This window comes from Marinomonas sp. AWM4_232 (genome assembly GCF_056158325.1).
Map to the genome: position 1 here is coordinate 2,971,402 of NZ_JBSWTA010000001.1, position 57,671 is coordinate 3,029,072.

Annotated in this window: 52 protein-coding genes (2 of these 52 only partly in view); 31 read left to right on the plus strand and 21 right to left on the minus strand. The window is 46.0% G+C overall.

Annotated features, from left to right (window positions below; genetic code table 11):
- The 5 genes from ACXAC1_RS14070 to ACXAC1_RS14090 all read left to right on the plus strand — a co-directional run.
- Window positions 1–752, plus strand: partial view of a transketolase gene (locus ACXAC1_RS14070; RefSeq protein ID WP_475062233.1) — the 3' portion only. 79 nt of this gene lie to the left of the window's left edge; the window shows 752 of its 831 coding nt (coding positions 80–831); its start codon lies beyond the left edge, outside the window; it ends in the stop codon at window positions 750–752.
- Window positions 745–1,689, plus strand: coding sequence for a transketolase family protein (locus ACXAC1_RS14075; RefSeq protein ID WP_475062234.1), 945 nt, complete (start codon window positions 745–747; stop codon window positions 1,687–1,689). The genes ACXAC1_RS14070 and ACXAC1_RS14075 overlap by 8 nt, the downstream gene beginning before the upstream one ends.
- Window positions 1,690–1,707: 18 nt before the next feature.
- Window positions 1,708–3,195, plus strand: a complete 1,488-nt coding sequence (locus tag ACXAC1_RS14080) for an FGGY family carbohydrate kinase (RefSeq protein WP_475062236.1) — start codon at window positions 1,708–1,710, stop codon at window positions 3,193–3,195.
- Window positions 3,196–3,241: 46 nt separating this feature from the next.
- The gene (locus ACXAC1_RS14085) at window positions 3,242–3,886 is read left to right on the plus strand and encodes an HAD family hydrolase (protein ID WP_475062237.1); all 645 of its coding nucleotides are present in this window, start codon (window positions 3,242–3,244) and stop codon (window positions 3,884–3,886) included.
- 115 nt (window positions 3,887–4,001) lie between these two features.
- The gene (locus tag ACXAC1_RS14090) at window positions 4,002–4,970 is read left to right on the plus strand and encodes a sugar-binding transcriptional regulator (protein WP_475062238.1); all 969 of its coding nucleotides are present in this window, start codon (window positions 4,002–4,004) and stop codon (window positions 4,968–4,970) included.
- A 111-nt stretch (window positions 4,971–5,081) separates the two neighbouring features.
- Here ACXAC1_RS14090 and ACXAC1_RS14095 read toward each other — a convergent pair whose 3' ends face one another.
- From ACXAC1_RS14095 to metG, 9 genes are all read right to left on the minus strand, one after another.
- Complete coding sequence (locus ACXAC1_RS14095; protein WP_475062239.1) at window positions 5,082–5,453, minus strand: hypothetical protein; 372 nt, start codon at window positions 5,451–5,453, stop codon at window positions 5,082–5,084.
- Window positions 5,454–5,507: 54 nt separating this feature from the next.
- The gene (gene nth / locus ACXAC1_RS14100; protein ID WP_475062241.1) at window positions 5,508–6,143 is read right to left on the minus strand and encodes an endonuclease III; all 636 of its coding nucleotides are present in this window, start codon (window positions 6,141–6,143) and stop codon (window positions 5,508–5,510) included.
- A 22-nt stretch (window positions 6,144–6,165) separates the two neighbouring features.
- Window positions 6,166–6,921 (minus strand): electron transport complex subunit E, encoded by a 756-nt coding sequence (locus ACXAC1_RS14105; RefSeq protein WP_133563894.1) that lies wholly within the window; start codon window positions 6,919–6,921, stop codon window positions 6,166–6,168.
- A gap of 8 nt (window positions 6,922–6,929) precedes the next feature.
- On the minus strand, window positions 6,930–7,547 hold the full coding sequence (rsxG, locus tag ACXAC1_RS14110; protein ID WP_475062243.1) for an electron transport complex subunit RsxG: 618 nt from the start codon (window positions 7,545–7,547) through the stop codon (window positions 6,930–6,932).
- On the minus strand, window positions 7,547–8,605 hold the full coding sequence (rsxD, locus tag ACXAC1_RS14115) for an electron transport complex subunit RsxD (protein ID WP_475062244.1): 1,059 nt from the start codon (window positions 8,603–8,605) through the stop codon (window positions 7,547–7,549). The genes rsxG and rsxD overlap by 1 nt, the downstream gene beginning before the upstream one ends.
- On the minus strand, window positions 8,606–11,635 hold the full coding sequence (gene rsxC, locus ACXAC1_RS14120) for an electron transport complex subunit RsxC (RefSeq protein WP_475062246.1): 3,030 nt from the start codon (window positions 11,633–11,635) through the stop codon (window positions 8,606–8,608). It lies immediately after the preceding gene.
- On the minus strand, window positions 11,635–12,231 hold the full coding sequence (gene rsxB, locus ACXAC1_RS14125) for an electron transport complex subunit RsxB (RefSeq protein WP_133563902.1): 597 nt from the start codon (window positions 12,229–12,231) through the stop codon (window positions 11,635–11,637). Before rsxB ends, rsxC begins: the two co-directional genes overlap by 1 nt.
- A 9-nt stretch (window positions 12,232–12,240) precedes the next feature.
- On the minus strand, window positions 12,241–12,822 hold the full coding sequence (gene rsxA, locus ACXAC1_RS14130; protein WP_133563904.1) for an electron transport complex subunit RsxA: 582 nt from the start codon (window positions 12,820–12,822) through the stop codon (window positions 12,241–12,243).
- Window positions 12,823–13,059: 237 nt separating this feature from the next.
- Window positions 13,060–15,105, minus strand: coding sequence for a methionine--tRNA ligase (gene metG, locus ACXAC1_RS14135; RefSeq protein WP_475062247.1), 2,046 nt, complete (start codon window positions 15,103–15,105; stop codon window positions 13,060–13,062).
- A 226-nt stretch (window positions 15,106–15,331) separates the two neighbouring features.
- On the opposite strand from metG, the gene apbC reads away from it, so the two are divergent.
- From apbC to fadA, 11 genes are all read left to right on the plus strand, one after another.
- The gene (apbC, locus tag ACXAC1_RS14140; RefSeq protein ID WP_228191952.1) at window positions 15,332–16,171 is read left to right on the plus strand and encodes an iron-sulfur cluster carrier protein ApbC; all 840 of its coding nucleotides are present in this window, start codon (window positions 15,332–15,334) and stop codon (window positions 16,169–16,171) included.
- Between the two features lie 8 nt (window positions 16,172–16,179).
- Window positions 16,180–16,764 (plus strand): dCTP deaminase, encoded by a 585-nt coding sequence (gene dcd, locus ACXAC1_RS14145; RefSeq protein ID WP_475062249.1) that lies wholly within the window; start codon window positions 16,180–16,182, stop codon window positions 16,762–16,764.
- 161 nt (window positions 16,765–16,925) lie between these two features.
- Entirely contained in the window at window positions 16,926–18,122 is a 1,197-nt protein-coding gene (fdhA, locus tag ACXAC1_RS14150; protein WP_199461689.1) for a formaldehyde dehydrogenase, glutathione-independent, read from the plus strand.
- A 153-nt stretch (window positions 18,123–18,275) separates the two neighbouring features.
- Window positions 18,276–18,605 carry a thioredoxin family protein gene (locus ACXAC1_RS14155; RefSeq protein WP_133563912.1) on the plus strand — a complete coding sequence of 110 codons (330 nt, stop codon included), beginning with the start codon at window positions 18,276–18,278 and terminating at the stop codon, window positions 18,603–18,605.
- A 21-nt stretch (window positions 18,606–18,626) separates the two neighbouring features.
- Complete coding sequence (locus ACXAC1_RS14160; RefSeq protein WP_475062250.1) at window positions 18,627–19,649, plus strand: CobW family GTP-binding protein; 1,023 nt, start codon at window positions 18,627–18,629, stop codon at window positions 19,647–19,649.
- Window positions 19,650–19,822: 173 nt separating this feature from the next.
- Window positions 19,823–21,619 (plus strand): acyl-CoA dehydrogenase C-terminal domain-containing protein, encoded by a 1,797-nt coding sequence (locus ACXAC1_RS14165; RefSeq protein WP_133563916.1) that lies wholly within the window; start codon window positions 19,823–19,825, stop codon window positions 21,617–21,619.
- Between the two features lie 19 nt (window positions 21,620–21,638).
- Window positions 21,639–21,956, plus strand: coding sequence for an SCP2 sterol-binding domain-containing protein (locus ACXAC1_RS14170; protein ID WP_475062251.1), 318 nt, complete (start codon window positions 21,639–21,641; stop codon window positions 21,954–21,956).
- Window positions 21,957–22,036: 80 nt separating this feature from the next.
- Window positions 22,037–23,719, plus strand: coding sequence for an AMP-binding protein (locus tag ACXAC1_RS14175; RefSeq protein WP_475062252.1), 1,683 nt, complete (start codon window positions 22,037–22,039; stop codon window positions 23,717–23,719).
- A gap of 11 nt (window positions 23,720–23,730) precedes the next feature.
- A complete protein-coding gene (locus tag ACXAC1_RS14180; protein ID WP_475062253.1) occupies window positions 23,731–24,483 on the plus strand; it encodes an enoyl-CoA hydratase-related protein in 753 nt (250 codons plus the stop codon).
- 304 nt (window positions 24,484–24,787) lie between these two features.
- Window positions 24,788–26,938, plus strand: a complete 2,151-nt coding sequence (gene fadB / locus ACXAC1_RS14185; protein ID WP_475062255.1) for a fatty acid oxidation complex subunit alpha FadB — start codon at window positions 24,788–24,790, stop codon at window positions 26,936–26,938.
- A 27-nt stretch (window positions 26,939–26,965) separates the two neighbouring features.
- Window positions 26,966–28,141, plus strand: coding sequence for an acetyl-CoA C-acyltransferase FadA (gene fadA, locus ACXAC1_RS14190; RefSeq protein WP_475062256.1), 1,176 nt, complete (start codon window positions 26,966–26,968; stop codon window positions 28,139–28,141).
- A gap of 50 nt (window positions 28,142–28,191) precedes the next feature.
- Here fadA and ACXAC1_RS14195 read toward each other — a convergent pair whose 3' ends face one another.
- Window positions 28,192–28,680 carry a hypothetical protein gene (locus ACXAC1_RS14195; RefSeq protein WP_475062257.1) on the minus strand — a complete coding sequence of 163 codons (489 nt, stop codon included), beginning with the start codon at window positions 28,678–28,680 and terminating at the stop codon, window positions 28,192–28,194.
- Window positions 28,681–28,914: 234 nt separating this feature from the next.
- On the opposite strand from ACXAC1_RS14195, the gene ACXAC1_RS14200 reads away from it, so the two are divergent.
- Entirely contained in the window at window positions 28,915–29,325 is a 411-nt protein-coding gene (locus ACXAC1_RS14200) for a GFA family protein (RefSeq protein ID WP_475062258.1), read from the plus strand.
- A gap of 46 nt (window positions 29,326–29,371) precedes the next feature.
- Here the strand turns inward: ACXAC1_RS14200 and ACXAC1_RS14205 are convergent, their stop codons facing one another.
- Window positions 29,372–30,118, minus strand: a complete 747-nt coding sequence (locus ACXAC1_RS14205) for a siderophore-interacting protein (protein WP_475062260.1) — start codon at window positions 30,116–30,118, stop codon at window positions 29,372–29,374.
- A 226-nt stretch (window positions 30,119–30,344) separates the two neighbouring features.
- Here ACXAC1_RS14205 and glsB point away from each other — a divergent pair, with 226 nt between their 5' ends.
- The gene (gene glsB, locus ACXAC1_RS14210; protein WP_475062261.1) at window positions 30,345–31,253 is read left to right on the plus strand and encodes a glutaminase B; all 909 of its coding nucleotides are present in this window, start codon (window positions 30,345–30,347) and stop codon (window positions 31,251–31,253) included.
- 175 nt (window positions 31,254–31,428) lie between these two features.
- On the opposite strand, the gene oadA is transcribed toward glsB, so the two are convergent.
- Window positions 31,429–33,237 (minus strand): sodium-extruding oxaloacetate decarboxylase subunit alpha, encoded by a 1,809-nt coding sequence (oadA, locus tag ACXAC1_RS14215; protein ID WP_133563939.1) that lies wholly within the window; start codon window positions 33,235–33,237, stop codon window positions 31,429–31,431.
- A 23-nt stretch (window positions 33,238–33,260) separates the two neighbouring features.
- Window positions 33,261–34,676 (minus strand): acetyl-CoA carboxylase biotin carboxylase subunit, encoded by a 1,416-nt coding sequence (locus tag ACXAC1_RS14220; protein ID WP_475062262.1) that lies wholly within the window; start codon window positions 34,674–34,676, stop codon window positions 33,261–33,263.
- A gap of 141 nt (window positions 34,677–34,817) precedes the next feature.
- On the opposite strand from ACXAC1_RS14220, the gene ACXAC1_RS14225 reads away from it, so the two are divergent.
- Window positions 34,818–35,762 (plus strand): LysR family transcriptional regulator, encoded by a 945-nt coding sequence (locus ACXAC1_RS14225; RefSeq protein WP_475062263.1) that lies wholly within the window; start codon window positions 34,818–34,820, stop codon window positions 35,760–35,762.
- A 3-nt stretch (window positions 35,763–35,765) separates the two neighbouring features.
- Here ACXAC1_RS14225 and ACXAC1_RS14230 read toward each other — a convergent pair whose 3' ends face one another.
- The gene (locus ACXAC1_RS14230) at window positions 35,766–37,265 is read right to left on the minus strand and encodes a glycosyl hydrolase family 79 N-terminal domain-containing protein (protein ID WP_475062265.1); all 1,500 of its coding nucleotides are present in this window, start codon (window positions 37,263–37,265) and stop codon (window positions 35,766–35,768) included.
- Window positions 37,266–37,461: 196 nt separating this feature from the next.
- On the opposite strand from ACXAC1_RS14230, the gene ACXAC1_RS14235 reads away from it, so the two are divergent.
- Window positions 37,462–38,778, plus strand: a complete 1,317-nt coding sequence (locus ACXAC1_RS14235; RefSeq protein ID WP_475062266.1) for a DUF3422 family protein — start codon at window positions 37,462–37,464, stop codon at window positions 38,776–38,778.
- Between the two features lie 84 nt (window positions 38,779–38,862).
- Here ACXAC1_RS14235 and ACXAC1_RS14240 read toward each other — a convergent pair whose 3' ends face one another.
- The gene (locus ACXAC1_RS14240; protein ID WP_133563953.1) at window positions 38,863–39,285 is read right to left on the minus strand and encodes a DUF3010 family protein; all 423 of its coding nucleotides are present in this window, start codon (window positions 39,283–39,285) and stop codon (window positions 38,863–38,865) included.
- A 52-nt stretch (window positions 39,286–39,337) separates the two neighbouring features.
- Window positions 39,338–39,805 carry an Lrp/AsnC family transcriptional regulator gene (locus ACXAC1_RS14245; RefSeq protein WP_475062268.1) on the minus strand — a complete coding sequence of 156 codons (468 nt, stop codon included), beginning with the start codon at window positions 39,803–39,805 and terminating at the stop codon, window positions 39,338–39,340.
- 136 nt (window positions 39,806–39,941) lie between these two features.
- Here ACXAC1_RS14245 and ACXAC1_RS14250 point away from each other — a divergent pair, with 136 nt between their 5' ends.
- Window positions 39,942–40,982, plus strand: coding sequence for a PLP-dependent cysteine synthase family protein (locus ACXAC1_RS14250; RefSeq protein WP_475062270.1), 1,041 nt, complete (start codon window positions 39,942–39,944; stop codon window positions 40,980–40,982).
- Window positions 40,983–41,005: 23 nt separating this feature from the next.
- Here the strand turns inward: ACXAC1_RS14250 and ACXAC1_RS14255 are convergent, their stop codons facing one another.
- The gene (locus tag ACXAC1_RS14255; RefSeq protein ID WP_475062272.1) at window positions 41,006–41,749 is read right to left on the minus strand and encodes a class I SAM-dependent DNA methyltransferase; all 744 of its coding nucleotides are present in this window, start codon (window positions 41,747–41,749) and stop codon (window positions 41,006–41,008) included.
- 95 nt (window positions 41,750–41,844) lie between these two features.
- On the opposite strand from ACXAC1_RS14255, the gene hmuQ reads away from it, so the two are divergent.
- A complete protein-coding gene (gene hmuQ, locus ACXAC1_RS14260; RefSeq protein ID WP_475062274.1) occupies window positions 41,845–42,147 on the plus strand; it encodes a heme-degrading protein HmuQ in 303 nt (100 codons plus the stop codon).
- A gap of 19 nt (window positions 42,148–42,166) precedes the next feature.
- Here the strand turns inward: hmuQ and ACXAC1_RS14265 are convergent, their stop codons facing one another.
- Window positions 42,167–42,346, minus strand: coding sequence for a hypothetical protein (locus ACXAC1_RS14265; RefSeq protein WP_475062275.1), 180 nt, complete (start codon window positions 42,344–42,346; stop codon window positions 42,167–42,169).
- Between the two features lie 285 nt (window positions 42,347–42,631).
- Between ACXAC1_RS14265 and ACXAC1_RS14270 the strand changes: the two genes are divergently transcribed.
- Window positions 42,632–43,681, plus strand: a complete 1,050-nt coding sequence (locus ACXAC1_RS14270; RefSeq protein WP_475062277.1) for an NAD(P)-dependent alcohol dehydrogenase — start codon at window positions 42,632–42,634, stop codon at window positions 43,679–43,681.
- 118 nt (window positions 43,682–43,799) lie between these two features.
- Window positions 43,800–44,699: an AraC family transcriptional regulator gene (locus tag ACXAC1_RS14275; protein WP_475062279.1), complete on the plus strand. Its 900-nt coding sequence runs from the start codon at window positions 43,800–43,802 to the stop codon at window positions 44,697–44,699.
- Between the two features lie 9 nt (window positions 44,700–44,708).
- On the opposite strand, the gene ACXAC1_RS14280 is transcribed toward ACXAC1_RS14275, so the two are convergent.
- Together ACXAC1_RS14280 and ACXAC1_RS14285 are read right to left on the minus strand one after the other, a co-directional pair.
- Complete coding sequence (locus ACXAC1_RS14280) at window positions 44,709–46,115, minus strand: sigma-54-dependent transcriptional regulator (protein WP_133563971.1); 1,407 nt, start codon at window positions 46,113–46,115, stop codon at window positions 44,709–44,711.
- 23 nt (window positions 46,116–46,138) lie between these two features.
- Window positions 46,139–47,821: a transporter substrate-binding domain-containing protein gene (locus tag ACXAC1_RS14285; RefSeq protein ID WP_475062281.1), complete on the minus strand. Its 1,683-nt coding sequence runs from the start codon at window positions 47,819–47,821 to the stop codon at window positions 46,139–46,141.
- A gap of 363 nt (window positions 47,822–48,184) precedes the next feature.
- Here ACXAC1_RS14285 and ACXAC1_RS14290 point away from each other — a divergent pair, with 363 nt between their 5' ends.
- From ACXAC1_RS14290 to ACXAC1_RS14320, 7 genes are all read left to right on the plus strand, one after another.
- Entirely contained in the window at window positions 48,185–49,153 is a 969-nt protein-coding gene (locus ACXAC1_RS14290; protein WP_475062283.1) for a TAXI family TRAP transporter solute-binding subunit, read from the plus strand.
- Window positions 49,154–49,244: 91 nt separating this feature from the next.
- Window positions 49,245–51,827, plus strand: a complete 2,583-nt coding sequence (locus tag ACXAC1_RS14295) for a TRAP transporter permease (protein ID WP_475062284.1) — start codon at window positions 49,245–49,247, stop codon at window positions 51,825–51,827.
- Between the two features lie 73 nt (window positions 51,828–51,900).
- Entirely contained in the window at window positions 51,901–52,401 is a 501-nt protein-coding gene (locus ACXAC1_RS14300) for a transposase (protein ID WP_475062286.1), read from the plus strand.
- Window positions 52,401–53,243, plus strand: a complete 843-nt coding sequence (locus ACXAC1_RS14305) for an IS3 family transposase (protein ID WP_475063835.1) — start codon at window positions 52,401–52,403, stop codon at window positions 53,241–53,243. The genes ACXAC1_RS14300 and ACXAC1_RS14305 overlap by 1 nt, the downstream gene beginning before the upstream one ends.
- Window positions 53,244–53,421: 178 nt before the next feature.
- Window positions 53,422–54,513, plus strand: coding sequence for an endonuclease/exonuclease/phosphatase family protein (locus tag ACXAC1_RS14310; RefSeq protein ID WP_475062287.1), 1,092 nt, complete (start codon window positions 53,422–53,424; stop codon window positions 54,511–54,513).
- Window positions 54,514–54,611: 98 nt separating this feature from the next.
- Window positions 54,612–55,214 carry a flavin reductase family protein gene (locus ACXAC1_RS14315; protein WP_475062289.1) on the plus strand — a complete coding sequence of 201 codons (603 nt, stop codon included), beginning with the start codon at window positions 54,612–54,614 and terminating at the stop codon, window positions 55,212–55,214.
- A 91-nt stretch (window positions 55,215–55,305) separates the two neighbouring features.
- Window positions 55,306–56,625 (plus strand): GGDEF domain-containing protein, encoded by a 1,320-nt coding sequence (locus ACXAC1_RS14320; protein WP_475062291.1) that lies wholly within the window; start codon window positions 55,306–55,308, stop codon window positions 56,623–56,625.
- A gap of 16 nt (window positions 56,626–56,641) precedes the next feature.
- On the opposite strand, the gene ACXAC1_RS14325 is transcribed toward ACXAC1_RS14320, so the two are convergent.
- A protein-coding gene (locus ACXAC1_RS14325) for a cation:proton antiporter (protein ID WP_475062293.1) crosses the window boundary here: on the minus strand, window positions 56,642–57,671 show its 3' portion. 248 nt of this gene lie beyond the right edge of the window; 1,030 of the gene's 1,278 nt are visible here — the last part of the coding sequence; its start codon lies off the right edge, out of view — the gene reads right to left on this strand; it ends in the stop codon at window positions 56,642–56,644.

The window sequence follows — 57,671 nt, forward strand, 5'->3', positions numbered from 1 at the left end:
CTAATAGTCCTGCCGGAGGTCACACAGGCGCAGATTTATCACAAGTTGAATTAGTGACAGCACTGTATTTTCGTATTTTAAATTGTGCGCCAGATCGACTCACAGATCCAGATCGAGATATTTATATTCAATCTAAAGGTCATGCAGCAGGTGGGTATTACTGTGTTTTAGCTGAAGCAGGATATTTTCCAGAAGAGTGGCTACCGACGTATCAACATAATAACTCTAATCTACCTGGTCATCCTGTACGCCAAAAAACTCCAGGCGTAGAGCTAAATACTGGAGCTTTAGGTCATGGTTTGCCTGTTGCAGTCGGGTTAGCGATTGCTGCAAAAAAGTCAGGAAGTAACCGGAAAATATATGTGGTGACAGGTGACGGTGAATTAGCCGAAGGCAGCAACTGGGAGGCTGCTTTAGTCGCAGCGCATTATGGCTTAGATAATCTCATTATTATTAATGATAAGAATAAGCTTCAGCTTGCTGGAGCAACATCCGAAATCATGTCGACTGACCCATTAGGTGCGAAGTGGCAGTCATTCGGTTTAGAAGTGACTGAGTGCCAAGGAAATACGATGTCTTCGGTAGTGGAGACTATTGAGGGTCTTGTCGCTAATGGTAAACCTCATGTAATTATTGCGAACACGGAAAAGGGGGCAGGCGTCTCTTTTATCCAAGGGCGCCCAGAGTGGCACCACCGAGTTCCTAAAGGTGATGAAGTCGAATTGGCGCTGGAGGAGTTGAAAGATGAGTAATTCAGAGCATTTAGCTAATGTAATGGTGCAGGGCCTTATTGCGGCTGTTGAAAGTGGATTGGATGTGATACCAGTGGTTGCTGATTCAACCTCTACATCTAAAATCAAACCTTTTGTTGAAAAATTTCCTGATCGCTTAATCAATGTTGGTATTGCTGAGCAGGTAATGGTGGGCACTGCAGCTGGTTTAGCCCTAGGCGGTAAAATTGCTATTACTTGTAATGCCGCTCCGTTTCTTATTTCACGCGCTAACGAGCAAGTAAAAGTGGATGTTTGCTATAACAACACAAACGTGAAGCTATTTGGCTTAAATGCAGGGGCAAGTTATGGCCCTCTGGCGAGTACTCACCATAGTATTGATGACATTTCAGTGATGAGAGGATTTGGAAACATTGAGATTTATGCACCTTCTTGTCCAGTCGAGTGTCAACAAATAGTTGATTATGCATTACGGAAGGAAGGACCTGTTTACATTCGCATGGATGGCAAGGCTTTGCCTGTATTGCACGATGAGGGTTATCAGTTTATTCCAGGCGCAGTGGACTGCTTAAGTGAAGGCGAAGACGTTGCTCTCGTTGCATTAGGATCTACTGTTCATGAGGCGGTGTCTGCAGCAAATTTGTTAAAACAGCAAAACATTTCAGCGCGAGTGATTAATCTTTCTTCTATTCGCCCGTTAAATGCAGAAGCCTTAGCGCAGGCGTTGTTGGATGTAAAATTGGTTCTAACGATTGAAGAGCATAACGTTAATGGTGGCCTGGGGTCAGTGGTTGCTGAGGTAATGGCAGAGCAAGGCATCAGTGCAAAATTAAAACGCTTAGGGGTACAAGATGGTCAATACGCAGCAGCCGGAGATCGATCCTATACTCGCCAAAAACTCGGTATTGATGCACAAAGTATTGCTCAAATAGTAAGTGATTTTAACAAAGAAAAATAACGAAAAGAGTACGAGACGATGAGTGTTCCTGTTATTTTGGCGATCGATGAAGGCACTACGAATGCAAAAGCAGTGTGTATCAATCAGGATGGACAGATTATAGCAAAAGGGTCGAAATCACTTTCGATTTCGCATCCTCAATCTGCTTGGTCGGAGCAAAACCCTTATGAAATTATTGAGTCAGTAAGATCCGCTATTAAACAGGCATTAACAACGGCCAATGATCTTAGTGTTCAAGCGATAGCCATCAGTAACCAGCGAGAATCCATTTTGATCTGGGAGCGAGCAACCGGAAAGCCACTGACTCCTGTTGTAAGTTGGCAGTGTCGTCGCTCAGAAGCATTTTGCCAATCTCTTGCAGCCAGCTCTGATGCAGACTTGGTGCAAAGAAGTTCTGGGTTACCGATAGATCCATTATTTCCGGCCGCAAAAATTAATGTCTTGTTAAATGAACTCCCTGAAGGGCGTGAGCGGGCGAAAGCTGGTGAGCTATGTATAGGAACGATTGATGTTTGGCTTGCTTGGAATTTGACTGGAGGAAAAGCGTTTGTAACGGACCCATCAAATGCTTCTCGTACCCAGTTATTTAATATTCATAATCAATCATGGGATTCTGCATTGTTAGAGGTGTTTGATATTCCTTTTGCAGCGTTACCCGAGGTTTTACCTTCTTCATGTGTTCGTGGCGAATCGTATCAATTTGATGGGTTACCTGACGGTATACCTGTGATGTCTCAAGTTGGGGATTCTCATGCTGCTTTATATGGGCAAGGAGGATTTATTCCTGGTGTCATTAAAGCTACATATGGGACGGGTAGTTCGTTAATGACACCTGTTGAGGATATTTCTGGAGATGACTACCGCTTAGGTAAAACCATTGCATGGCATGATGGACAACTCACTTATGCTTTGGAAGGGAATATCACTCATACCGGAGCGGGGGTCGCGTGGATGTCTCGGATGCTAGGAATCAGTGATTTGAATACGCTCACTGAAATGGCTGCGGCAGAGAAGGGGAACGGTGGTGTCTACTTTGTTCCTGCATTATCTGGTTTGGGTGCGCCTTATTGGCAGTCTGACGCGCGGGGATTAATTACTGGATTAACAGATTTCTCGACGCCTTCTACGCTTGCTCGAGCGGCGCTTGAGTCCATTATTTATCAGATAGCTGATGTCTTTTATTTAATGGAGCAGATGTCAGGTAGGGCTCTGGATGCATTACTTGTTGATGGCGGTCCAACCCAATCAAAATGGCTCATGCAAAGCCAAGCTGATTTGCTACAACGACCAGTGATTCGCTCAAAAACAGCGGAAGTCTCTGCACTAGGGGCTGGCTACCTTGCTGGCAAAGCATTGGGGTGGTGGAGTAGTAGAGAGCAACTAGCGGCATTAGAACGAAATTTTGAGATCATCGAACCTATCTCTGCTCATACGGATTTACAAGATAACTACCTAGGGTGGAAAGCTGCCATTCAGAGAACCTTATTTCAGCCTACAAATCACTAAACTAACTTAAGCAGGGGGGGGGCAGATTATCTATTGTATTTTTGATATGGATGGCACATTGATTAATACGGAAGCTCTGTGGCGTAACACAGTAGTGGAAACGCTAAAAGAGTGCTATCAGTGTGAACTTCTTGAGGAAGAGATCCTTCCTTATACAGGTTGTACCACAAATATCGTTTGTGAACGTTTAGCTCAGCGATTCCCAGAGGCTTTGATTGACTCAGATTTTCTGGCGGATAAAATTACAAATAAGATGATGCAGCGTTCTCCAAATGCTGAGTTAATGCCAGGTGCCTTAGAGTTATTAGAATATATTGACTCAAACGGTGGTCAAATAGCAATTGCCTCATCTTCAGCTTTGTCTGTGATTGATAAAGTCATTTCCACTCATGATCTTCCCGTTTCAGTTCGTGCTTCAAGTTATGAGGCAAAACGCAGTAAACCTCACCCGCATGTTTTCGAGCTTGCTGCGTCACGTCTTGGTTGTACTGTAGAGCAATGCATTGCTTGGGAAGACAGTTTAAATGGAGCTATATCGGCATACGCCTCGGGTATGAAAGTGATTGTTGTCCCTCAGGAGTCAGACTTAATCAAACAGCAATTTAGCTTTGCTGCAGAAATACATCGTTCTCTACACGAAAGTCTAAATTGGCTCGAAGAGCAATCTTCAGTATTTAATAGCAATGAATAAATATCTTTCTAAAAAGCTTGATTATGCATATATATTCATACTGAAATGATTTAATCTGAGTATTTCAATATATAAGGTACGGGCACTAAGGCGCCATCACATCAAAGAGCGTTGCATGAATACAAATTATAATGAATTAAGATTACTGATAAAAATTGCTACTTTGTACTATACGGAGAATTTAAAGCAGGCTGAGATTGCAAAATTGCTAAATTTATCTCAATCCCAAGTTTCACGTGCGTTGAGTCGCTGTCTTAAAGACGGTCTTGTAAAGATAAGTGTGATACAGCCGCAAAATATTTTTGTTGATTTAGAAAGAGAGTTACAGACTAAGTTCGGATTCAGTCAAGCTGTAATAGTGGATGTTCCTGAGAGCGCAAGCAACGAGCAAATAAGAATTGCAATAGGATCCGCTGCTGCGCATTACGTTCAGTCTACTCTACAAAAAGATGATATGGTCGGTATCTCTTCTTGGAGTGAAACCATCAGAGCTATGATCGACAGCATGCACTCACTAACAACTAGAGCTAGCGGTGTTGTGCAAATCTTGGGGGGCGTTGGACAGAATGGAAACCTTCAAGCTAATATGTTAACCCAATCACTTGCTCATTTGTTGGGATCTGACTCTTATCTATTGCCTGCAACAGGTGTGGATCGTTCCAAAGATGAGAAATTCCGATTATTAAATAGTCCCGAAGTTGCGGAAGTTGCTGCATTGTTTGGGCAAATCACCGTTGCTCTGATAGGCATTGGGTCGATGGAACCTTCTACTTTATTAAGAAACTCTGGAAACTATTACAATGAAGAAAAAGTCTCCGAATTAATAGGGCGTGGCGCGATTGGGGATATTTGTTTACATTATTACGACAGCAAGGGCTTGCCTGTTTTAGATGAAGATGAAGACCCTGTGATCTCAATGAGTTTGAAGCAGCTTCAAGAGTGTCCTCGTGTAGTTGCTTTAGCAGGTGGCCAAGATAAAGTGGAAGCGATTCGAGGTGGCTTGATAGGCCGCTATATAGATGTATTAATTACTGATCGTTTGACAGCTCAAAGCTTACTTGAAACTACGGAAAAAATGGATTAGCCGGAAAAGCTATTCTGAACTGCAGCAAGGATTTTTTCTATGAGGCTGGTTGGATATAGGCAATATAGAAAATTCTAGGAACTAAAAAGGCGCCTCGGCGCCTTTTTAGTTTTATGTGTGGGCTTTGACAAATTTATCGATGAAAGTTCGTTCTTGCTCTGAAATCGTGTGAAAGCTCATCTTCACGTAATGCTTGTCATGCTCATTCAGAATATCTGCAGAGGGAATGCAGATAGCTTTTATAAGTAAGCGTTTGCCTTCTTGCATTGCATTTAGTTCAAGCTTTACTTTCTTTGATCCCTGTAAGCCAATGGGGGATTCTACTTCGATTAAGTCGTGAGAGATATGTGTGCAGTGGATGTCTGCAACTTGGCCATTGGTTAGGAACATTTTTCCTGTCCAGAAGCAGCGTACATAAGGTGAAGAGTGCTGTTTAACCACGTTTTTATTATCCGTTAAATCGTCTAAAACTAAACTCGACACATTATAGTGCTTTATGCTGATGTTGTAACAGTCTGTTACATCAATAGAAAGCAGCTAAGTGGAGGTTTTGTCTTTAAATTCACACAAGTCTTCTATTATGCAGGCATCACATTTTGGTTTACGTGCGGTGCAGATATAGCGGCCGTGAAGGATTAGCCAATGGTGAGCGTCCAGCAGGAACTCTTTTGGTACAAAGCGTAGCAGTTTATCTTCTACTTCCAGTACGTTCTTGCCGGGAGCTATTTTCGTGCGGTTGGAAACGCGGAATATGTGAGTGTCGACCGCCATGGCAATCTGACGAAAAGCTGTGTTCAGTACCACGTTAGCAGTCTTGCGACCAACGCCCGGAAGTGCTTCTAGCTCTTCGCGGGTTTGTGGAACTTCACTGTTGTGCTTTTCGATGAGGATCTTGCACGTCTTGATGGCGTTCTCAGCTTTGGCATTAAATAAGCCGATAGTCTTGATGTATTCCTTTAGGCCATCTACTCCTAGCGCGTACATTCTCTCTGGGGTGTCTGCGATAGGGAAAAGGTGACGTGTAGCTTTGTTCACACTTACATCAGTGGCTTGTGCTGAGAATAAGACAGCGATCAGTAGTTCAAAAGGGGAGCTGTATTCAAGCTCAGTGACAGGATTAGGGGTCTCTGCACGTAAACGTGTAAAGATTTCTTGTCGCTTGGCTTTGTTCACGGTTCCCCCTTTTATAAATGATCTAGTCGGTTACACGAACACGACGAGAAACTTTTTCTTGGCCTGCTTGTTCAGCAGCAATACGTTTCTTCTCTTTCTCATCGTAGTAGTTCTTGATAGCAATCAGCAACCCCAGCCCGATAAACGCGCCTGGGGGTAAGATGGCAAACAACACATTTGGATAATCACTGAAAATCGTCAGCTTCCAGCTGGTTGCCATATCACCAAATAACAAATGCATATCAGAGAATAGAGTCCCCTGACCAATCAGCTCACGCATACCGCCAAGTAACATTAATACGATAGTAAAGCCCGCGCCCATGTATAAACCATCGGCTATTGAAGGTAATAAAGGGTTACGACTGGCAAACGCGTCGGCACGTCCTAGAATCGCACAGTTGGTTACGATCAATGGGATAAAGATACCTAGAATCTGGTAAAGCTCGTAAGTGTAAGCCTGCATGATTAACTCGATGCAGGTGGTGAACGAGGCGATAATCATAACGAAAGCAGGTAAGCGTACCGCTTCCGAAACATAGTTACGAATCAGAGAAACAACCATGTTAGAGCCAAGCAATACAACGGTTGTTGCCAGACCTAAGCCAATGGCATTGACCACAGTGCTGGTAACCGCCAGCAATGGGCAAAGGCCGAGAAGCTGAACCAAGGCTGGGTTATTTTTCCAAATGCCGTTGTAAAGGATTTCACGGTAATCTGGGCCCGTTGGTGCAGGGTTCTCAACGGGAGTATCTGGGGCTAAAGAGTCTTGAGCGCTCATAATCGATCCTAACGCGACAACAACGCGTCTTTGTTCTCATTAAAATAAAGTAACGTATTTTTCACCGCACGAACAACCGCTCGTGGCGTGATGGTGGCGCCTGTAAACTGGTCGAATTCACCACCATCTTTTTTCACGTTCCATTGCTTTAAGCTTGTATTCTCAAGGGACTTGCCGCTGAACGATAATATCCATTTGGATTTTTGTAAGTCCACTTTATCGCCAAGTCCAGGGGTTTCTTTATGGCTAATAACTCGAGAGCCAGTAACGACACCGTTACGATCCACTGCCACGAGTAGATCAAGGTTGCCGTTGTAGCCACCTGGCGCAACGGTCTCGAAAATGATTGCGCTGACTTGCCCATCTTTGCGTGCAATAAAGGCTTGCACCGGTTCCGTGGAACCTAGTAATGGGTCTGCATCGAGCATGACATTCGCTTCAGCAAGGTTATTATCATAACGATCAGCCGGCAGGATCTCGTTAAACGCAGATAGCTGGGCTTGCACAATATTGTCTTCGATGGTGTGTTCGGTCAGCTGGTGTGTCACCGCAATGAGGCCCGCAGTCATGACTGCGAAGATGCCTAAGCCGATACTGTTTTTACGAATAGAGTGTATGATATTCATTATTTCTCACCCCCAATCGTTAGGCCTTTCTTGGCTTTCTTATGACCGTAGGCGCGAGGCTGTGTGTAGTAGTCAATCAATGGCGCAGCAAAGTTCAAAAGCAGCACACCGAATGCGACACCGTCAGGGTAGCCGCCCCAAGTACGAATCACGTATACCAAAATACCAATACCAGCACCGTATACCAATTTACCACGGTTACTGGTGCAAGAGCTCACTGGGTCAGTGGCAATAAAGAATGCACCCAGCATCGCTGCGCCAGAGGTTAGGTGAAAGACTGGTGATGCTGCATTGCTAGGGTCAATGATATAGAAAAGACCAGAGATCAGCGCCAGAGATGCCAACATCGCTACAGGCGTATGCCAAGTGATGATACGCAGAGCAATCAGGGCTAAACCACCAACAAGGTAAGCTAAGTTGACAAACATCCAGCTAGATAGATTGGCGTCTTGGAGGCCTGGAACGCTGGCAAAGGCTTCACTCGACATCAACCCTTCTTTGTGTTTGAAGGCATCCAGTGGCGTTGCCATAGTGTAGGAATCGACCGTTGGCAGTGTGCCAAAGATCGCCGCTAAGCTGTCGCCAAAGCTTGGTGTCGCGCCTGCTTGGATTAAGTCTGATGCTCCAATCCACTGGGTCATCGGCACAGGAAAAGACACAAGACAGATCGCATAACCGACCATCGCTGGGTTAAATGGGTTGTTGCCCAAGCCACCGTAGACTTGTTTTGCGAAAATCACTGAAAAGGCAACGGCAGTCACGGTTAGCCACCAAGGTACAGTGGGTGGTAACGCGAGTGCTAGGAGTACCGCAGTCAATAATGCACTGTAGTCCTTTAAGAAGAAACCAATCGGGCGATTACGCAGCTTTAGAATAAGCGCTTCGCTGAGCAACGCTGTAATCCCTGCGATCACAAGATTGATAAGGGTGCCATAACCAAAAAGCCATGTTTGTACCAAAAGACCTGGTACAGTGGCCAATATCACCATTTGCATGACCCAGGATGTACGTTGGCCTGCACGATGTGTATGTGGCGAGGTGATACGCAATAATGCCATTTAACGATTCTCTTGCGTGTTAGTTAACTGTTCTAGTTTCGCTTCTTCTTCCTGCTGCTTTTGTTCGGCAGCGGAAAGTTCCTGTTGCAAAGATTCTGCAGAAGGATCCGCGTCTAGTTGACGTTTAAGTTTATTGACCTGTGCTTTTGCCAGTGCAGCCGCTACTCTTTGTTTCTTGAGACGCTCTTTAAATTCCGCATCGTCACTGCCATTACTGTTCGCTTGAGCGGGTTTATTTGCGACTTGACCACCGTTTTGTAGTGCTTGTTCAAGTTCTTCCGCACGCGCTTTCGCTTTGCTGACTTGCTGCTCAAGACTGTCTTGGTCTTCAGAGCCGAGTTCAACAGCCTTGGCTAACGCTTTTTCGGCTTTTTTAACCGCTGCTTTTGCGATGGCTGCATCGATTTTTAGCTTGCGAAGCGCATCCTCATCCACTGCAGGCTCTGCATTGTCAGCCGGAGCTGAATTGGCAGCAGGTGCTGCCGTCGGTGCTTCAAGCGCTGCTAAGCGTGCTTCGGCGTCTTTTAGGTTCTTTTCAAACTCAACCACTTTGCCTTGCAGTTCACTGTTTTGCTCGTCTTCGGCTAACTGCTTTTGCAGTTTCTTCAGCTTGGTGCTGGCAAGGGCAACGTCGACTTTGGCCTTTTTGTACTCATCAGACATAGCAGGCTTTGCGGCCGGCGTGGCTTGAGCTGCTGGTGCAGTATCTAGACCGGCAAGTCGAGCTTCTGCTTCTTTAAGGGACTGTTCGAAGTCAGCCGCTTTGGCTTTTAACTCTGCGTTGTCAGGATCTTCTGTCAGCTGTTTCTGAACCTTTTTCAGTTTAGTGCTGGCGAGGGCAACATCGACCTTAGCTTTTTTGTACTCATCAGACATGGCTGGTTTCGCTGCTGGAGCGGCCGCTGCTGGAGCTGAATCAAGCTTGGCAAAGCGTGCTTCCGCTTCTTTCAGATCTTTTTCAAAGCCTTCTACCTTGGCTTTGATCTCAGCATTGTCAGGGTCTTCGGCCAATTGCTTCTGGGCTTTCTTAAGCTTGGTACTGGCCAGCGCCACATCGACTTTGGCTTTCTTGGCTTCATCGCTGAGTGCCGGTTTCGCGGTTGCCACAGGCGCTGCTTTGGCATTGCCGCCAAGCTTGTCGAACTTTTCTTCTGCTGCTTTCAAATCAGCTGCAAAGCCTGCAACTTTGTCTTTCAGCTCTTGGTTATCTGGGTCTTCCGCTAACTGTTTCTGAGCTTTTTTCAGCTTGGTGCTGGCCAATGCTACATCGACTTTGGCTTTCTTCGCTTCGTCACTTAGCGCTGGTGCCGCAGGCTTGCTAGCAGCGGGTGCTGGCGCAGCGGCAACTTTGGCTTCGAGATCCGCAATATCTTTCTTCACAGCATCGACTTGCAGTTGCAAGGCTGAGATTTCTTCCGTGTGCTCTTTTTCTTGAGCTTCTAGCAGTGCTTTTTCCAGCTTCTTCAATTTAGCTTTGGTAATGGCTAAATCTACTTTGGCTTTTTTCGCTGCATCGTCTGCAACTGGCGCTGCGGCAGCTGCCGCTTTCTCAGGCGCTGGCTTCGCTGGCTTTTTAGCCGCAGGTTTTGCCGCGCCTTGACGTGCTAAACGCTTCGCTTCTTTTTCAGCAGCTTCTGCTTCGTGACGTGCTTTACGTGCTTCAAAGCGTTGTTTAGCAATGTCTGACTTCACTGCAGCTTCGCGGGCATCACGAATTTCGGCTTTGGTATGACGGTAGTATTGAACTAGAGGAATGCTACTAGGGCAAACGTATGAACAGGCGCCACACTCGATACAATCGAATAGATTATAGTGCTCAGCTTTCTCGTGTTCTTGGCTCTTTGAGAACCAAAGTAATTGCTGAGGCAACAGACTTGCAGGGCAGGCTTGTTCACACATGCCGCATCGAATACAAGCTTGCTCAGGGTTTGGTGGTGGCAATTCTTTCTTGGTCGCCGCGAGTACACAGTTCGTGGTTTTTACCACCGGAACGTTCGCAGAATCGAGCGTAAAGCCCATCATGGGGCCACCCATGACTAAGCGACTGAGTTTCTTGTCCTCAATGTCCGCATAATCAAGTAAATGATCAATCGGCGTACCCAATAGCACTTCAACGTTTTGCGGTGCTTTTAGCGCATCTCCCGTTAAGGTTGTAAAGCGAGAAATCAGTGGGCGTCCGAATTGAATGGCTTCGTATACGCTGACACAGGTACCGACGTTTTGACACAAAATGCCAATATCCGCGGGGTATTGACCACTTGGGACTTCTTTATCAGTCAGCAGTTTAATTAACTGCTTCTCGCCTCCGGAAGGGTACTTGGTGGGCACGACTGCGACTTGAATGCTGCTCTGGCGTTCACGAATGACCTGTTGCAGAGCAGCGATCGCTGTAGGCTTGTTATCTTCAATACCGATGACGACATTGTCTGCTTCCACAAGGTGTTGCAGGATCTCAATACCTAAGATCAATTCAAGCGTCTTTTCACGGATCAACATGTCATCAGCGGTGATGTATGGCTCACATTCCGCTGCGTTGATAATGAAGTGTGTCAATGGGTGCTTATGTGCACCTTGAAGCTTAACGTGGGTAGGGAAGCCTGCGCCCCCCATACCAATGATGCCTTTTTCTGCTAAGAAGGCTAACACGTCCGTTTTACTGACGGATTGCCAATCATTTAACGGCTCAAGCTCTGTCCACTCATCTGCGTTATCAGGCGTTAGAATGATACAGATATCGCTTAAGCCCGATGGGTGTGCGACAGGACGTGACTCAATGGCTTGGATCGTTCCAGACGTCGGCGCGTGTAAAAAGCTCGACAGGAAGCCGTTGTTAATCGCAATTGCTTGGCCTTTTTTAACATGAGTACCTACTTCAACCAGTGGGCGAGAGGCTTGACCAATGTGTTGACCTAACGGCAGAACAAGTTCTTTGGGTAAGCTTGGCTTACCCAAAGGTAGTTGTAGTGATTGCACTTTGTTTTCAGGTGGGTGAATACCGCCATGAAAAGAAAAGATCTGTGGAGATTGCATTAGTGCAGTACCTCCGTTTGTCGATCAGTGGCAATAATTTGTGCGGATTGAACGCCTACACCTTGAGGCTTATCCCATGACCAAGTGCGTGATGTCACTCCAACTTCTACCATATCAATACAATCTACTGGACAAGGCTCAACACAAAGGTCACAGCCGGTACATTCGTCAGAAATGACGGTATGCATTTGTTTTGCGGCCCCTAAAATCGCGTCAATAGGACAGGCCTGAATACACTTAGTACAACCGATACATTCATCCTCACGGATGACGGCCACTTTTTTGACTGGCTCTTCGGCCTCGCCTCCCTCAAGCGGGATTGCTTCAACGTCTAAAAGGTCAGCAAGAGCCTGGACTGTGGCTTGGCCGCCAGGAGGGCAGCGGTTGATGGCTTCACCATTGGAAATAGCTTCCGCATATGGACGACAGCCTGGGTGGCCACATTGGCCACATTGAGTTTGTGGCAAAATCGCATCAATTTGATCAACAATAGGATCACCTTCGACGTGAAAGCGAACGTTGGCATAACCCAAGATCGCGCCAAAAACGAGGGCGAGAGCGACTAGGATTCCGATAGCAAGTAATACTGTAAACATATTAGGCTCCTAGATTTGCACCAGACCAGTGAAGCCCATGAACGCCAAAGCCATTAGACCTGCTGTGATCATACCAATGGCTGAGCCTTTAAAAACCACTGGCACATCTGCCACGTTGATGCGTTCACGCATGGCTGAGAACAGAACCAAAACGAATGAGAAGCCGACCGCTGCACCAAATCCATAGAGGATTGATTCTACAAAGTCATTTTGCTTAGACGTGTTTTGCAGTGCGACACCCAGCACGGCACAGTTTGTTGTAATCAAAGGCAAGAAAATACCTAAGACACGGTATAGAAGAGGGCTGGTTTTATGGACCACCATCTCAGTGAATTGCACCACAACCGCGATAACCAAAATGAAGGAAATCGTTTTTAAGTACTCTAAGCCAAACGGCTTCAGAATGAATTCGAACGTTAGGTAACTACATAAGCTCGAAAGTGTCAGTACGAATGTGGTTGCCATGGCCATACCAATGGATGTTTCCAGCTTGCTAGAAACGCCCATGAACGGGCAGAGGCCAAGGAATTGTACCAATACGAAATTGTTTACCAGTATGGTACTGACGAGTATTAAGAGATATTCAGTCATCTCGTGTCCAATCACTACAGTGGTGTCTAAAAGTAAAAAAGAACTGCTGACGAAACAGCATCAGCCAAGCGTAACTATACCAAGCTGCTTATAACTAACAAGACTAAAGCGCTGTGCATTTTAGTTTATTTTAGAATATGGATAGCACGTCACAACCATAAACTTTACTAATGCTTTGTCAAAACAACGCCGCCTACATGACGTAGGCGGCGTTGCATGTACTGCGATGAGTTAGCCTTACATAACGCGTTGGCCAGGCTTCGCTCCATCATTTGGTTCAAGCAGATAAATTTCTTCACCGCCAGGACCTGCTGCCAATACCATGCCTTCTGATAAGCCAAATTTCATTTTACGTGGCGCTAAGTTAGCAACCATGACCGTTAGTTTGCCTTCTAAATCTTCTGGTTTGTAAGCAGACTTAATGCCTGAGAAGACAGTGCGAGTTTCGCCACCTAAGTCTAAGGTTAGCTTTAATAGCTTGTTGGCTTTTTCAACGTGTTCAGCTTTGGCGATTTTCGCGATGCGTAAGTCAACTTTTGCAAATTCGTCAAAGTTGATTTCTGCCGCGATTGGCTCTTTGCTTAACTCTGTTTCTTCAGCAGCAGCTTGCTCTTTCGCTTGTGCTTCGGCTTCCGCCTCGGCTTTACCCTCTTCGATCATAGCTTCGATCTGTGGTGCTTCAATGCGAGCCATCAATGCTTTGAACTTGTTGACTGATTTACCAAACAACAATTCGCCACGGTTGTCCCAAGTCAGTTCTTTGTTTAAGAAAGTTTCGGCATCAGCCACCATATTTGGCATCACTGGCTTCAAGTACGTTGCTAAGATGGCAAATAGGTTCAGTGACACAGAACAGATTTCCTGTACTTGTGGCAAAGTTTCTTCGTTTTTAGCTTTCACCCATGGCTCTTCATCCGCGATGTAGGTGTTGGCGATGTCTGCAAGGCGCATGATTTCACGCATTGCTTTACCGTATTCACGTGTTTCGTAAAGCTCAGCGATTAGATCACCTGCGTCAACGAACTCTTGAATCATGCTTTCTTGTGCAGGGGCTGCTTGCAGTTGACCATCAAACTTCTTGTTGATGAAGCTTGCAGTACGGCTGGCAATGTTTACCACTTTGCCGACCACGTCAGAGTTTACGCGCTGTACGAAGTCACCTAGGTTCAAATCGATATCATCGACACGAGAGTTTAGCTTCGCAGCGAAGTAGTAGCGTAAATACTGAGGATCCAGGTGGTTTAGGTACGTACGTGCCTTAATAAAGGTGCCACGAGACTTAGACATTTTCTCACCGTCCACTGTTACGTAGCCGTGTGCATTGACAGCTGTTGGTGTACGGTAACCTGCACAATCCAGCATCGCAGGCCAGAATAGGGCGTGGAAGTTGATAATGTCTTTACCGATGAAGTGATAAAGCTCTGCTTTAGAGTCTTTGTTCCAGTATTCGTCGAATTCTAGGCCTTCTGCGCGGTCACACAGGTTTTTAAAGCTAGCCATGTAGCCGATTGGTGCATCCAACCAAACGTAGAAGTACTTACCTGGTGCATCAGGAATTTCGAAACCGAAGTAAGGTGCATCGCGGCTGATGTCCCACTCTTGTAGGCCAGAGTCTAGCCACTCTGCTAATTTGTTAGCGACTTGGTCTTGTAACGTACCACTGCGTGTCCACTCTTGTAGGAACTCTTGGAATTCTGGCAGTTTAAAGAAGTAGTGATCAGAAGACTTCTCAACCGGTGTCGCGCCAGAGTAAACCGAGCGTGGGTTGATCATCTCCATCGGTGTGTAGGTTGCAGAACACACTTCACAGTTGTCGCCGTACTGGTCTTCAGCTTTACACTTAGGGCAAGTGCCCTTAATGAAACGATCCGCTAGGAACATTTCTTTTTCTGGGTCATAGGCCTGAGTAATCGAGCGAACTGAAATCTTGCCGTTATCGCGCAATGCTTTGTAGATCGACTCAGACAGCTCACGGTTCTCTGGAGAGTGCGTCGAGTAGTAGTTATCGTAGCCAATGCCGAAGTCGTTAAAGTCAGCCATGTGTTCTTGGCGAACGCCATCGATCAGTTGTTCTGACGTGATGCCGTTTTGCTCGGCTTTAAGCATGATGGCAGTACCGTGTGCATCGTCAGCACATACCGCTGTACAAAGGTTGCCACGTAGCTTTTGGAAGCGAACCCAAATATCCGTTTGAATGTGCTCCAGCATGTGACCTAAGTGAATAGAGCCGTTGGCGTAGGGAAGGGCACTGGTAACTAGAATTTTACGTTGCGGTTGAGCCATTATGATTAAGCCTGCTGGATTGTAATTTTAACGAATAAACGACGCCTCAAACTGAATGAAGATAGGTGAGGCGGATTGTCTCTTATAATCTGAACGCGACATTATAAGTGGACGCAGATAACGTGCAAGCTTAAGGCTTGCTTTTCCGCATTTTGCCCCTATAAATGGGCGCAATTACATTGAATTTTTGATCTGATGCGATGTGCATCAGGTGTGAGGAGAAGTTATGTCTACCAACTCATCTCAACCTGTCGGGCTTGAGGGCGTCAAAAATATTATCGCTGTCGCTTCTGGCAAAGGCGGTGTAGGTAAATCTACCACGACGGTTAACTTAGCATTAGCCATGGCCAAACTGGGCCATAAAGTGGGCATTTTAGATGCGGATATTTATGGTCCAAGCCAAGGCTTGTTACTTGGCTTTGATGCGCAAACGCGCCCGCAAGTTCGTGATGAAAAATACTTTGTGCCCCCAGTTGCCCATGGCATAAAAGTCATGTCTATGGCGTTTCTAACGACCAGTGAAACACCGATGGCATGGCGTGGACCGATGGCAACGGGTGCCTTAATGCAGATTCTGACGCAAACAGACTGGCAAGAATTGGATTACTTGTTTGTTGACATGCCGCCAGGCACAGGTGATATCCAGTTGACCATGTCGCAGAAAGTGCCAGTGACGGGATCCGTGATTGTGACGACGCCACAGGACATTGCTCTGTTAGATGCTCGTCGTGGTATCGAGATGTTCCGCAAGGTGAATATTCCTGTGTTGGGTGTTGTGGAAAACATGTCGACGCATATTTGTTCAAATTGCGGCCATGCAGAAGCGATCTTTGGCGAGGAAGGCGGGAAGCAGCTAGCAGAAGAATATGGCGTATCTGAGCTGGGTAAACTGCCATTGAGCCTTTCGATTCGAAAATTGGCGGATTCTGGGGCGCCAACAGTGTTAAGTGAGCCGGATTCGGACGAAGCGGCTATTTATCTGTCGATTGCTGAAAAGGTTGGTGCTACTCTTGCGTCCCGTTCTGAACAGTTCACTATGCCTGAGATTGGCATGAGCGATGATTGAGGTACCCCATGCGACTGTGTGACCGTGACATTATCCAAGCTTTAGATGATGGTGTCATTTCGATTGAACCGCGCCCTGATAACGCTGTTATCAGTGGTGTTTCTTGTGATTTGCGCCTAGGCAATTCATTTCGCGTCTTTCAGGGGCATCCTGCGCCGTATTTAGACCTAAGTGGCCCGAAGGAAGACTTGAATGCCGCGATTGAATCCGTCATGAGTGAAGAGATTGTCGTTGAAGAAGACAAGCCGTTTTTCATTCATCCAGGAGAGTTGGTGCTAGGTGTCACACTTGAGTCGGTGACGTTGCCTGACAACTTGGTCGGCTGGTTAGATGGTCGTTCTTCGCTGGCGCGTCTTGGTCTGATGGTTCACGTGACAGCCCATCGTATTGATCCAGGTTGGAGTGGTGCGATTGTGTTGGAGTTTTTGAATGGCGGTAAGTTACCGATTGCGTTGCGCCCAGGTATGACCATCGGCGCGATCAACTTCGAAACCATGTCTGGATCAGCGGACCGACCTTACAACAAGCGCGATAATGCTAAGTATCGTGGTCAGAGTTCTGCGGTAGGCAGTCGTATTAGTGGAGACCAATAAACACAGGTTTTTCACTTTCATAACATAAAGTGCAAGAAAAGAAGAGGGTGTCGTTATCGTGCTGTTTTTAGGCGTTTATCGACATCATCTTTCGTGGTTTGAGCGCTACCTTCTCGGGTGCGATAAAAACAATAAAACCACACTTGTTACAGGAGTACTTTATGTCTCAATCCTCCAACCGCGGCGTCGTCTACAAAGGCCCAGGAAAAGTCGCAGTCGAGTCCATCCCATTCCCAGAACTCGCTCTGGGCGATCGTAAATGTAATCACGGCGTCATTCTAAAAGTTCTTACCACCAATATTTGTGGCAGTGATCAGCACATGGTGCGTGGTCGTACCACCGCGCCTGAAGGTCTGGTATTAGGCCATGAAATCACGGGGATCATCCTTGAGAAAGGCGATGATGTTGAATTCCTAGAAGTTGGTGACATCGTATCGGTGCCGTTCAACATTGCTTGTGGTCGCTGCCGTAACTGTAAGGCAGGGATGACGGGGATTTGTCTTAATGTGAACCCTGCACGTCCAGGGGCGGCTTACGGCTACGTTGATATGGGCGGCTGGGTTGGAGGTCAATCTGACTATGTGATGGTGCCATACGCAGACTTTAACTTGCTTAAATTCCCTGACAAAGACCAAGCTAAAGAGAAAATTGCTGACCTGACATTACTATCAGATATCTTTCCAACAGGTTTCCACGGCTGTGTCACAGCAGGGGTGGGTCCAGGCTCTACCGTTTACATCGCAGGCGCAGGTCCAGTTGGTCTAGCGGCAGCGGTTTCTGCTCAGCTTCTTGGGGCTGCATGTGTCATCGTTGGTGACATGATTGAAGATCGTTTAGCGCAAGCTCGTAGTTTCGGCTGTGAAACCATTGATTTGCGCCAAGAAGGCGATATGGAAGACAAGCTAGAAGTCATTCTAGGTGAGCGTGAAGTTGATTGTTTTGTCGATTGTGTCGGCTTTGAAGCGCACGGTTGTGGTTGTAACTCGCACAAAGAAGCGCCAGCTACGGTGTTAAACTCGGCGATGCAAATTACACGGGCGGGCGGCCAGATTGGTATCCCAGGTTTGTATGTGACGGATGACCCAGGTGCTGAAGATGAAGCGGCGAAAGTGGGCGCGTTAAGTATGCGCTTTGGTTTAGGCTGGGCTAAATCGCACTCCTTCCATACGGGGCAATGTCCAGTAATGAAATACCATCGCTCTCTAATGCAGGCGATTTTGTTTGATAAAGTAAAAATTGCCGACGCGGTTAACGTACAGATGATCACGTTAGATCAAGCGCCACAAGGTTACGCTGATTTTGATGGCGGAGCGGCGAAGAAATTTGTTATGGACCCTCATGGTGAGTTTGTTGCCTAGCTGATAGCGCTTGCAATGAAGTGAAATGCCACGTCAGTTCGATGAGCTGACGTGGCATTTTTGTCTTAGGCGATAAAAATCTTTTGCTACTATTGAAACATCGGTCAGGCATCGCTATGTAGCCGTAATGTTGTTTTGAAAAAGGAACAGTGCATGAATGTAGTGAATGGTTTTAATGCAGAATACCAAGACGAAGAGATAACCCTAGAGGATGTTGAGCGACTGGAAGGCGATGTCTTACTGGAGTTTGGTACCCCATGGTGTGGCTATTGTAAGAAAGCTCAGCCCCTATTGTCTGAGGTAATGGATGATTTCTTGGATGTGCAGCATGTTAAGGTTGTGGATGGTAAGGGGAAGCGTCTTGGCCGACATTATCAGGTCAAGCTTTGGCCAACCCTAATCGCCTTGCAAGATGGCAAAGAGGTTGGGCGAGTTGTACGCCCCGATTCCGAAGAAGAGATTCGAAAATTATTAGACGTTTAGTACGTCAAACATGAGTAAAACATGCGATTTCTAGGCATTAAAGTAAATGTAATAACCGGCTTTTTAGGTGCTGGTAAGACGACCGTTATAAAAAATTTGTTAGCCGGTGTGCCTCAGCATGAAAAGTGGGCGGTATTGGTAAATGAATTCGGAGAAGTGGGCATAGATGGAGACTTGCTGAAACAAGATGGGGTTGCCATTAAGCAAGTGCCAGGGGGCTGTTTATGCTGTGTGACCTCGGCTGCGTTTTCAGTCGGTTTAAACGAGTTAATCAAACAAGCCCAACCAGATCGTATTATCATTGAGCCAACAGGTATTGGGCACCCTCATCAAATTGTCGAACAGTTAAGTGCGGATCATTATCGTGATGTATTGGACATCCGTGGCACGGTCTGTTTGATGGATGCGCGTAATCTCTCCGATCCGCGTTACTTAGGCCATCCGGCATTTTTTGATCAAATAGATGATGCAGACGTTTTGATCGGCAGCAAAGCAGATTTGTACGATGATTCTCAAGAGCAGCGCTTTTTGGATTTTGCTAAGCAGTTCGCCGCGTCGAAATCCGTCATTGCATTAAGTTCAAATGGGCAATTTGATCCGGCTTGGCTTGATCTCCCGCGAGCAAGTCATAACTCTCACCACGACCACGACCACGACCACGACCACGACCACGACCACGACCACGACCACGACCACGACCGCGACCACGCCAAGGTATTCCAGAGTCAGCCTGTAGCAGGAGTGACTTGCTACCTAAAACGAGAACAGGGAATGGCGAGTGTAGGTTGGATTGCAGAATCAAGCTGGTCAATCGATGATGAGCGATTTGAACAGTTTCTTGCCCTGATAAAAACGTTGCCAAATTTTTGGCGCTTCAAAGGTGTATTACGTCTAGAAAGTCAGTTTGAGTTAATTAATGTTACGCAAGGAGAGAGTCGTAGATCTCCGCAAAATGACGGTCTAGAGTCGAGATTTGAGTGCATTTTCGAAGACGATGATAACTTTGAAGAAAATCTACTAGAGCTTCAAAAGCTCTTATTTTAGTTCATTCATTGCACGCCAAATTAGCTCTTTGAATGTTGTTTTAAGTCATCTATGGCGCGTTTTGTTATTCAACTTGCTTTGAAATGTTATTGAGGGAAAAGCGCTTTTCGACAACGCTTAATGCATGTTGTTGAACAAACTTTCCGCATAAAAATAATATCGAGGTGAGTGTCATGCCTGACTACAAAGCGCCCATACGCGACCTAAAATTTATTACTGATGAAGTGCTTGGGATCCATCAGCACTATGCCTCTCTAGCGGGAGCCGAAGAGGCCACTCCAGACATGGTGGATGCCATTGTTGAGGAAGGCGCGAAATTCGCAGAACGTGTCTTAGCACCTTTGAATCAAATCGGTGATCAGCAGGGATGTCATTTCGACAACGGTGTTGTCACAACCCCAGAAGGCTTTAAAGAAGCTTATCAACAGTACGTCGAAAGCGGCTGGCCATCTTTATCTCATCACACAGACGTTGGCGGTCAAGGCTTGCCAGAGTCTCTAGGGATGATGGTGACAGAGTTTGTCGCAACCGCTAACTGGGCTTGGAGTATGTACCCTGGGCTAAGTCATGGGGCGATGAATACGCTTGAACTGCACGGCACTGACGAGCAAAAACAATCCTACCTTACCAAACTGGTTACCGGTGAATGGACAGGCACCATGTGTCTGACTGAGCCTCATTGTGGTACTGATCTTGGGATGCTGAAGACGAAAGCGACACCTAACGATGATGGTAGCTACAGTCTGTCAGGTACCAAGATCTTCATTTCAGCTGGTGAACACGATATGGCAGAAAATATTGTCCACATCGTATTGGCCCGTCTGCCAGATGCGCCTGCTGGCACAAAAGGAATTTCGCTATTCATTGTGCCAAAATTCAATGTCACTGAGTCGGGTGAGGTGGGGGAGCGCAATGCTGTGCATTGTGGTTCGATTGAACACAAGATGGGGATCCACGGTAATGCGACCTGTGTCATGAACTTTGATGGCGCCAAAGGTTTCTTAATTGGGCCGCCAAACAAAGGTCTAAACTGTATGTTTACCTTTATGAATACCGCTCGTCTAGGAACAGCGTTACAAGGTTTGGCGCATACAGAGTGGGCTTATCAAAATTCATTGGCTTATGCCAAAGATCGTCTTCAAATGCGCTCGCTGTCTGGTCCAAAAGCGCCAGATAAAGCGGCTGATCCAATTATTGTTCACCCTGATGTGCGTCGTATGCTACTCACTCAAAAAGCCTTTGCTGAGGGCGGTCGAGCGATGATTCATTATTGTTCGATGCTAGTGGATAAGGTGAAAGCAGGTAGCGATGCTGAGAAAGAAGAAGCGGAAACGCTACTGTCTTTACTGACACCCATTGCGAAAGCATTCTTGACGGAAACAGGCTTCGAATCCGCAAACCAAGGTCTGCAAGTTTTCGGTGGACATGGCTACATCGCTGATTGGGGGATGGAGCAAAACGTTCGAGATTGTCGAATTTCCATGCTGTATGAAGGTACGACAGGTATCCAAGCGCTTGATTTGTTAGGTCGTAAAGTGCTGATGACTCAAGGTGCAACGCTCAAGGCCTTCACTAAAATCATCCACAAATTCTGTAAAGCGAATGACGATAAAGCGCTCAAACATCTCGTTAAGCCACTCGCGGCCTTGAACAAAGAGTGGGGCGATCTCACCCTTAAAGTGGGGATGAAAGCTATGAAAAACCGCGAAGAGGTGGGTGCAGCATCAGTCGATTACTGTATGTACTCAGGTTATGTCACGTTAGCTTACTTCTGGGCACGTATGGCACAAGTAGCGCAGCAAAAGCTTGCCGAAGGTACTACGGAAGAGGCTTTTTACAAAGCGAAATTACAAACAGCGAACTTCTATTTTGATCGTATTTTGCCGCGAACCAAAGCGCACGCAGAGATGATTCTTGCAGGGTCAGATAGCTTGATGTCGATGGACGAAGAGCAGTTCTTTTTACGCTAATTAAGCGGAGGTAATGTTTATGAGTAATGCAAAAGATATTTTCGATACCATGCTAACGCGCTTTGATCAGAGCGCAGCTTCTGAAATGGATGCTATATTTCAATTTGAGCTAGACGATGCTGATCCTTACTTTGTCACCATTGCTGATGGTACGGCAACGTTAGAGCAGGGTGAGCATGATGATGCGACGGTAACCTTGGGTATGGATACGGATACCTTGTCAGAGGTGATGTCCGGTGAGCTTGATGGTATGCAAGCTTTCATGCAAGGGAAAATTCGGGCGGACGGTGATATTATGTTAGCAACCAAGTTGACTGAAATATTTCCTACCCCGTGATGAACTTTGCCACCTGCATGGCATCACATTGATTAAGTGAATTTTATGTCTCCATATAACGACAATAACGGAGAAGCTTTATGCTGAACGACGATATAGCAAAAAACCAAGATTTGGAGCCAGGTAGCTATATCCCTGAAGAATTAAACCCTAGAAGGTTTGAATCGGTAGTGGATGTACTAGCTGATGCCAGTAAGCGTTATACGAACTCGCCTGCTTTTACTAGCGTTGGTTGTACCATAACTTATGGTGATTTAAAGCAGAAAGCTGATGCGTTTACGGCTTATTTGCAGCGGCACACAGACTTAAAGCCTGGTGATCGTATTGCGGTTCAGTTACCAAATGTTGTTCAGTTCCCCGTTGTCGTTTTTGGTGCCATGCAAGCTGGCTTGATTGTGGTAAACACCAACCCGCTCTACACACCGAAAGAGTTAGAACATCAGTTCAATGATGCGGGTGTGAAAGCAGTGGTAGTGTTTGCCAACATGGCTGCAAATGTTGAAAAGATTATTGCTAAAACTCAGATCTCCCATGTGTTGATTACTGAGATCGCCGACTTTCACCGACCGGTGAAGCGGCTTTTAATCAACTCAATCGTCAAGCACGTGAAAAAAATGGTGCCGACTTATAGTTTGCCCCAATCTATCTCTTTGAATGATGCGCTTGCTTTAGGAGCTAAAAGCCGTCCTGATATCATGACGCTAAAACGTACCGATCTTGCTGTGCTGCAATACACCGGGGGCACGACAGGTGTTGCCAAAGGGGCAATGCTTACCCACGCCAACTTGATTGCCAACATGCATCAATTGAAAAACCGCTTAGATCATTTGTTGGAGGAAGGCAGCGAAACCTTCATTGCGCCACTACCCTTGTATCATATTTATGCCTTCTTAATTCACGCCATGACATTGGTGGAATATGGGGCCCACACTATCCTTATTCCAAACCCAAGAGATTTGCCAAACTTTGTCAAAGAGCTCAATAAATGGAAGTTCACAGGATTTATTGGTTTGAACACCCTGTTCGCGGGCCTTTGTAACCGCGAAGATTTTGCAAAAGTGGACTTCTCGTCATTAAAGCTTACGGCATCAGGTGGAATGCCTCTTACACATGCCGCTGCAGATCGTTGGAAAAGTGTTACAGGCTGCACGGTATCGGAAGGCTATGGCTTAACCGAAACCTCTCCTGTCGTGGCATTTAACCCGATTGGGAAAGAGCAAATTGGTACCATCGGGTTGGCCGTTGATTGCACAGATATTCGTATCATTGATGACAATGGAAACGACGTTGTGCCTGGCGAGCCTGGTATGCTGTGTGTAAAAGGACCACAGGTGATGAAAGGATACTGGCACCGTGAGCAAGCCACTCAGGATGTTATGACTCCAGATGGGTTCTTGATCACTGGAGATGTTGCCACGCAACAAGATGATGGCTATTTAAGCATTGTTGACCGAGCCAAAGACTTGATTATCGTGTCTGGATTTAATGTCTATCCAACCGAAGTTGAGGATGTCATTACTCAGCACCCTGACGTACTAGAAGCTGCGGCTATCGGTGTTGAGGACGATAAAACCGGTGAGGCGGTGAAGGCTTTTTTAGTGTTGAAAGACGGTGCGCAGATGGATGAAAAAGCTATGCACGCTTTCTGTAAGGAAAACCTTGCGGCGTATAAGGTTCCTAAACAATACGAAGTTCGCAAAGAATTGCCAAAGACCAATGTTGGTAAGATTCTGCGTCGAGCGTTGAGAGAGCCGGAGCACTAAGGAGTGTCCCTATGACAGAGGCTATTCAAGAATCCGTTAGTAATGGTGTTCAGGTTGTCTTGTTAAATCGCCCTGATAAGAAGAATGCCATCACTGTCGATATGTATCAGGCAATGAGCGATGTGCTTCATCAAGCCGATTTGCGCGATGAGGTTAAGGTCACTGTATTTGCGGGTGCCGGACCTGACTTCTCGGCTGGCAACGATATCAATGACTTTGTTGAAATTGCTCGCTCTCCTGAGAAAATGGCGTCTGTCATGTCCTTTTTGCAAGCGTTAACCTCTTACAAAAAGCCCCTTATTGGCTGCGTGGAAGGTTGGGCGGTTGGTGTTGGTGCGACTATGATGCTGCATTGCGATATGGTGTTTGCGGCCAAGAATACTCAATTTGTCTTTCCATTCGTGCAGCTTGGTCTTGTGCCAGAAGCCGCATCGAGCTTTCTTCTTCCAAAGATAGTGGGGCATCAGAGAGCCTTTGAGATGCTGATGTTTGGCGAGCCAATTAACGCCGAAACGGCTTACCAGTGGGGAATGGTTAACCATCTTTGTGAGCCGAAAGAGTCTCTGGAGTTGGCAAACCTGTATGCTCAGAAGCTGTGTCAGTTACCAACAGAGGCTGTGCTCTTATCCAAAGATTTGCTCAAGTGTCGTGCTATGGATGATATCCAAATGGCGCTGATGCGCGAGGGAAGGATTTTTAAAGATCGACTAGTGTCTGATGAAGCCCAGCAGCAGTTTTATAAGTTTTTAAAAAAAGAGAGTTAAAAACTGGCCGTTTTACATAACTTAACTATATTTAATTATACACCTTAGAGTGTATATGATTATGAACTTCAACGACTGGTTTCGCCGACCTAATTTACGCCCTAGTAAGCATGACTTATTAGGGCGTTTTTGTATCTGAAGAAGCGGGAAACGTCAGAGCTTGCCATAAAATGTCATTAAACAGAGTCTTTTTTGTTATTGAGGAAAGACGCTATCGTTCTAAGCTTAAAGGACATGAATTCACGATTGTTTTCGTGACTCAAAAAACGCTCTAAGGCCATAAAAATAAGAGGTGGAGGCGATTATGAAGTTCGAAGGAAACACGCTTCGAGTGCAGACCAATGAGGTTGGCATTGCGACCCTGATATTGGATTTGAAGGATAGTTCTGTCAATAAATTTGGCTCACAGGCGCTAGCAGAGCTTGCTCAAGCAGTTGAGCTGTTACAGCAAGATTCATCGGTTAAAGGCTTGCTAATTAGCAGCGCAAAAGATGCCTTTGTAGTCGGGGCTGATATTACCGAATTCATGGGGTGGTTCCAGCTTGAAGAGGACGCTCTGGCACAAAAGCTACGTGATGCCCACAATATTTTTACTTCCTTATCTAACCTACCTTTTCCTACTGTTGCCGCCGTTAATGGCTTGGCGCTAGGCGGTGGTTTTGAGCTTTGTTTGGCATGTGATTACCGTGTGATGGCAGATTCCGCGAAAGTCGGGTTACCTGAAACACAGCTTGGTATTTATCCTGGTTGGGGCGGTACAGTCCGTTTACCGCGTCTCATTGGTGTGGACAACGCCTGTGAGTGGATTTGTGGTGGTCAGCAGAAACGCAGTGCTGACGCAATGAAAGACGGGGCAGTGGATGCTGTGGTCGCCGCAGCGAATGTGGTTTCATCAGCAGAACATTTATTGCAGCAAGTGCTGGATGGAAAGCTGGATTATCAAGCTCGCCGTGAGCGCCTTCAAGCGGCAATGGAATTTTCCCCTATCGAAAAAATGATGATCTTTGAGTCTGTTCGTGCCGTGGTCGGTGCAAAAGCAGGCCGACATTACCCTGCGCCGATGGAAGCCATTAAGTCGGTTGAGAAGGGGGTTTTCCAAACGATCGATAAAGCCATCGAAACTGAGATCAAAGGTTTCGTGAAAATGGCGAAATCTCCTGTTGCTCGTTCCTTAGTCGGTCTATTTTTGAACGATCAGCTGGTTAAAAAGACGGCTTCTAAATACACCAAAGGGGTTGAGCCTGTTAGCCATGCTGCTGTGTTGGGCGCGGGTATCATGGGGGGCGGAATCGCTTACCAGTCTGCTTCCAAAGGGACACCAATTGTCATGAAAGACATTCGCCAAGAGGCGCTTGATCTTGGTATGAATGAAGCGAGTAAACTGTTTGGTAAGCAGGTCGAGCGCGGCAAACTAAGCAGTGAAAAAGCCATGCAGGGTCTTGGTAAGATTACCCCTGTTTTAAGCTACGGCGAGGTGTCTGCTGTTGACCTAGTGGTCGAAGCGGTAGTGGAAAACCCAAAAATCAAACAGTCGGTATTAGCGGAAACGGAAGCGCAGCTCAAAGAAGGCGCTATCCTGGCTTCTAATACTTCAACTATTTCTATCACACACTTGGCTGAAGCTCTGAAGCATCCAGAAAATTTCTGTGGTATGCACTTCTTTAACCCGGTTCACCGTATGCCACTAGTAGAGGTGATTCGCGGGGAGAAAACTTCTGAAGCAACCATCGCTAAGACTGTTGCTTATGCTCAAGCGTTAGGTAAAACGCCGATCGTGGTGAATGACTGCCCTGGATTCCTAGTCAACCGTGTGCTGTTCCCATATTTCGCAGGCTTCTCTGCACTGTTGAAAGACGGGGCGGATTATCAAGCGGTTGATAAGGTGATGGAGCGCTTTGGTTGGCCGATGGGGCCTGCTTACTTACTTGATGTCGTAGGCATTGATACAGCGTATCACGCGGATCAAGTGATGGCAGATGGTTTCCCAGATCGTATGGGACATGATGGTGAGAATGCGATTGATCGCTTCTATGCTTTAAAACGTTTCGGGCAGAAATCCGGCAGCGGTTTTTATCAATACGAAGCAGACCGCAAAGGTAAACCAAAGAAGTTAGCCTCGGCTGAGGCACAAGAGTTGATTCAGTCGCTACATGGTGAGCATCAAACATTCGCAGATGAAGAAATCATTGCGCGTATGATGATTCCTCTTTGTATCGAAACCGCACGTTGCTTAGAAGAAAACATTGTCGCTTCAGCGGCGGAAGCGGATATGGGATTGGTGTATGGCATTGGTTTCCCTCCATACCTTGGTGGCGCTTTGCATTACATGGATCAAATGGGATTGGCAGCATTTTGTGAAATGGCTGACCGTTTTAAACACCTTGGTAAGTTGTATGAGCCAACGCAAGCAATGCGTGCTATGGCTGCCGAACAACGTACTTACCATCAATACTAATCCCAATTGGACAATAGGAGTTTCGAGATGAAATTAAATCCAAATGATGCAGTGATCGTCGATGCGGTGCGTTCTCCAATGGGGAAATCAAAAAATGGTGCCTTTCGACATGTGCGATCTGAAAATTTATCCGCTGAGCTAGTCAAAGCACTACTAGCTCGACACCCTGAAGTGTCACCAGCAAGTATTGAAGATCTGATCTGGGGTTGTGTAAACCAAACCCTTGAGCAAGGTTTCAACATGGCGCGTGCAGTGGCCTTGTTATCAGGTATGCCGGTTACCACAGCGGCTCAAACTGTTAACCGTTTATGTGGTTCTTCTATGTCTGCGATTCATACGGCTGCTCAGGCTATCATGTGTGGGCAAGGCGATACCTTTGTCGTTGGTGGTGTAGAGCACATGGGGCATGTGCCGATGATGCATGGTGTCGATGTGAACCCTGAGCTGTCTAAGCATATGGCCAAAGCTTCCATGATGATGGGGGTGACCGCAGAAATGTTGGGGAAAATGCATGGGGTTTCTCGTGCCGCGCAAGATGAGTTTGCAGTTCGTTCTCATCAAAGAGCCCATGACGCGACCATCAATGGTCGATTTACAGCAGAGATTGTGCCGATTGAAGGTCATGATAGCGACGGTAACAAAACACTTATTGAAGTAGACGAGGTTATCCGCCCAGACACTTCGCTCGAAGGTTTAGCGAATTTGCCAACGGTCTTTATGCCAAAAGGAGGTACAGTGACAGCAGGTTCATCGTCAGCCTTGTCTGATGGTGCGTCTGCCATGTTGATGATGTCGGCAGCACGTGCTCAGGAGCTAGGTTTAACACCTATTGCACGAGTGAAAAGCATGGCAGTTGCTGGGTGTGATCCGGCGATTATGGGCTACGGACCAGTGCCTGCCACGAAAAAAGCATTTAAGCGTGCCGGTTTGTCGATCGATGATATTGGCTTAGTAGAAGTCAATGAGGCGTTTGCAGCACAATCGATTCCAGTTCTAAAAGACTTGAAACTGCTGGATAAGATGGATGATAAAGTGAACTTAAATGGTGGTGCGATTGCACTTGGTCACCCTCTGGGTTGTTCTGGTGCGCGAATTTCCACCACATTATTGCATCAAATGCAGACGAAAGATGTTCAATTTGGTCTTGCAACCATGTGTATCGGCATGGGGCAGGGAATTGCGACCATATTTGAGCGCGTCTAAACCCAAAAACCAGCAGGCATATAGCTTGCTGGTTTCTATTTCCCGTCAGTCTAGCTGATATGGTATTTTTCCTTTAATGCTTGCTGATTGGATTTGTGCTCCTTTTTTAACTGCGCAAGAACGCACCTCGCATTAAATTTAGCTTGATGCGAGGTCAGTGAATCTGAGCTGGTAGTCATCGAAACCAGTTTCAAAGAAGCCTCATAATCGTCCAAAGCCTTATCGACCTTATCTTGGTATTTTTCCTCCAAGGCATTTAACTCTTTGTAGTAACCATCAAAGGCATTAGAAATATTTGCTTTGTAAGAGATTAAATGTAAACGAGGTGAGTCTAGGGACGTCTTAGTCGTTAAGTCTTGAGACGCTTTTAAAATGATGGCTTTGTTCTGCTCTTCACCACTTCGAGCCAGGTTTGCGATTGATGAAGACGATGTAATGCGATTCGATTGCTCTTCAGCGTTAGCAGGCGTTTGTGCTAAAGATAAAACCAGCAAAGAAGACAGGGATCCTAAATGCTTCTTTTTAATGACGATTTTCATTGTGCTGACCTCAATTTTTAATCTCATTTGAGAGTAATTCAGACACTAAAGTCTTCGCAATAGATGGATTAATGGTTGCACAGTGTTTTGCACTTTTAGACGCATGCTTGTTGGTTTCACACTAGCTGTTTGCATTTAATTGCACATATGTTGAGCTATGATTGTGCTAGCGTCAGTCTATTCACATCTCATCTAGAGATTCATAACCGCATAGAAAATAACAAGGAATTGAGAATGGCGAATTACCCTATTTCTGGAGCCTGCCAATGTGGTGGGGTGACATATAAATTACTGACACCACCTAAGTTGATTGCAGCTTGTCATTGTAAGGAATGCCAGAAGTTATCAACCAGTGCATTCAGTATTACAGCCATGGTGGATTTAAAGGATTTAGAGATCTCCGGTGAGCTTCAAGAATGGCGAAGATTAGCAGACAGTGGTAACACTTCCGTCGCAAAGTTTTGTCCAACTTGTGGCAATCGTATCTATCACTTTGATCCCAACAAGCCTAATGACATCAAGCTTAAGCCGTCTACTTTAGAGGATACGTCCATGTTGCAACCATCTGTGCATATTTGGGTCAGTGAAAAGCAGGATTGGTATGAGATCCCCGAGGGTGTGAAAATAGCCCAAAAGCAGACTTGAAGCAGGCCATGAAATCAGGGCGAAATGCCCTGATTTATCATAACGCTTAATCTATTTCGCTAGTGTCGAGGTCCTGGCGCTTTTCAACTTTATGCTGGTCCTCGTTTAGCCCCAGCTTCCAATAGCTAGAGATATAGAGGTTTTGCTTGGCAACGTCGTTGCGCTCACGGAAGTAAGCCCGTAAGGCTCTCATTGAGCTAAATTCACAGGCAGCCCATACAGCAACTGTGCCGTCTAGCCAATCCAAAGCGGTAACATGGCGCAACAACGATTCACTGTCTTCCCCAGGATGGGCATTGATCACCCATTTGATGTCGATGTGTTCGGGCTTAGGCAGTGGTTGGATATCGTCTTCGCTTTGTACCTCAATAATAGCGTAGCCTTTAGCAGTATCTGGAAGTGTCGCTAGGTTGACGCTGATGGCTGGCAATGAGGTCATATCACCAACAAATAACAGCCAATCGGCATCCTCAGAGATTAGCTTTTTAGGCCCAGGGCCTCCTACCGTAATAGTGTCGCCTTGTTGCGCGTGTAGTGCCCAGTGGCAGGCAACACCAGAATCACCGTGTACGGCAAAATCAATATCGAGTTCATCTTGGCGTTGGCGGCGAATGGTATAAGTGCGCATGAGTCGGCTGCCATCAGTGGTAGGGAATACCAGTTTTACATAGCCGCTCTCTTGGTCTGCGGGGAAGTCTGTTAGAGCATCACCGCCTAGTGTTATACGGAGCATGTGCGGAGTGACGAATTGTTTACGCACGACGTGCAGGTCACGCATGGTAGGTTTCGGCATAGTGCACTTCCTTTAATGGTTAATTGAGAATGGCAATCAATCTATCTTAGAGACCTATGAAAGGCAACGAAACAAAGTGTTGCGCGTATTACCCGAAGCTTAGAGGGAGGCGCCACTCCTCTATTTTTAAGTAATACTTTTAAGAAGCGCTTTTGTTTTTTCGATATTCTGGCAAAATCAGCGCCACAATAATAAGTGAAAACAATCCCCCGAAATAAGGTTCCATATGCAAACGCTATTGCGCACCATTTACGATGATGTCAAACCGCTCGTTGGTCAGGGTAAAGTGGCAGATTATATTCCAGCGCTGGCCAGTGTTAATCCCCATCAATTTGGTATTGCGATCTACAGTAATCAAGGTGAGTTATTCCAAATTGGCGACGCCGATGTTCCTTTCTCCATCCAAAGTATCTCCAAAGTGTTTAGTTTGACCTTGGCAATTAAACACTATGGCGCGGACATGTGGCAGCGAGTAGGGCGAGAGCCTTCTGGTTTGCCATTTAACTCTTTGGTACAGCTAGAGTATGAGCATGGTATTCCAAGAAACCCATTTATCAATGCAGGTGCGATTGTCGTCAGTGATATGAACCAATCACGTTTTGCATCACCGCATTACGCTATGCGTGAGTTTGTTAGACGGCTTTCGGGTAATCCCGAATTAAAAACAGATCAAGTGGTAGCGGACTCTGAATACGAGTTTAGGCATCGCAATGCTGCCATGGCTTATTTGATGCAATCTTATGGGAATTTTGAGAATTCGGTTGAAGAAGTGCTTAAAAGTTATTTTTCAAATTGCGCCCTAAGAATGAGTTGCGTTGATTTGGCCAAAGCTTTTAACTTCCTTGCTAACAAAGGCTATTGCTCTATTAGCAAAGAGCAAGTAATTAGTGAACAGGAAACGCGCCAAGTGAATGCGTTGATGGCCACCAGTGGCATGTACGATGAGGCGGGTAGTTTTGCCTTTCAAGTAGGATTGCCAGGCAAGAGTGGGGTAGGCGGAGGTATTGTTGCGATTGTACCGAACCGTTTTTCAATTTGCGTTTGGTCACCAGCGCTCAATAAAGTCGGGAATTCCAGCGCAGGTGTTGCAGCACTGGAATCAATGACTAAACATATCGGTTGGTCAGTTTATTAGTGATTTAGCTTAGCTTTAACACATGTAAAAAAGTCCCGTGAGTACATCAATATTTGCTGAATAAAAGATCTTCGAATGCAAAGTGATTATCGAGCTCTGTTAAGCGATCTTTATAGGCTAAACTGGCCAAAAAAAAGGGGACCAAAGGTCCCCTAAATGAACAACACACTATAAGTTAGTGCGGAACTATTTCGATTAGGGTTTCGCCAGGTGTAACGCGATCCCCTTTTGTGACGTGCACCCCTGCTACTTTGCCTGCAATAGGGGCTTGGATTTCGGTTTCCATTTTCATCGCTTCCGTGATGAGTACAGCTTGGCCAGCGGTGACTTCATCGCCTACGTTTACCAGTACATCCACAATGTTGCCTGGCATCGCTGTCGTAATGTCCCCTGGACCTGATGCTTTGCCGCGTTTGTTGCCTGTGGCAGCACCGCCGTCGTATTCATTCAATGACTCGAATAGTACTTCTTCAGGCATACCGTCTAGCGTTAGGTAAATGTGACGCTTGCCAGAGTTGTCACCACCGACACCGGTGATTTCAACTTGGTATGTTTCGCCATGTACATCAATCTTGAATTCCGTTGAGACACTTGCTGATGCTTTCGCTGTTCCTGCTGCGGCGATAGGTTCTAGTACTTCTGGGACCAAGGTGCCAGCTTCGCGTTGCTCAAGGAACTGCTTACCGATGTCTTGGAACATGGCGTAGGTCAGAACGTCTTCTTCAGACTTAGCCAACTCGCCGATGTCTTTACGCAAGCGCTCCATTTCAGCACCTAGCGCATCCGCAGGACGGCCCTCAATGGGCTGTTCAGAACCGATGGCTTTGGTTCTTACTTCTGGGTTAACGGCCGCTGGTGGGTGTCCATAGCCACCTTGTAGATAGCGTTTCACTTCATTGGTGATGGTCTTGTAGCGCTCGCCTGCCAAGATGTTCATCACAGCTTGGGTTCCAACGATCTGTGAAGTTGGGGTGACAAGGGGAGGGAACCCCAAATCTTCACGGACGCGTGGAATTTCTGCGAAAACATCGCGAATGCGATCCAGCGCTTGCTGCTCTTTAAGCTGGTTAGCAAGGTTTGACATCATGCCGCCCGGTACTTGGTTGATCTGTACTGAGACGTCTTCTTTGGTGAACTCGCTTTCAAATTGGTGGTACTTCTTACGCACCTCTTTGAAGTAATCAGCGATTTCGGTCAGCAATTCTAGGTCTAAGCCAGTGTCCCATTGCGTGCCTTTAAGGGCGGCAACTTGCGACTCAGTTGCTGGGTGGCTGGTACCAGATGCAAACGATGAAATAGCTGTATCAATGTGTTCTGCACCCGCTTCGATGGCTTTTAGCTGACACAATGGTGCTAGGCCTGCAGTCGAGTGGCTGTGTACGAACAGTGGCAGATCAACGTTTGCTTTGATCGCTTTAACTAGGTCGTATGTCGCATAAGGTGTCAGTAGGCCTGCCATGTCTTTGATGGCAATCGAGTCTGCCCCCATTTCTTTCAGAGCTTGAGCTTGCTCTACAAACAGATCCAGAGTGTGCACTGGGCTGGTGGTATAACAGATTGTGCCTTGTGCGTGTTTACCTGCTTTTTTAACCGCTTTGATAGCCGTTTCTAAGTTGCGAAGGTCATTTAAAGCGTCGAAAACACGGAAGACGTCGATGCCATTCTCCGCAGCTTTAGCAACAAACGCTTCGACGACATCATCTGCGTAATGGCGGTAGCCGAGTAGGTTTTGTCCGCGCAGCAGCATTTGTAAGCGAGTATTTGGTAGTGCCTGACGAAGTTGACGTAGGCGTTCCCATGGATCTTCTTTTAGAAAGCGGACGCAGGCGTCGAACGTCGCGCCACCCCAAACTTCAAGGGACCAGAACCCCACAGCGTCCAGCTTGTCACAAATAGGAAGCATATCTTCGGTACGCATACGCGTGGCAATCAAAGACTGGTGTGCATCCCTCAAGATGACGTCTGTTACCTGTACTTTGCTCATTGGTTTTTCTCCTTGTTCTCTTTCTAAACGGCCGCGTGTGCAGCGATGGCTGCTGCGATGGCGAGGGCAATCTCGCTTGGCGCGCGTTTATCAGAGTAATTCAATAGCTCAGGGTGATTCGGTACGAAGCTAGTATTAAAGAAGCCGCTTCTGAACTCTTCATTTTTCAAAATTTCTTGGTAGTAGTTGGCGGTGGTTTTCACACCCATTACACGCATATCCGCTAGTGCACGAGCGCCACGATCCAACGCGTCTTCCCAATTCAGTGCCCAGACCACTAACTTTAGACACATGGAGTCAAAGTACGGTGGAATGGTATAACCAGTGTAGATGGCCGTATCGGTTCGAACGCCAGGGCCGCCTGGTGCGTAGTAACGTGTAATACGACCAAAGCTCGGTAAGAAACTGTTCTTTGGGTCTTCTGCGTTAATTCGAAACTGCAGGGCAAAACCACGGTATGAAATGTCTTCTTGGCGGTAACTCAACGGTAAGCCTGAGGCCACACGAATTTGTTCACGAACAATGTCGACACCAGTAATTTGCTCGGTAATGGTGTGCTCAACCTGTACGCGGGTATTCATCTCCATAAAGTAGATGTCATTGCCCGTGACAAGGAACTCAACTGTTCCAGCATTTTCATAGCCCACTGCTTTAGCGGCTTTCACTGCAAGCTCACCAACATAAGAACGTTGCTCAGGCGTAAGCTGAGGGCTCGGAGCGATCTCGATTAGCTTTTGGTTACGGCGCTGAATAGAGCAATCGCGTTCGTATAGGTGAATCGCTTCGCCTTGGCTGTCTGCCAAAATCTGTACCTCGATGTGTTTAGGATCGACAATACATTTTTCTAAAAATACTTCGGCGGAACCAAACGCTTTGGTTGCTTCAGAAATAACGCGCGGGTATTGGTCGCGTAATTCTTTTTCGCTGTCACAGCGACGGATACCGCGTCCGCCACCACCAGATGTGGCTTTTAGCATCACTGGGTAGCCAATATCGTGAGCCAGCAGTACGGCTTCATCAATATTCGCAAGGTTGTCTTCAGAGCCTGGTGTCACAGGGACACCGGCTGCGATCATACTTTTTCGAGCTTGTGTTTTATCGCCCATTTTTGCGATGACATCGGCCTTTGGGCCAATGAATGTAATGCCACGCTCTTGGCAGATTTGAGCAAACTCAGCATTCTCAGAAAGAAAGCCGTAGCCTGGGTGAATGGCGTCACAGCCTGTTTCCACTGCAAGGTTTACAATGCGTCGAGCATCAAGGTAGCCAGCCAATGGGTCTTCGCCCATGCTATAAGCCTCATCGGCACGCTTAACATGTAGTGCGTGGCGGTCTGGCTCCGTGAAAATTGCTACCGAGCGAATGCCCATTTCGGCACATGCACGAACGATACGTACGGCAATTTCTCCACGGTTAGCAATCAATATTTTCTTCAGCATTTTCCTCTCCATGTGCTCAAATCAAGCATGGCAATTACAGTATTCTAAAGTTACAAAAATAAATAATTGATATTTTTTTGGTAAACCATAAGTATTAGCTTATAGTTAATTAAAAATGATTAGATTTCATAAGGTTGGGTGATGATTTATACACTTGGACAGCTTTTAAATAGGCTTACATTTCGTCAATTGCAGGTGTTTCAGGTGGTTTTTCATAAGCTAAGCTACTCGAAAGCCGCTGAAGAATTGGGATTAACCCAGCCAGCGGTCAGTGCGCAAATGAAGCAATTAGAGGCGGCCCTTGGACAGCCAATGTTTGATTATGTGGGCAAGCAGTTGTATGTGACGCCCGCTGGAGCGCAACTCGAAAAAGTGGTGCGGGAGATTTTCAGTGATTTAGAGACGCTGCAAATGAACTTGTATCAACTAGAAGGGAAGCTTCGTGGTGAATTGCGCTTGTGTGTGATCAGCTCAGCTGAAATCATCGTGCCGTATTTGCTGAAAGGGTTTCTAGAGAAATTCCCTGAAGTAGAGGTTAGGGTGACAGTGTTAAACCGAACCAATGCAACCGATCGCTTGTTGCAAAACCAAGACGATATTGTCATTACTGGCATCGTTCCTGATACACGTTTGCTCAGTCGACAGCCTTTCTATGACAACTTATTGGTGCCAGTTGTTAGAGCGGGACACCCACTGCTGGAGCTGAATGATGTCACGGCGCAAGCGTTTTTTGATGCTGGCTTTTTGCAGCGTGAGGTGGGGTCTGGTTCTCGAGCGGCGATAGAGGGCTTTTGTAAGTCTCAACGCATTCAATTCACGCCAGTGCTTGAATTTGGTTCTAACGAATCAGTGAAGCATGGCGTAATTGCTGGGCTTGGTGTGGCGCTATTGCCCTTTGCCAATGTTATATCAGAATTAAAAACTGGCGTGTTAGTGATGCCGGCGATCAAAGGCTTCCCGATCAAGCGAAGCTGGTGTGCCGTGTATCCTAGTAGCAAACAGCCAACTCCGGTGATGCAGGCATTTCTCGATCATCTTCGAGATGAAGGAGATAAGTGTCTTTCAGAGGAGTTTCGTTACCCGTAAGCGTTAAAACAGATCTTCGCCAAAATGGTGGTCGGTTATGCTCTCATCATCGGTAAACGTCCAAAAATTGATGCTAAATGGAGCGATAACATCGAGTTTTGGTAACTTGGGGAAGTCTTTTAAGTGAACTTTGCCTTTGCGAAACTTGGGAATGACACCATTGATCAAGACCTTCTTGCTAGTTAGTTTATCGGCGGTTAATTCAAAGCGTTTTTTCGGCGCACCAAAAGACTGAAACTTCAAACGATGGGGCTTATTGGTCATGTTAATGATCAGCAAAGTCATGCGATTGGATTTGTGTCCGCCGTGACAGTAGACGATTAACTCTGGATTTTGGCTGCTAACGGCGTAAACCTGCTGCCCCATTAAGCGTTTCCACAGCCAGCTAACCCAAAAATCTGGATTAGGTTTTAGGCTTTCTCGTTGCAATAATCCGTAATCCCCCCCGATGAGAGACTGCCTAATCATGACTTTTTGACCGAGTCTTGCGCCTCTTCCTAATTGATCTGCCCACCAAAAACAGGAAGCAAAACGATCGGATAATTTCGGTTGTCCTCCGCATTGAGCAGAGCCAGATTCACCGGTCCAAAGTTCCGCTTGTGGCTGAAATGCGCGACGATAGTTTTCTAATTGCTTGGAATACACTTCAAAGTCTTTCAGTGATCGAGGATCAAGTAATCGTTCTATACGAGCGCTGCGCGTGCGAATAGGTGATCGTTGGCTCTGAAAAGGGTAATAGTGCCAGTCGACAATATCCAACTGCCCACTCAGCTCTTCCAGAAAAGCGGGTGTAATGTTGGACAGATACTTAATGGTTTCTCCTAAAAAAGGCCAAAAGGCACTGCCAGGGCCCGCGATGCGACTTTGTGGACTGAGCAAGCGAACTTGATTAATGAAGCGCTGGTAATCGAGCACCAACTGCTTGGCTCGCGGTTGTGCGCTGAGTCCATGGAAAGCCCAGTAGGCGTTTAGTTCGTTGCCCAATTCACACACATCAATATTAACTCCTCGCTGTTGTGTGTATTGCAGCAGAGCCGCACAGTCGGTGCCGTTCCAGTTGCCGTGTTGTTTACGATCAAAGGCGCCATATTTAAAGGTGAACATGAATTTTAGTTCATGCTCTTTAATGAATTGAATCAGTCGATTCCAAATCGCTTCACTGAGTTCAGGCTCTTTCTCATTGGGAAGTTCGTGGGAACAAAAGTAATGAATGGTGTCAGCTTCTGAGCCGCCCACTCTTAAATAAGCAGGGGATAAATGTTTGACGTATTGACTAAGTTTGGGGTGCTCCAATGGTAATGGCGGCACGCGTACTGTACCAAGCCCACGACTGGAACGATCACTGCCTTCCCACCACTGCCCCCCAATAATCAGAGAAATATCAATGGAGAAAGACAAATAGCGCTCGTCAACTTGATGTACCGGAGCCGCTTGTTCCAGCTTTATCGTATTAATGGGGCGCGCACGTGAAGTGATGGCACGTCGAAACAGATTATAAGCCATGAAAATCTCCAAACTGAGGGATCAGTTTGCCGAGAATGTATGACAGGCTTGTGACGTTTATAAAGAGGGATGATAAGCAATATTCATAACAACATTAGAAAAACTCACCTGAACTGAGAGCGTGGCGGTTGCATTGAAATGTAATTCAGCCAATGATTTAACTATCCCCTTAACCAGAATAACAAAGAGAGTTGCAGTGAACACTGTCGTCAATCCCTACGGGTTAACCATGCATACCCAGCGCGATGCGCTTTATGCAGAGTTGCATTCCCGACCTTTCCAAGTCATTTCCAGTACTGCAAGAGTGAGTTATCTAGCAGTCATGATGAATGGCGAGCAAAAGAAACAAGACTTCCAGCATTTTATCGGCTTATATCAACGCTATGGTGTTGTGCCCCCTGCGCAAGATTCCGTGTGCCTTGAAGTCAGTTTTGGGGATGTTCGTATTCGACGTGAGTCCCATTTAGAGTTTATCTCTTACACCATTATTAACGAAGGAGCACCATTTTTAGCGGACCCGTTTGCCAACAATGGCTTGAGCTGTTTACCAAAAGATTGGGTAGGAGGTATGGTCGGAACTGTGGTGTCGGCTTTCCATGTCGCCATCGAAGACGCGAGGCAGCAACCAGAGCCAGAGTTGGCTCAAGTTAAATCTTACTTTGAGGGAATGCGTTTAGTAGGCAGCCGACCTCAAAATGGTGATGCTCAGGTTTGGACGACTTTTCAGGTGCACAGTGATGGTTGTGGCCGCACTTTAGTCTACAACCGTAATATGAGTGACAGCCAGCTCGGTCGTATGGTGCAGCGCTTAATTGAGATCGAATCATACCGTCTGTTTGCTTTGTTGGGGCTTCCGATGGCCCGCTATTACAATCAGCGTTTGGCTAACATGGATCAAAAGCTGGCTGATTTAACCGCGCAGCTTGCCGAGACGAAAGACGAAATCGATGAACAAGAAGTGTTAGAGCAGATTATTGATATGGCGGCTTGGGTTGAGGCGGCTCGCGCTAAAACTACATTTCGGTTTAGCGCCACGTCTGCCTACCACGACTTAGTTTTAAAACGCCTTGCAGAATTAAAAGAAGATGAAGTTTCGGGGCATTTAACCATTACTGAGTTTATGACTCGTCGCTTAACGCCAGCGGTGCGAACCTGTAAAGCGACTAGTGAGCACTTAGAAAACCTCTCACGGCGGATTGACCGAGTTTCAGACATGATGCGAACCCGCGTTGAAATGTCTATTCAGTCACAAAATCAACATTTGCTCGCATCAATGGATCGCCGTTCAAAAATTCAGCTGGCCATGCAACATACGGTTGAAGGACTGTCTGTAGCCGCCATTTCCTATTACAGCATTGGCTTGCTGAAATATTTGATTGAAGCCGTTTACGACAATGGAGCGCCCATTAATAAAAGCTTAGCGGTTGGGATAACGGTACCCCTGGTAATTGGTGGGGTGTGGTGGGCGACTCGCCGTATCCACAAACGCTTTCTTAAGTTAGCAAAAGAGTAGTCGTCAGCTTTAGTACGTAATTGGTTTCACATAAATAAGCAACAGCCCTGTCATTTACATGATGACAGGGCTGTTTTATTTGAGTTATCGGCTTAAAGCAGCGTAGGCTACTTGGAAAGCACCTTCTTGAAATGCGCGTAGACCTGTTTCTGAAAAAGAAATTGGGATCGGGTTTTCTTTGATAATTTCTTTCATGGTCGCATTATTAATAAGTTCGACGTTCAATCCTTCGATTAGTTGAACCGCTGCTTCAATTTTAAAGCCAACAGCACCGCCTGCAAACTTACCTTTGGTTGGGCGCTCGCGAATGATCGCTTGCTCAACTTTATAATCCTCAAACAGCTTTTTCAGTGTAAATTGAAATTTACGCACAGCCTCGGCATCGTTCGGGTGCTGCAAAGCGTGGCGCACTTGGCGGCAGTCAGGAAGCTGAAAAAAACCATCTTCTTTTGATAGAAGGCATAAGATAATTTCGCTGCCTTTGATTTCGATACCACATGTGATCATAGCTAATGTCCTAGTACTTAGTGTGTGGCCATTATGCCATATCTGCAGTCATTTATAACGAGTCCTTCATGATCGGCAGACGGGTGGTGTATTTGATTTCTTCCATGGCAAAACTCGAGGACACATCTGTTAGGCCGTCAATGTCTTTTATTAAGGTTTTGTAGAACAGGTCGAAGGCATGAATGTCCTTAGCGACGACCCTTAGCAAATAGTCCCATTCTCCAGACATGCGATAACAGTTTACGACCTCATCAAAGGCCGTGATGTGCTCAGAAAACCGAGTGAGCCATTCGTTGTCATGGCGCATGGTTTTAATGTGGACGAAAACAGAGATTCCCAATTGGATCTTGCTGCCATCCAATAACGCTACTCGAGACTTAATAATACCGTCTTCTTCCATGCGTTTGATGCGCTTCCAGCAGGGAGTGGTCGACAGGTTAACTCGCTCAGCAATGTCTTGAATGGAAACTGTACAATCACGCTGCAACATATCGAGAATGATAAGGTCTACTTTATCCATAAAAATTTTTTCTAATAATTTTCTTTTGAGAGGAATATTTTTCTAAATTATGTGTTTTTTAGGAACAAAATAGCAACTCGATTTTTTCTCATCAAGATACAGTATTAGCCATTCGCTAAAACGCTTTGGAGGTTGAATGATGAGTTGGATTGGTGATGCGATCGATAAAATTAATGCTGACTATCAGCGTTCTTCAGATACCCATTTGATCAAGTTAGAAGGTCTGGGGTTTGATGGGATTGATATTTATTTAAAGGATGAAAGCACCCACCCCACAGGGAGTCTGAAACATCGCTTAGCTCGTTCTTTGTTTTTATATGCACTGTGTAACGGCAAGATAAAACAAGGCACAACCATCGTTGAGGCGTCATCTGGAAGTACAGCGGTGTCAGAGGCGTATTTTGCACGAATGTTAGGGTTGCCTTTCATTGCCGTTATGCCAAGCACCACAGCCCAAAGCAAAATTCGTCAAATAGAGCTTTACGGTGGCCAGTGCCATTTTGTTTCTTGTGCAACCTTGATGCATGAAGAAGCCATTCGGGTGGCACAACAAACGGGTGGCTATTTTATGGATCAATTTCTTTATGCGGAAAGGGCGACTGATTGGCGGGGGAGCAATAACATTGCTGAGAGTATGTTTGGGCAAATGGTGCTTGAGCCACACCCTGTTCCTCATACGGTTATCATGGGGGCCGGGACAGGTGGGACATCCGCAACCATAGGTCGTTTTATTCGCTATAAAGGGCTAAATACCCGTCTAGTGGTGGTCGACCCTGAGTATTCAGCTTTTTATGATATTTATCATTTAAAAAACAATGAGATCCAAACTGGTCGAGGGAGTCGTATTGAAGGAATAGGTAGACCTAAATTAGAGGCATCTTTCCTCCCCGATGTTATTAGTGACGTATGGAGAGTGCCAGACGCTGCAAGCGTTGCAACCATTCATTGGTTGTATCAATTAACGGGCCGTAAGGCTGGCCCTTCTACAGGAACCAATTTATGGGGCGCATTGAATGTTGCGCAAAGCATGCAATCGAAGGGTGAAAAGGGGTCAATTGTGACGTTAATGTGCGATGGCGGTGAACGTTATTCACAGACATATTTTGATCTTGATTGGGTGGCTAAGGAAATTGGTTCGATAGAATCGTATCTCACGCATTTAAACAATCTCACGTGAATTGCTTAAATGCATGTTGGGGCTTAGCGCTTTATACAAACAAAAATGGCATTGCCAGTTTGGTTGCTCCAAGCATTTAGTTTGTCGTAGTCATGTTCAAAAATATGTACTTCAAAATGCTGCTCTAGAAGCGCACTCAATTCAATGAAGTCAATTGCCACCATAGTGTGATTGTCTTGCCAGACTTCGACTTGGTCACCTGCGGTCTTCTGTACACTTAGGCGCAGACGCTGTTGTGAGCCGTGACCTTGGTAGAACCATCCCGAACGAAAGTCAAAACGGTCACCTTCAGAATATACGGAATGTGCAGTAGACGACTGATTGTTGATAAAGCGCTTGTCGACGGCGTTAAAACAAAATAATCCACTTGGTGCTAAGGCATTATTCACCGCTTCAATGCACAGAGATAAAGGTTGTAAATCCCCGCAGTAATGTAGCGAATATAGGAAGCAGGTAATTAAGTCGACAGGTTGATCAACTTCAAAGCTGCACATATTTTGCAGGCTGAAGTCAGCCTCGGGACAGCGTACCTTTGCTTTATCCAGCATCGGTTGGTTCAGGTCTAGGCCTTGGCTTTGATAGCCTTTATCTAGAAAGTGACGGATATGAGGGCCTGTTCCGCAAGCGAGGTCTAGGTGCTGAATACCACCATTGCCAAACATGCGGTTTAGGCGAGCAATCGAATCGCTTTGTGCTTGATAATTTATGTCTGCACACATCAAATCATAGTAGGCTGACAAGTCAGTATAGAGAACAGTTTCAGGCATAGTGTCAGCTCTGTAAGATAAAAAGGTGCGCCATACTAGTCTTGCTTCGAAGAGAAAGCGAGAAAAAATTCGCTAAAAACGCAATGGGAGAAATTATGTTTATTGCAATGAATCGATTTAAGATCAAACTGGGTTGTGAGCAAGAGTTTATCGATATTTGGAAAGGTCGAGACTCCTACCTAAACGAAGTGCCAGGCTTTAAATCGTTTAATCTCTTAAAGGGACCGACAACAGAGGAGTACACGCTGTTCTCATCTCATGCTACTTGGGAATCAAAAGAAGCGTTTGAAGCTTGGACTAAATCTGAGGCATTTCGAAAAGCACACGCCAATGCAGGCAGTCGTCGTGACATTTACCTTGGGCATCCACAGCTAGAGTGCTTTGAAGCGGTTTTATAGGCTCTATTTAATCTGACGTCTAGCAGGCAAAATATTGTAAGTCGACTAGGGTTTGCATGGCTTTAAAGTATTGTTGGTAGTGATTCACCGCTAAATCCTGAGCAGTGCTTGATAGTGACAGCATTCCTATAAGCACTGCCGTCGCAACGATGAGAAAGCTTTTCTTCGCTCCGAAGCGGCTAGAATGTTTCGTTTGCATTGAGTGCCCTCAAAATTAGGATGGTGGGTAAATGCTCAGGCTAGCAAGCTTTACATACCAGTATAATTGAGGGGCTTGCATTAGGCGAGAGCCGTTTTTTCCTCTCGCGTTATCGCTTTGCAGAACATTCGTGTAACGAATGTGCCAATAATGGGGACTTCAGTGTCGTTGTAGTTTTGTGCAAGTGTTATGGAGCATTAGGCATGCATCATTGACGGTCTGCACCGTATGATTTTTATCATTGAGTTCAATCAAGATCCATTTGATATAGATTAGAGGTGTTATATGAAAACGGTCGGTTATGCAGCGCATTCAAGTGAAGCCAACATGGTGCCTTATCATTTTGAGCGACGTGAACTTCGCTCAAATGATGTGGCGATAGAGATTATATATTCTGGTGTGTGTCACTCTGACTTGCACACCGTGAATGGTGACTGGGGACCACAACCTTATCCACTTGTACCAGGTCATGAGATTGTGGGGGTTGTGCAATCTGTCGGCGCGGATGTCACTCAATATAAAGTGGGTGATCAAGTTGCGGTGGGTTGTATGGTAGACAGCTGCCAAGAATGTGATCAATGCCATAATCATGAAGAGCAATACTGTCGTGAAGGTATGACAGGTACGTACGGTTTCCCTGATCGCATTTCGGGTGAAACCACGCAAGGTGGGTATTCTAAGCATATTGTAGTACGTGAAGAGTTCGTATTGCGTATCCCAGAAGGCATGGATTTATCTAAATCCGCACCGATTTTGTGTGCAGGTATCACCACTTATTCACCACTTCGTACATGGGGTGTAAAGGAAGGCTCACGTGTTGGTGTGATCGGTCTAGGTGGCCTTGGTCACATGGCGGTTAAGTTAGCTGTCGCGATGGGAGCTGATGTAACGGTGATCAGTCGTTCGACTAAAAAAGAAACGGAAGCAAAAGCGCTTGGCGCAAAAGGTATACTAGCGTCCACTGACGAGGAAGCGATGACTGCGGCCGCGAACGCTTTTGATCTGATCATTGATACGGTTCCTACGGCGCATGACATCAATGCTTACACACCACTGCTGGATGTGGATGGCTCTCTTGTGATTGTTGGGCAAGTCGGTCCAACTGGCGAACTGAATAGCATGCCAATGATCTTTGGTCGTCGTCGTGTGGCAGGTTCACTGATTGGCGGCATTGCGGAAACGCAGGAAGTGTTGGATTTTTGTGCAAAACACAACATCTATCCTGAGTGCGAGATGATTCAAATGGATCAGATCAACGAAGCCTTCAAACGCATGGAGCAGGGTGAAATGGCACATCGCTTTGTCATTGATATGTCATCATTAGACGTTGCATAAATTCTGTATTCTGCATAAGAAATAAGATGAGCGCGTAGGCTGACAGAGTTTTTATGTTGGTCTACGCGACGTTTTTATATAGGTTGTTTTCAGTTACCCGTTAGAACAGGCCACTTTGATGGAATCACGAGATACTTCTCCCAATGAACATGTGCAATCATTAACAGCGCTACTTGGTGAAGTGGTGACCTATGATGGATTTTTTGAAATCGTAGAAGGCTTTGTTAACGTCACTCGGGCGACTCAAACAGGAAAAGAGCAGACCCATTTATTTGCGCAGCCGAGTATTTGCATTGTCCCGCAAGGGGCTAAAGTCTTTTCTGTTATGCAAGATGACCTCTCCTATGTGGAAGATCACACCAATATGGTGGTGTATTCCGCCGAAGTGCCGATCAGTTTTACAATTTCTCAGGCATCCACTGCTGAACCTTATTACTGCTTAATGATTCCACTTCACTCTGATCGCATTCGAGATCTCAGCGCGAGAATTTTTACGCAAGGTATGCCTCGTTCCGAGAACCTTAAAGCGGTTTACATAAACGACTTAGACGTCAATATTGTCAAAACCTCTATACGATTATTTGAAGTGATCAAACAGCAGCAAGCCATAGACCTGCTGGTGCCACATTTAATTGATGAGATTTTGATGCGCTTGTTGCTGAGTCCAGTGGGGGCTTCGATTGCGCAGCTCGGTGTCGCCGATTCTCACGCCGAAAAAGTGGTGCGAGCCATTACTTGGATTAAGCAGAATTACTTTGAAACGATGACTGTGGCTGACTTGGCGCAGCGGTCCGGAATGAGCGTGTCATCCTTCCACACTCATTTTAAGTCCATTACGTCGATGAGTCCGCTGCAATACCAAAAAATGGTGCGCTTGCAACAAGCAAGAACACTGCTGAAAAGTCGCATTCGAGATGTCAGCAGTGCCGCTTATGAAGTGGGCTATACCAGCACTTCACAATTCAGTCGTGAATATTCTAGAGCGTTTGGTGTCGCGCCTAGCCGTGATATTTTGTAATCGATTCGGCTAATCTTCACTGTCTTCTTTCATGTTTTTCAAGCGCTTGCTCAACGCAGGCTGAGAAATCCCTAGCATGCGTGCCGCCAAAGACTGATTCTGATTAGCGCGGTTCATGGCTTCTTCCACCAACAGTTTGCTCAATTGGGTCAGTGTCGGCAAAGGCTGATCCTCTGGGAAGCGTACGCTTCGCTCAAATACATCCACCTGATTACCGCCTACTAAGGTTTGGAAAACACTAACATTCAGTTCATCCTGGCTACTTTGGCTAACAGCATCGTATACCAAGGCACGCAACTCACGTACGTTGCCTGGGAATGGGTAGTGTTGTAATTGCAGTGCTAGATTGGTTGGGATTGCCAAATAGTCTTTTTGCAGCTCATCACAGGCTTGGCGCATGAAGTGATCGAGCAATAGTGGCAAGTCATTCAAGCGCTCGCGTAAAGGTGGGATATTCACCATGTGCGTGCGCAGTCGATAATACAAGTCCTTGCGGAAGGTGCCTTGCTGTTGTTGCTCCGCTAAGTTTTGATGGGTAGCGACCACCACGCGTGCTTGAATACGTTTCGGGCGGTCACTGCCAATGGGGTAGTATTCGCCTTCTTGCAGTAGGCGCAGTAATTTGACTTGAGAAGAAGCGCTTAAATCACCAATCTCATCTAGAAATAGGGTGCCCCCAGCGGCACTTTCCACCAGACCTTGGCGCGCTTTATCGGCTCCGGTAAAGGCGCCTCGGGCGTGACCAAACAAGGTATCGGAAAAAATATTATCATCAAGGCCTGCAACATTAACGGTGACCAAAGGGCCGTTGCGTCCACTTAAATTATGAATAGCGCCTGCAATCAGCTCCTTGCCCACACCACTTTCCCCCGTAATCAGAACAGGCTGCGCACTGGCCGCGATGGACTCCAGATATCGAAAGGTGGAGATCATACCTGGGTCAGCAGTGACAAAGTTCGCAAATTGAGCTGCCATATTCAGTTCATTGGACAACAGCTGGGCTCTTAAAGCTTGGTTCTCTAGACTTAATTCTTGGGTGTGAATGGCACGTTTAATAGATTCAAGGATCTGCTCTTGGTCGGCGGTTTTGACGATGTAATCGAATGCGCCTTGCTTGACGCAATTTACCGCCGCATCGACCTGATTCAATCCGCTGAAAATAATAACGCTCACCGCCGGGTACTCTTCTTTAAACCATGCCAGCAACTCCTGCCCAGAGATAACGGGCATCGTCAGATCCAACAACACTAAACCGATGCTGTGTTCAGACATGATCTGTTGCACCTGATGTGGCTCAGAACAGGTGATGATGTTATTGAGCCCATAACGTTCTAATGTCAGTGACATACTGCGCAAGAACGATGGCTCATCGTCCACAAGTAGGATTTTAAACGGCGGGTAAGCAGATGGATTCAAAACGACTCCTCTCAAGTAAACGGCTAAGGCAGAATTGGAAAACTAGCGATGGCGACAGTTCCTTTACCCACGCTTGACTCAAAAGATAATCGCCCTTTATGGGCTTTTACGATACCAGCTGACACAGAGAGCCCCAATCCTGTTCCGCCTGTTTCGCGCTTGGTTGTAAAGAAGGGGTCGGTCAGTCTTGGTAAAGCTTGCTGATCAATCCCGCACCCTTGGTCTTCCACGGCCAAGAGCAGTTCTGACTGGTCAGGATTTAATGATGTTGAGATGGTTAATGCTTGAGACTTATTTTCTAGAGCATCGCAGGCATTAAGCACTAAGTTGATGATGACTTGCTCCAGTCGCTGTGGATTGCCCATAATTTTCGGGTTTCTAGGGTCCAAATGCAGCGCAAAGTGCTCCGTCGCATTGCGCAGGGACTTATCAACTAAGCGTACTGCGGTTTCAACAACTTGGTTGATATTGACCTCTTGCCAGATTTCATCAGGTTGCTCCCGAGCGAAGTCTTTCAAGTCGTTGACAATGTTTCGGATGCGGTCTGTGCTATGTTGCATTTCATCCAATAAATAAGGGATTTCTGCTTTAAGGCGTTGATAAGACAGTCCACCTAAATAAAGCCCTGCATGCTCTTTTTCAACCTCATCTAAATAGGGTAGGGCATCTTCCCAAGCACTGCGTAGGATGGGGAGGTTCAGCATAAGCAGACCGGTTGGGTTGTTGATTTCATGGGCAACCCCTGATACGAGCACGCCAAGAGAGGCCATCTTATCGGCTTGGATCAGCTGTTCCTGTTGCGCTTTAATCTGTTCGGAGCGGCGCTCTACCTCTTTTCTCAACATGCTATTCCAGACCATGATTCCTCCCAGAATAAACAGTAAAGCCAAGATCGTATAGAATGCATACTGCCCCAGCTTTTTCCACTGGGTTTTAGATTGATCAAGAGTGCCAAACCACTTGTTGTAGATTTCTTGCTGACGGCCAGTATTTTTTAAAATGGCCAATCCTTCGCTGAACAGCGCCATCAGGTCTTCATTTACTGGTAGAGCGCCGTAGCTGAGCCTTTGACCTGCTACGGGCCTGGCGATGGGTTCTAGATTACTGAGTCCCATTTCTTGGCTGAGGTACAAGCTTGGAGAGTTAGCCGTCAATGCAAAATCGTGTTTTCCAGAGGCCAGCAAACGTAAAGCAGCCGAATGAGTAGGAGCAGGGATAATGGTGGTTTCAGGGAAATTCTGCTTCAGATACTCGTGCATGATGCTAGCGTTCTGAACAATGACTTCGTAACCACTGACTTCTGAGATGTCATCTACATGAGGCCCATCTTTGCGGGCAAACAACGATTGGCTCACGATAGAGTGTGGGGACGAAAAGAAAATGTGCTTGGCGCGCTCTTCCGAGTAGGCAATGTTCTGTAGAACATCGTACGTTCCATCTAATAAACCAGTATAAGCACTCTGCCAATCGGTCATGGTGAGGTCGATGTCTAGGCCCATGGTTTCGGCAATGGCGTATGTTAACTCAACCGTATATCCCGCAGGCTGTCCTTCTTCGTCTAAAAACTCATAAGGAGGGTAGTTGTAGTCTGCAGCAATATGCACTACACGTTTAGGTGCTGTCGTCTCAATCGTAGGTCGAGTATCAGCGTAACTGTTGGTGAGGCCAAATAAAACCGTGAATAGCCAGAGAATTAGCGTTCTCATTGTTTATTTTATCTACAAAGTGGCAGTGGAGCGGGCATCTTAACGGCTCTTTTCTAAGATGAGAAGAGCTATTGCTGTGTTAGCTATCGGCCATTTATAACAAAAGTTATAGCTATGAAAAAGGTTATAGTTGCTCTGAAGTGCACGATATATCCTTGATATTAAGCTTTCCATACATCGTGAAATACTAGATCTATAACTATAGTTATAAAAATGGAAAGCAGGATTTTTCCTAGTAAAATCTCTTTTTTCTATTAAAAACATAAGGTTATGGCATTTTTTAGAAGTTGGCACTGTAATTGCCATAGATGTCCTTGTTTTGACAATTTGATAACAAAAAAATGACACAACGAGGAATTTTCAATGAAGAAAGCAATCTTTAAGACTGCGATCGCGACGGCTTTTGCCGCAGCTACAACAGTATCTATGGCGGCTGACACTCAGTTCATCTCAATCGGTACTGGCGGTGTAACAGGTGTTTACTACCCAGCAGGTGGTTCTATCTGTCGTATGATCAACAAAGACCGTAAAGAGCACGGCATTCGCTGTTCTGTAGAGTCCACTGGCGGTTCTGGTTACAACGTAAACAGCATTCGCGCGGGCGAGCTTGAGTTCGGTGTAGCACAGTCTGACGTTCAAGCGGCAGCGATTGCAGGTAAAGGCCAATTCGAAGGTAACCCATTCCCAGAATTGCGTTCTGTATTCTCTCTTCACCCAGAGCCTATTCACCTAATGGCTCGTGCAGACTCTGGCATTAAGTCTTTTGACGACCTTAAAGGTAAGCGCGTTAACATCGGTAACCCAGGTTCTGGTAACCGTTCAATGATGGAACTTCTAATGTCAGAGAAAGGTTGGACAACAGAAGATTTCGCATTTGCTGCTGAGCTTAAATCTTCAGAAATGTCTCAAGCACTATGTGACGACAAGTTTGATGTCACTATCTTCGTTGCCGGTCTACCAAACGGTTCTGCGCAAGAAGCGACGACTACTTGTGATGTGCGTATGATTCCTCTTGATGGTGATGTAGCAGCGAGTATCCAAACTAAGCATGGTGAATTCTCAAAAGCTGTGATTCCTGGTGGCATGTACAACGGTAACCCAAATGACATCGTTACCTTCGGTCCAAAAGCAACCATCGTGACGTCAAGCAATGTATCGGACAAGGTTGTTTATCAAATGACCAAGGCGGTATTTGAAAACTTCGATTCTTTCAAGCGTTTGCACCCAGCGTTCGCCCCTTTGCAACCGTCTGAGATGGCAACATCTTCACTTGTAGCGCCTTTGCACCCAGGTGCTGAGAAGTACTACCGTGAGCAAGGCCTACTTAAATAATCCCTACCATTATTAAGTAGTCTGCCATGTGAAAGCGCCAGCCAAATGGTTGGCGCTTTTTTCTTATATCGTTCGAACCTAGGAAACTTCTATGTCGACTCAAACCTCAAACGCTTTGGATACCGATAAGCTCAATGAAATGGTGGCCGAAGCCGATACTGGTAAACGTGCGCCGACCGGTCGTTTTGCGTTGGGCTTGTTGTTCCTCGTCCCTCTATGTTGGTCCCTATTTCAATTATGGATCGGCTCACCTCTACCTTCTCAATTTGGTTTTGGTTTTTTAAACGATACCCAATCACGAGCACTGCATTTAGCCTTCGCTGTAAGCTTGGCGTTTATGGCGTTCCCCGCTTTCAGTTCAAGCCCTACTAAACACATCCCAATCGTAGATTATGTGTTGGCGGCAGCTGGAGCATTCTGTGCTTCGTACCTATTTTTATTTAATGATGAGCTGGCAATGCGCCCAGGCTTGCCAACGACGTTGGATTTGGTGGTAGCAGGCATCGGCTTATTATTAACCCTAGAAGCAGCAAGACGTTCTTTAGGGCCACCATTAATGATGGTTGCTATTGTCTTTTTGCTTTACGTATTTTTTGGTGATTCGTCTTGGTTACCAGAGATCTTGCGTTGGAAAGGGGCGTCGTTTGAAAAAGCCATGACGCACATGTGGCTTACCACAGAAGGTGTGTTTGGTATTGCCCTAGGCGTTTCGTCTGGCTTTGTTTTCTTGTTTGTATTATTTGGCGCACTGCTCAACCAAGCAGGTGCTGGTAACTACTTTATTCAAGTAGCCTTTGCTTTATTAGGCCACATGCGTGGTGGTCCTGCGAAAGCGGCGGTATTGTCTTCAGCAATGACAGGTCTGATCTCCGGTTCATCCATTGCTAACGTGGTGACCACGGGTACGTTTACGATTCCACTTATGAAGAAAGTGGGGTTCAGTCCTGAAAAAGCGGGTGCGGTAGAGGTATCTTCATCGGTAAACGGTGTGATCATGCCACCTGTCATGGGGGCCGTGGCTTTCTTAATGGTGGAATACGTCGGTATTCCATACATTGAAGTAGTGAAGCATGCCTTCTTACCAGCAACGATTTCCTACATTGCTTTGCTTTACATTGTGCACCTTGAAGCCTTGAAAGCAGACATGCGTGGTCTTCCTCGTTCAACACCTGCTCGTCCTTGGAAAGTCGCGATCTTACGTTCCGGTATCATTATGTCGAGCATGATGATTTTAGCGGGCGCGCTTTACTACTTGGTTTTAGGAATCAAATGGGCGCTGGGTGACTGGTCGAACCTTGGCTTACTGTTGCTTGTGGTCGTTGGCTACTTCGCTTTGTTGTTTATTTCAGCAAAATCTAAAGACCTAGACATGGGCGATACCAATGGTGAAATCGTAAAGCTGCCAGTGTTTGCAGACATTTACCGTGCTGGTCTTTACTACTTAGTGCCTCTCATCGTATTGGTTTGGTTCTTGATGGTTGAGCGTAAATCACCAGGTTTGTCGGCGTTTTGGGCAAGTATGTTGATGGCGTTTATCTTGATCACGCAAAAGCCTCTTAAAGCATTTTTCCGTCAACATCAAAACGTGGGCGCCCAGTTTAAAGAAGGATTTTGGGATCTGATCGAAGGCCTAAATACTGGTGCGCGTAATATGATCGGTATCGGTGTAGCGACGGCGACCGCAGGTATTATTGTGGGTACGGTGACGCTAACAGGTGTAGGTCAGGTCATGGCAGAGTTTGTGGAACTTCTGTCTGGCGGCGTTTTGATCATTATGTTGTTGATGGTGGCGCTGATTTCCCTTGTATTGGGTATGGGCCTACCGACAACGGCGAACTACATTGTGGTGTCGTCATTGATGGCAAGTGTTGTAGTTGAGCTCGGTGCGCAGTCTGGTTTGATCGTTCCTATGATCGCGATTCATATGTTCGTGTTCTACTTCGGTATCATGGCAGATGTAACGCCTCCGGTCGGTCTAGCATCCTTTGCAGCTGCGGCCGTATCGGGCGGAGATCCGATTAAGACAGGCTTTACTGCGTTCTTCTACTCAATGCGTACGGCGCTATTGCCATTCCTGTTTATCTTTAACACGGATTTGCTGCTTATTGATGTGACTTGGTATCAAGGTGTGATGGTGTTCTTCGTCGCACTGGCCGCGATGTTGATTTTTGCTGCCGGCACACAAGGTTACTTCTTCGCACGCAGTAAGCGTTGGGAAAGTGCCATTCTGTTGCTAGTCGCGTTTACCTTATTCCGTCCTGGATTCTGGTTGGACCAAATCATTGCACCGCATGAGCATTATCAAGGTTCTCAGCTGACACAGTACATTGAGCAACATCCAGAAATGCAAAGTGTGCGTCTGGCTGTGGAAGGTGAAAACCTTGATGGTCGATGGATTGAGAAAACGGTCGATCTACCACTAAGCGCTGAAGGCTCTGCAGCGGACCGTTTAATGGATGGTTCAGGTCTTGAGGTGCGTGACGAAGACGGACGTCTTTACATCGATAACATTGTTTGGGGTGGCGTTGCTGAACAAATGCAGTTGGATTTCGATTGGGAGATCACTGGCTTCGATATTGAAAATGAACGTCCTGCGAAAGAATGGTTCTTTATTCCAGCCTTCCTATTGGTGCTATGGATCATTCGCCGTCAAAAGAAACGATTATCTGAATAATCCTCGCTAGCAAGCGACTGATTAGTGAACTGACCCCCAATAGTTGGACATTCCAATTACTGGGGGTCTTTTTATGTCCAAATATCACAGAGCATTTAAACTGTCTTTAGCCAAGTTATCTCAACACCAAGGATCAAGATCCATTGCCCGAAAATTCGATTTGGCATCGAGGCAAGTTCGTTACTGGTCTCAAGTGTATAGGGTTCATGGTGAAAACAGTTTTCAGCATAGCCAGAAGCCATACACCCAACCCTTTAAGCTCAAAGTGCTTAAAACGATGCATGAGAATGAGTGGTCTTTAACTTACACAAGTGCCTACTTCGATTTATCGTCTCCAGGAATATTATTCCAGTGGCAAAAGCTCTATGCTTGCGAAGGTATAGCTCGACTCAAACCACAGAAAAAAGGCAGACCTCGCATGACCACTCAATCTTCTGAACCTAAACCAGCGGAACAGATGACAGAAAAAGAATTAAGAGAAGAGCTTGAGTACCTGCGTGTAGAAAATGCTGTGCTAAAAAAGTTGAAAGCCTTGGCTCAGGCCAAACAGGAACAAGCAAAGAAAAAGCGCTGATCGTTACTGAGCTCAAGGCTAAATATCCGTTACAGTTGCTCCTCAAAGCCACTGGACTGGCTCGAAGCGTCTATTACTACCATCGAGCTTCTGCGCAGATGGTTGACTCGGAAATGGATCTGAAAGAGAAGATTTACGATATATTCCATACCCACAAAGGGCGTTATGGCTATCGTAGAGTGACCTACGCCTTAAGAAATAGCGGCATCCAAGTGAACCACAAGCGTGTTCAGCGTCTTATGGTTGCACAAGGGCTAAAATCCAAAGTTCGTCCCAAGCGGTATAAATCTTATCGTGGTCGAGTTGGAAGAACTGCGCCCAACCTACTCAACAGAGTGTTTTATGCTGATAAGCCTAACCAAAAGTGGGTGACAGACGTAACTGAGTTTAAAGTTGCTGATCAGAAGGTTTATCTATCACCAATGATCGACTTGTTTAATCAAGAAGTCGTGAGTTATGAAGTGAGGACGTCAGTCACCTTACCGCTGGTCACAGACATGTTAAAGAGTGCAATTAGAAAGCTTGGAGAAGATGAGAAGCCAATTATTCACTCAGATCAAGGTTGGCAGTATCAGAACCAAGCGTATCAGGCACAAATTAAGACTCATGGGTTATCCCAAAGCATGTCTAGAAAAGGAAATTGCTTGGACAATGCTGTAGCTGAAAACTTCTTCGGTATCCTAAAAACAGAAATGTACCATAACGAAAATTTTAACAATGCCGATGAGCTGATTGAAGCAATCAAGGAATACATCGAGTATTACAACAACGATCGAATTAAGCAGAAACTAAAAGGCCTGAGTCCGATAGAGTATCGGAATCAGGCCTTGAAAGCCGCTTAGAACAGAGTCCAACTTTATGGGGTCACTTCATTAGCCGGGGCTTTGCTCCGGCTTTTTTTTATTAAGAGTTAGCGTTTCAAATTTGGATGAAATATGTTCTTTTTCATCTAGCTCAGATTTTCATCTGTTTACATGTTAGCTTTAACTATCAGTTATATTTTTTAGATAAAGACTAAGCATGATACTTATTTTACTGGCTTGTTTTACGGTGATTCTGTTTGCTGTCACTTTTTTACCTATGATGCGCATTACTCACTGGGTGGTTCGCGCTTGTGACTTTCCACGACTGCAGTTTGCTGTTATTGCTGCTGTGCTATTGATACTGGAATTGCTCTATTTACCCTTCGGGCAGACATCGAGTTGTTTGATCCTTTTCATTACCTTGGTTTGTTTTTGTATACAGCTTTGGTGGGTCATACCTTACACACAGCTGTTTTCGAAAGAGGTGAAAGCTTCTGAAAACCCTGACCAGAGATCGCAAATCACTCTGCTAACGTCCAATGTTTTAACGCCTAATCGCCAAGTTCATAAGCTGATTCATCTGATAAAACATCATCAGCCTGATGTGGTGGTCACGTTAGAATCGGACCAATGGTGGGAAGAGCAACTAAGCGTTATTGAACAAGACTTACCTTACACGGTTAAGTGTCCGCTCGATAATTTATATGGCATGCACGTCTATTCTCGTTTTCCTTTGAGTGACACGTCGTTAAGCTTTTTGGTCGAGGAAGATGTGCCTTCAGTCCATACCAATATGACCTTAGCCAATGGACAAGTGGTTCGTATACATTTTCTGCATCCAGCGCCACCTAGCCCTACTGAAAATACGCTATCCAGTGAAAGAGATGCTGAGATTGCTATTGTTGCAAGGAGTATTGCTGACACCGTTGAACCTGTTATCGTGACAGGGGACTTAAATGATGTCGCTTGGTCCACAACGACGCGGCTATTTCGCAAAATCAGTGGCTTGCTCGACCCGAGAGTGGGGCGCGGAATGTTTTGTACCTTTCATGCTAGTTTTCCTTTTTTACGTTGGCCCCTTGATCATGTTTTCCATAGCTCGCATTTTACGCTCAGTCATATTGAAAGGTTGCCTTCCATTGGCTCTGATCACTTTCCATTGCTGACTCAACTGGCCCTCACTCCAAAACAAGGGCAAGGCCAAGAACCAGTTAATGGCGATGTTGAAGATGAGCAATTAGCAAAAGATATGGCGCAAGAGGAGGGAGTGAGTAAACAGGATGTTCCTGAGCCGAAAAGCAATACTTAGGTCAATATAATTTGTATTAATAACCAAACGGTCTTGTGAGATGCTAATTTTTTATATAAGTTAATTCTAATTTAGTGTTGTAGTGCAAAGGAGCGAATATGAATATAGTTGCTGATGGACTGTCTACTTCTGAAATCTATAAACTTCTGGTAGGTGGTATCACGCCGCGCCCAATCGCTTGGGTTAGCACGCGATCTGACCAAGGTGTTGATAACATTGCACCTTACTCATTTTTCTCTGTCGCCAGTGTAAATCCTCCTATTCTTAGCTATACCCAAGTTAATCCTCAAACTGATAGCGATAAAGATACCCTAACAAATTTATTGGCGAACAAAGAGTGTGTGGTTCATATCGTGAACTCTGAAACAATGCATAAGATGAATCGCTCTTGTGCTGGTTTGCCGCCGGAACAAAGTGAATTTGCATTTGCCGACATTTCCTCCGAGCCGAGTCAACTTGTTACTCCTTTATCTGTGTCGGCTGCTCCAGTGCGATACGAATGTCGTCTGCGTGAGGTGATTCGTTTGGGAAATCAAGCCGGTGCGGGGAGCTTGGTTTTGTTAGATGTGGTCTCTGTTTTTGTTGCCGATCATTTATATCAAGACGGAAAAATTGATCAGCAGGCATTAGACAGCGTTGGAAAAATGGGCGGTGATTTTTACAGCTTTACTAAAACACTAGAATCTTTGGCTAGGCCCTAGATTAGCTACGATATGAAAGGGTTGGCTTCAGGGAAAAATCAAGCTATGGTCAGGTTGACCGTTTAGATAGCTTTCTGTACCAGGTAATTTTATGTCCCAATCCTCTCCATGTCCCACATCTTCGCAATACGATCACTTGGTACATATAAAAGATCACTCCGAATTAGCGCTCTATGAGCTTATCCCTGATGTGGTTTGGTTTTTTGATTTAGATAAGCATGGCTGGTGGTGGGGGAATTCCGCTGCGGTGAAGTTTTGGGGATTGAATAACGTTGAGGAATTAATCAATAAAGACCTTTCCGGTGATACGCAAGGAGCGAAAGAACGAACAGCTCAGACCTTTGAGTTAGCCGCTCAAAATGGCTTAACAATTGACCCTTGGACAACTTACCCAAATGGCAAACCTAAAACTCTTTACATGAAACATCGAGCTGTTTTATTAGGTCCAGAAAAACACCGAGGCATCATAGCATTCATTAATGAAGAGGTTAATCTAGGCGAAACTCCTGAAAACCTACTATTAGTTGAAGCAATGCGCTATACACGAGTGCTTGTCACCAGCTTTACATTTAATGGTGAAGCAGTAATAGAAAACCCAGCGGCGACAGAGGCATACAAGCACATTGACCGCTCAAAACTCATTTCTCCCGATCTGTTTTTTAGTTCACGTTTTGCAGACCCATTGGAAGGAAAGGGGATTCTTGCTCAGGCGGTTGCTGAAAAAGGTGGGCAATGGACACGATCAGTGCAAACAGCTGAGGGAGAGCGGATTCATACTCTTGATATTCGGGTCACACGTCATCCATTGTCGGGTGAATTCTTGTTATTAGTCTCTGAGTATGATGTCACGCCTTTGCAGCAAGCGTTAGAGGTTGCTGAACGAGCCCAAGAGGAGTTACGTCAATTGGCACATTTTGATGTAGTAACGGGAATTCCCTCTTTGCGCTATTTGATGGACCAAGAAAGTGAATTAATGAACAAATCGTCCGCAAATGGATGTTCTTTGGCTATTTTATATTTTGACTTGGATGGCTTCAAAGAAGTAAATGACAGTTGTGGCCATGAAGCAGGCAATAAAGTTCTCACTGAAGTGGCTACCAGACTCAGCAAAGCTGTTGAAGGAGTTGGTGGGGTTGCTCGATTAGGTGGCGATGAGTTTTTAGTATGGCTAGAACGTTATGAAAACGAGCAAAATGCCTGTGAGATAGCTAAGTTGTTACTTTCTAAAATTCAGAAACCGATTAATATTACACCTAATATTTCGTTTAAGGTTAGCGCCAGCATCGGGGTGGCAACGCATCGTCAAGACGGACAAACTTTAGATGAAATTATCCAAGCCGCTGATCATGCGATGTACTGTATTAAACATTCCGGCAAATGTGGTGTACAGCTAGCGCCCCTAGCAGAATAGAGGCGCTTAGTAACGTTTAGGATTGCGCAGCATTGCCTTCGTCGATACTGCGCTGGATGATAGGGGAAATGGTCGAACCCTGAACAATGATCGAGAAAATGACCACGATATAGGTGACGACGACGATCACCGTATGATAATCCGCTCCATTTACCATCAACGCTCCCTGCGGAATGGACGCTGCCATCGCTAACGCTAGCCCTCCGCGTAATCCTCCCCATGTTAATATTTTCACTGAGTGAGGATCATATTCTCGAAAACGTCGAAAAACTTTGTACATAGCGCCAACGCTGATGAAGCGTGCGAAAAGGACTGCAGGGATCATCAGTAAGCCAAGGCCAACTTCTCCCCATGTCACGGGAAGTACAACCAACAATAAGCCAATCAAGATAAACAGAAGCGAGTTCAAGAAAGCATCAACGGTATGCCAAAAGTGCGTCATAGTCGTCTGGCTACTTTCTGAAAAGCCTTTTGAATGGGTTACATTACCAATAAATATACCGCCGACAACCATCGCAAGAGGCCCCGAAATACCCAATACGTTCGCCAGTGCGTAGCCTGCCGTTGGGATACACAATGTAATCAGTAGCTCTATACTGGTGTCATGGCTGGTGCGAATTAACCAGTGTGAAATCAACGCAATAACGAGACCGAACAATACGCCACCCACTGCATCAACTAGGAAGAGCTCAGCCACGCCACCAAATGTGGGGGTTTCTCCAGAGAAGGCGAGAGCAAAAATCGTGGTAAACACGACTAAACCAATACCGTCGTTAAACAGTGACTCACCTTCAACTTGTACGGAAATTTTTTCCGGAGCATTCATCTTTTTGATAATCGCTAAGACTGCAATAGGGTCGGTCGGACTAATTAAAGCACCAAACAGTAAGCAATAGATAAACGGCATTTCCCACCCAAAAACGTAGAAGACGGCATAACACAGGCCACCTACGATGAACGTTGATAGAATGGTAGAGAAGAAGGCCATGATGGCAATTTCCCAGCGCTGGTTCCTTAATAGCTTCAGGTCTATTTCCAGTGCGCCA

Coding starts and splice junctions, on each gene's coding strand:
- ACXAC1_RS14075 (WP_475062234.1), top strand. CDS start 745: ATGAGTAATTCAGAGCATTTAGCTAATGTAATGGTGCAGGGCCTTATT.
- ACXAC1_RS14080 (WP_475062236.1), top strand. CDS start 1,708: ATGAGTGTTCCTGTTATTTTGGCGATCGATGAAGGCACTACGAATGCA.
- ACXAC1_RS14085 (WP_475062237.1), top strand. CDS start 3,242: ATGGATGGCACATTGATTAATACGGAAGCTCTGTGGCGTAACACAGTA.
- ACXAC1_RS14090 (WP_475062238.1), top strand. CDS start 4,002: ATGAATACAAATTATAATGAATTAAGATTACTGATAAAAATTGCTACT.
- ACXAC1_RS14105 (WP_133563894.1), bottom strand. CDS start 6,921: ATGAGCGCTCAAGACTCTTTAGCCCCAGATACTCCCGTTGAGAACCCT.
- rsxG (WP_475062243.1), bottom strand. CDS start 7,547: ATGAATATCATACACTCTATTCGTAAAAACAGTATCGGCTTAGGCATC.
- rsxD (WP_475062244.1), bottom strand. CDS start 8,605: ATGGCATTATTGCGTATCACCTCGCCACATACACATCGTGCAGGCCAA.
- rsxC (WP_475062246.1), bottom strand. CDS start 11,635: ATGCAATCTCCACAGATCTTTTCTTTTCATGGCGGTATTCACCCACCT.
- rsxB (WP_133563902.1), bottom strand. CDS start 12,231: ATGTTTACAGTATTACTTGCTATCGGAATCCTAGTCGCTCTCGCCCTC.
- rsxA (WP_133563904.1), bottom strand. CDS start 12,822: ATGACTGAATATCTCTTAATACTCGTCAGTACCATACTGGTAAACAAT.
- metG (WP_475062247.1), bottom strand. CDS start 15,105: ATGGCTCAACCGCAACGTAAAATTCTAGTTACCAGTGCCCTTCCCTAC.
- apbC (WP_228191952.1), top strand. CDS start 15,332: ATGTCTACCAACTCATCTCAACCTGTCGGGCTTGAGGGCGTCAAAAAT.
- dcd (WP_475062249.1), top strand. CDS start 16,180: ATGCGACTGTGTGACCGTGACATTATCCAAGCTTTAGATGATGGTGTC.
- fdhA (WP_199461689.1), top strand. CDS start 16,926: ATGTCTCAATCCTCCAACCGCGGCGTCGTCTACAAAGGCCCAGGAAAA.
- ACXAC1_RS14155 (WP_133563912.1), top strand. CDS start 18,276: ATGAATGTAGTGAATGGTTTTAATGCAGAATACCAAGACGAAGAGATA.
- ACXAC1_RS14160 (WP_475062250.1), top strand. CDS start 18,627: ATGCGATTTCTAGGCATTAAAGTAAATGTAATAACCGGCTTTTTAGGT.
- ACXAC1_RS14165 (WP_133563916.1), top strand. CDS start 19,823: ATGCCTGACTACAAAGCGCCCATACGCGACCTAAAATTTATTACTGAT.
- ACXAC1_RS14170 (WP_475062251.1), top strand. CDS start 21,639: ATGAGTAATGCAAAAGATATTTTCGATACCATGCTAACGCGCTTTGAT.
- ACXAC1_RS14175 (WP_475062252.1), top strand. CDS start 22,037: ATGCTGAACGACGATATAGCAAAAAACCAAGATTTGGAGCCAGGTAGC.
- ACXAC1_RS14180 (WP_475062253.1), top strand. CDS start 23,731: ATGACAGAGGCTATTCAAGAATCCGTTAGTAATGGTGTTCAGGTTGTC.
- fadB (WP_475062255.1), top strand. CDS start 24,788: ATGAAGTTCGAAGGAAACACGCTTCGAGTGCAGACCAATGAGGTTGGC.
- fadA (WP_475062256.1), top strand. CDS start 26,966: ATGAAATTAAATCCAAATGATGCAGTGATCGTCGATGCGGTGCGTTCT.
- ACXAC1_RS14195 (WP_475062257.1), bottom strand. CDS start 28,680: ATGAAAATCGTCATTAAAAAGAAGCATTTAGGATCCCTGTCTTCTTTG.
- ACXAC1_RS14200 (WP_475062258.1), top strand. CDS start 28,915: ATGGCGAATTACCCTATTTCTGGAGCCTGCCAATGTGGTGGGGTGACA.
- ACXAC1_RS14205 (WP_475062260.1), bottom strand. CDS start 30,118: ATGCCGAAACCTACCATGCGTGACCTGCACGTCGTGCGTAAACAATTC.
- glsB (WP_475062261.1), top strand. CDS start 30,345: ATGCAAACGCTATTGCGCACCATTTACGATGATGTCAAACCGCTCGTT.
- oadA (WP_133563939.1), bottom strand. CDS start 33,237: ATGAGCAAAGTACAGGTAACAGACGTCATCTTGAGGGATGCACACCAG.
- ACXAC1_RS14220 (WP_475062262.1), bottom strand. CDS start 34,676: ATGCTGAAGAAAATATTGATTGCTAACCGTGGAGAAATTGCCGTACGT.
- ACXAC1_RS14225 (WP_475062263.1), top strand. CDS start 34,818: ATGATTTATACACTTGGACAGCTTTTAAATAGGCTTACATTTCGTCAA.
- ACXAC1_RS14230 (WP_475062265.1), bottom strand. CDS start 37,265: ATGGCTTATAATCTGTTTCGACGTGCCATCACTTCACGTGCGCGCCCC.
- ACXAC1_RS14240 (WP_133563953.1), bottom strand. CDS start 39,285: ATGATCACATGTGGTATCGAAATCAAAGGCAGCGAAATTATCTTATGC.
- ACXAC1_RS14245 (WP_475062268.1), bottom strand. CDS start 39,805: ATGGATAAAGTAGACCTTATCATTCTCGATATGTTGCAGCGTGATTGT.
- ACXAC1_RS14250 (WP_475062270.1), top strand. CDS start 39,942: ATGATGAGTTGGATTGGTGATGCGATCGATAAAATTAATGCTGACTAT.
- ACXAC1_RS14255 (WP_475062272.1), bottom strand. CDS start 41,749: ATGCCTGAAACTGTTCTCTATACTGACTTGTCAGCCTACTATGATTTG.
- hmuQ (WP_475062274.1), top strand. CDS start 41,845: ATGTTTATTGCAATGAATCGATTTAAGATCAAACTGGGTTGTGAGCAA.
- ACXAC1_RS14265 (WP_475062275.1), bottom strand. CDS start 42,346: ATGCAAACGAAACATTCTAGCCGCTTCGGAGCGAAGAAAAGCTTTCTC.
- ACXAC1_RS14270 (WP_475062277.1), top strand. CDS start 42,632: ATGAAAACGGTCGGTTATGCAGCGCATTCAAGTGAAGCCAACATGGTG.
- ACXAC1_RS14275 (WP_475062279.1), top strand. CDS start 43,800: ATGGAATCACGAGATACTTCTCCCAATGAACATGTGCAATCATTAACA.
- ACXAC1_RS14285 (WP_475062281.1), bottom strand. CDS start 47,821: ATGAGAACGCTAATTCTCTGGCTATTCACGGTTTTATTTGGCCTCACC.
- ACXAC1_RS14290 (WP_475062283.1), top strand. CDS start 48,185: ATGAAGAAAGCAATCTTTAAGACTGCGATCGCGACGGCTTTTGCCGCA.
- ACXAC1_RS14295 (WP_475062284.1), top strand. CDS start 49,245: ATGTCGACTCAAACCTCAAACGCTTTGGATACCGATAAGCTCAATGAA.
- ACXAC1_RS14300 (WP_475062286.1), top strand. CDS start 51,901: ATGTCCAAATATCACAGAGCATTTAAACTGTCTTTAGCCAAGTTATCT.
- ACXAC1_RS14310 (WP_475062287.1), top strand. CDS start 53,422: ATGATACTTATTTTACTGGCTTGTTTTACGGTGATTCTGTTTGCTGTC.
- ACXAC1_RS14315 (WP_475062289.1), top strand. CDS start 54,612: ATGAATATAGTTGCTGATGGACTGTCTACTTCTGAAATCTATAAACTT.
- ACXAC1_RS14320 (WP_475062291.1), top strand. CDS start 55,306: ATGTCCCAATCCTCTCCATGTCCCACATCTTCGCAATACGATCACTTG.